41 protein-coding genes are annotated in these 40,922 nt (G+C 60.5%); 26 read left to right on the forward strand and 15 right to left on the reverse strand.

Annotated features, from left to right (window positions below):
- Window positions 1–751 (reverse strand): hydroxyacylglutathione hydrolase (gloB, locus tag EKA13_RS13470; RefSeq protein ID WP_065759896.1); only part of this gene is annotated, 751 nt, incomplete at its 3' end.
- Between the two features lie 82 nt (window positions 752–833).
- Here gloB and EKA13_RS13475 point away from each other — a divergent pair.
- From EKA13_RS13475 to EKA13_RS13490, 4 genes are all read left to right on the forward strand, one after another.
- Window positions 834–1,592 (forward strand): methyltransferase domain-containing protein, encoded by a 759-nt coding sequence (locus EKA13_RS13475; RefSeq protein WP_065759897.1) that lies wholly within the window; start codon window positions 834–836, stop codon window positions 1,590–1,592.
- A gap of 42 nt (window positions 1,593–1,634) precedes the next feature.
- Window positions 1,635–2,081: a ribonuclease HI gene (rnhA, locus tag EKA13_RS13480; RefSeq protein ID WP_065759898.1), complete on the forward strand. Its 447-nt coding sequence runs from the start codon at window positions 1,635–1,637 to the stop codon at window positions 2,079–2,081.
- A 145-nt stretch (window positions 2,082–2,226) separates the two neighbouring features.
- Window positions 2,227–2,970 carry a DNA polymerase III subunit epsilon gene (gene dnaQ, locus EKA13_RS13485; protein ID WP_065759934.1) on the forward strand — a complete coding sequence of 248 codons (744 nt, stop codon included), beginning with the start codon at window positions 2,227–2,229 and terminating at the stop codon, window positions 2,968–2,970.
- A gap of 85 nt (window positions 2,971–3,055) precedes the next feature.
- On the forward strand, window positions 3,056–5,311 hold the full coding sequence (locus EKA13_RS13490; protein WP_065759899.1) for an Orn/Lys/Arg family decarboxylase: 2,256 nt from the start codon (window positions 3,056–3,058) through the stop codon (window positions 5,309–5,311).
- A gap of 6 nt (window positions 5,312–5,317) precedes the next feature.
- On the opposite strand, the gene EKA13_RS13495 is transcribed toward EKA13_RS13490, so the two are convergent.
- Window positions 5,318–5,536, reverse strand: coding sequence for a hypothetical protein (locus tag EKA13_RS13495; protein WP_065759900.1), 219 nt, complete (start codon window positions 5,534–5,536; stop codon window positions 5,318–5,320).
- 147 nt (window positions 5,537–5,683) lie between these two features.
- On the opposite strand from EKA13_RS13495, the gene EKA13_RS13500 reads away from it, so the two are divergent.
- Window positions 5,684–6,238, forward strand: a complete 555-nt coding sequence (locus EKA13_RS13500) for an NADPH-dependent FMN reductase (RefSeq protein WP_065759901.1) — start codon at window positions 5,684–5,686, stop codon at window positions 6,236–6,238.
- Window positions 6,239–6,276: 38 nt separating this feature from the next.
- Here EKA13_RS13500 and phnX read toward each other — a convergent pair whose 3' ends face one another.
- Together phnX and EKA13_RS13510 are read right to left on the reverse strand one after the other, a co-directional pair.
- Window positions 6,277–7,104: a phosphonoacetaldehyde hydrolase gene (phnX, locus tag EKA13_RS13505; RefSeq protein ID WP_065759902.1), complete on the reverse strand. Its 828-nt coding sequence runs from the start codon at window positions 7,102–7,104 to the stop codon at window positions 6,277–6,279.
- Window positions 7,105–7,152: 48 nt separating this feature from the next.
- A complete protein-coding gene (locus EKA13_RS13510) occupies window positions 7,153–8,262 on the reverse strand; it encodes a 2-aminoethylphosphonate--pyruvate transaminase (RefSeq protein ID WP_065759903.1) in 1,110 nt (369 codons plus the stop codon).
- 112 nt (window positions 8,263–8,374) lie between these two features.
- Here EKA13_RS13510 and EKA13_RS13515 point away from each other — a divergent pair, with 112 nt between their 5' ends.
- From EKA13_RS13515 to EKA13_RS13580, 14 genes are all read left to right on the forward strand, one after another.
- Entirely contained in the window at window positions 8,375–9,238 is an 864-nt protein-coding gene (locus EKA13_RS13515; protein WP_065759904.1) for a LysR substrate-binding domain-containing protein, read from the forward strand.
- 70 nt (window positions 9,239–9,308) lie between these two features.
- A complete protein-coding gene (locus tag EKA13_RS13520; protein ID WP_065759905.1) occupies window positions 9,309–10,325 on the forward strand; it encodes an AraC family transcriptional regulator in 1,017 nt (338 codons plus the stop codon).
- 115 nt (window positions 10,326–10,440) lie between these two features.
- The gene (locus tag EKA13_RS13525) at window positions 10,441–12,093 is read left to right on the forward strand and encodes an acyl-CoA synthetase (RefSeq protein ID WP_065759906.1); all 1,653 of its coding nucleotides are present in this window, start codon (window positions 10,441–10,443) and stop codon (window positions 12,091–12,093) included.
- 11 nt (window positions 12,094–12,104) lie between these two features.
- Window positions 12,105–12,872, forward strand: coding sequence for an SDR family NAD(P)-dependent oxidoreductase (locus EKA13_RS13530; RefSeq protein WP_065759907.1), 768 nt, complete (start codon window positions 12,105–12,107; stop codon window positions 12,870–12,872).
- A gap of 16 nt (window positions 12,873–12,888) precedes the next feature.
- Window positions 12,889–14,082 (forward strand): acetyl-CoA C-acyltransferase, encoded by a 1,194-nt coding sequence (locus EKA13_RS13535; RefSeq protein ID WP_065759908.1) that lies wholly within the window; start codon window positions 12,889–12,891, stop codon window positions 14,080–14,082.
- A gap of 8 nt (window positions 14,083–14,090) precedes the next feature.
- On the forward strand, window positions 14,091–15,218 hold the full coding sequence (locus EKA13_RS13540) for an acyl-CoA dehydrogenase (protein WP_065759909.1): 1,128 nt from the start codon (window positions 14,091–14,093) through the stop codon (window positions 15,216–15,218).
- Window positions 15,219–15,232: 14 nt separating this feature from the next.
- Window positions 15,233–16,006, forward strand: a complete 774-nt coding sequence (locus EKA13_RS13545; protein WP_065759910.1) for an enoyl-CoA hydratase — start codon at window positions 15,233–15,235, stop codon at window positions 16,004–16,006.
- A gap of 204 nt (window positions 16,007–16,210) precedes the next feature.
- The gene (exaC, locus tag EKA13_RS13550; RefSeq protein ID WP_065759935.1) at window positions 16,211–17,731 is read left to right on the forward strand and encodes an acetaldehyde dehydrogenase ExaC; all 1,521 of its coding nucleotides are present in this window, start codon (window positions 16,211–16,213) and stop codon (window positions 17,729–17,731) included.
- A gap of 259 nt (window positions 17,732–17,990) precedes the next feature.
- Window positions 17,991–18,062, forward strand: coding sequence for a pyrroloquinoline quinone precursor peptide PqqA (pqqA, locus tag EKA13_RS13555; RefSeq protein ID WP_009394664.1), 72 nt, complete (start codon window positions 17,991–17,993; stop codon window positions 18,060–18,062).
- A 129-nt stretch (window positions 18,063–18,191) separates the two neighbouring features.
- Window positions 18,192–19,355 carry an alcohol dehydrogenase-like regulatory protein ErcA gene (gene ercA, locus EKA13_RS13560; RefSeq protein ID WP_065759911.1) on the forward strand — a complete coding sequence of 388 codons (1,164 nt, stop codon included), beginning with the start codon at window positions 18,192–18,194 and terminating at the stop codon, window positions 19,353–19,355.
- Window positions 19,339–21,006 (forward strand): PAS domain-containing hybrid sensor histidine kinase/response regulator, encoded by a 1,668-nt coding sequence (locus tag EKA13_RS13565; RefSeq protein WP_065759912.1) that lies wholly within the window; start codon window positions 19,339–19,341, stop codon window positions 21,004–21,006. Before ercA ends, EKA13_RS13565 begins: the two co-directional genes overlap by 17 nt.
- Before the next feature lie 335 nt (window positions 21,007–21,341).
- Complete coding sequence (locus EKA13_RS13570; RefSeq protein WP_065759913.1) at window positions 21,342–21,746, forward strand: TraR/DksA family transcriptional regulator; 405 nt, start codon at window positions 21,342–21,344, stop codon at window positions 21,744–21,746.
- A 548-nt stretch (window positions 21,747–22,294) separates the two neighbouring features.
- Window positions 22,295–23,524, forward strand: coding sequence for a methyl-accepting chemotaxis protein (locus EKA13_RS13575; protein ID WP_425415174.1), 1,230 nt, complete (start codon window positions 22,295–22,297; stop codon window positions 23,522–23,524).
- 114 nt (window positions 23,525–23,638) lie between these two features.
- Window positions 23,639–23,854, forward strand: a complete 216-nt coding sequence (locus tag EKA13_RS13580; protein WP_065759915.1) for a hypothetical protein — start codon at window positions 23,639–23,641, stop codon at window positions 23,852–23,854.
- A 10-nt stretch (window positions 23,855–23,864) separates the two neighbouring features.
- Here EKA13_RS13580 and EKA13_RS13585 read toward each other — a convergent pair whose 3' ends face one another.
- Window positions 23,865–24,068 (reverse strand): hypothetical protein, encoded by a 204-nt coding sequence (locus EKA13_RS13585; protein WP_099775316.1) that lies wholly within the window; start codon window positions 24,066–24,068, stop codon window positions 23,865–23,867.
- A gap of 318 nt (window positions 24,069–24,386) precedes the next feature.
- Here EKA13_RS13585 and EKA13_RS13590 point away from each other — a divergent pair, with 318 nt between their 5' ends.
- Together EKA13_RS13590 and EKA13_RS13595 are read left to right on the forward strand one after the other, a co-directional pair.
- Window positions 24,387–24,854, forward strand: coding sequence for a hypothetical protein (locus EKA13_RS13590; protein ID WP_065759917.1), 468 nt, complete (start codon window positions 24,387–24,389; stop codon window positions 24,852–24,854).
- Window positions 24,851–25,060, forward strand: a complete 210-nt coding sequence (locus EKA13_RS13595; RefSeq protein ID WP_065759918.1) for a hypothetical protein — start codon at window positions 24,851–24,853, stop codon at window positions 25,058–25,060. Before EKA13_RS13590 ends, EKA13_RS13595 begins: the two co-directional genes overlap by 4 nt.
- A 4-nt stretch (window positions 25,061–25,064) precedes the next feature.
- Here the strand turns inward: EKA13_RS13595 and EKA13_RS13600 are convergent, their stop codons facing one another.
- From EKA13_RS13600 to EKA13_RS13630, 7 genes are all read right to left on the reverse strand, one after another.
- Complete coding sequence (locus EKA13_RS13600) at window positions 25,065–25,430, reverse strand: Na+/H+ antiporter subunit G (RefSeq protein WP_065759919.1); 366 nt, start codon at window positions 25,428–25,430, stop codon at window positions 25,065–25,067.
- Entirely contained in the window at window positions 25,427–25,705 is a 279-nt protein-coding gene (locus tag EKA13_RS13605) for a K+/H+ antiporter subunit F (RefSeq protein ID WP_065759920.1), read from the reverse strand. Before EKA13_RS13605 ends, EKA13_RS13600 begins: the two co-directional genes overlap by 4 nt.
- Window positions 25,702–26,190 carry a Na+/H+ antiporter subunit E gene (locus tag EKA13_RS13610; RefSeq protein WP_065759921.1) on the reverse strand — a complete coding sequence of 163 codons (489 nt, stop codon included), beginning with the start codon at window positions 26,188–26,190 and terminating at the stop codon, window positions 25,702–25,704. Before EKA13_RS13610 ends, EKA13_RS13605 begins: the two co-directional genes overlap by 4 nt.
- Complete coding sequence (locus tag EKA13_RS13615; RefSeq protein ID WP_065759922.1) at window positions 26,187–27,866, reverse strand: monovalent cation/H+ antiporter subunit D; 1,680 nt, start codon at window positions 27,864–27,866, stop codon at window positions 26,187–26,189. The genes EKA13_RS13610 and EKA13_RS13615 overlap by 4 nt, the downstream gene beginning before the upstream one ends.
- Entirely contained in the window at window positions 27,863–28,207 is a 345-nt protein-coding gene (locus EKA13_RS13620) for a Na+/H+ antiporter subunit C (protein ID WP_065759923.1), read from the reverse strand. Before EKA13_RS13620 ends, EKA13_RS13615 begins: the two co-directional genes overlap by 4 nt.
- Window positions 28,207–31,119 carry a monovalent cation/H+ antiporter subunit A gene (locus EKA13_RS13625; protein WP_065759924.1) on the reverse strand — a complete coding sequence of 971 codons (2,913 nt, stop codon included), beginning with the start codon at window positions 31,117–31,119 and terminating at the stop codon, window positions 28,207–28,209. The genes EKA13_RS13620 and EKA13_RS13625 overlap by 1 nt, the downstream gene beginning before the upstream one ends.
- 150 nt (window positions 31,120–31,269) lie before the next feature.
- The gene (locus EKA13_RS13630; RefSeq protein WP_065759925.1) at window positions 31,270–32,211 is read right to left on the reverse strand and encodes a DMT family transporter; all 942 of its coding nucleotides are present in this window, start codon (window positions 32,209–32,211) and stop codon (window positions 31,270–31,272) included.
- 82 nt (window positions 32,212–32,293) lie between these two features.
- Here EKA13_RS13630 and EKA13_RS13635 point away from each other — a divergent pair, with 82 nt between their 5' ends.
- Window positions 32,294–32,857: a helix-turn-helix domain-containing protein gene (locus EKA13_RS13635; RefSeq protein ID WP_065759926.1), complete on the forward strand. Its 564-nt coding sequence runs from the start codon at window positions 32,294–32,296 to the stop codon at window positions 32,855–32,857.
- A gap of 15 nt (window positions 32,858–32,872) precedes the next feature.
- Here EKA13_RS13635 and EKA13_RS13640 read toward each other — a convergent pair whose 3' ends face one another.
- Entirely contained in the window at window positions 32,873–33,430 is a 558-nt protein-coding gene (locus tag EKA13_RS13640; RefSeq protein WP_065759927.1) for a cysteine hydrolase family protein, read from the reverse strand.
- A 106-nt stretch (window positions 33,431–33,536) separates the two neighbouring features.
- Here EKA13_RS13640 and EKA13_RS13645 point away from each other — a divergent pair, with 106 nt between their 5' ends.
- The 4 genes from EKA13_RS13645 (at window position 33,537) to EKA13_RS13660 (ending at window position 39,217) form a co-directional block, all read left to right on the forward strand.
- Window positions 33,537–34,517, forward strand: a complete 981-nt coding sequence (locus EKA13_RS13645) for a GlxA family transcriptional regulator (protein ID WP_065759928.1) — start codon at window positions 33,537–33,539, stop codon at window positions 34,515–34,517.
- Between the two features lie 78 nt (window positions 34,518–34,595).
- A complete protein-coding gene (locus EKA13_RS13650; RefSeq protein ID WP_065759929.1) occupies window positions 34,596–36,017 on the forward strand; it encodes an FAD/NAD(P)-binding protein in 1,422 nt (473 codons plus the stop codon).
- 173 nt (window positions 36,018–36,190) lie between these two features.
- Window positions 36,191–37,351: an aminotransferase class V-fold PLP-dependent enzyme gene (locus tag EKA13_RS13655; protein WP_065759930.1), complete on the forward strand. Its 1,161-nt coding sequence runs from the start codon at window positions 36,191–36,193 to the stop codon at window positions 37,349–37,351.
- 57 nt (window positions 37,352–37,408) lie between these two features.
- On the forward strand, window positions 37,409–39,217 hold the full coding sequence (locus EKA13_RS13660; RefSeq protein ID WP_065759931.1) for an aminopeptidase P family protein: 1,809 nt from the start codon (window positions 37,409–37,411) through the stop codon (window positions 39,215–39,217).
- 61 nt (window positions 39,218–39,278) lie between these two features.
- Here the strand turns inward: EKA13_RS13660 and EKA13_RS13665 are convergent, their stop codons facing one another.
- On the reverse strand, window positions 39,279–39,560 hold the full coding sequence (locus EKA13_RS13665; protein WP_065759932.1) for a hypothetical protein: 282 nt from the start codon (window positions 39,558–39,560) through the stop codon (window positions 39,279–39,281).
- 183 nt (window positions 39,561–39,743) lie between these two features.
- Window positions 39,744–40,631, reverse strand: coding sequence for a threonine/homoserine exporter RhtA (rhtA, locus tag EKA13_RS13670; RefSeq protein WP_065759933.1), 888 nt, complete (start codon window positions 40,629–40,631; stop codon window positions 39,744–39,746).
- Between the last annotated feature and the right edge of the window lie 291 nt (window positions 40,632–40,922).

Here is a 40,922-nt window from a genome sequence, read left to right on the forward strand (position 1 = left end):
CAGCAAAAACAGTACTTGGAGAGGCGCTTGGGGTGCCATTCCGTTCGTCCACTTTTTCTTTAACGGATGTTTCACCGGTGCGCAAAAAGGGGTTCGTCAGCTTCTCCAGTGCCAGCGTGGAGGGTAATGTGATGCGATCGTGTGCTCGAAACTGGGTAACGTCGGCGAAGCGTTGGGCAATATGCGGGTTTTGTGGTTCCACCGCACAGGCAAAGCGCAGGTTGCTCAGGGTGTATTCATGTGTGCAATAGACCAGCGTCTCGGCTGGCAGGGCTGCCAGGCGTTGCAGTGACTGGTGCATTTGCTCGGCAGTGCCTTCGAACAGGCGACCGCAGCCAGCGGCGAATAGCGTGTCGCCGCTGAACAGTAGCGGTGTTGGTGTCTGGCTACTGTAATAAGCAATATGCCCCAGTGTATGACCGGGCACTGCCAACACCTGGAACGTCAGGCCCAGCACGTGCAGGCGGTCGTTGTCGTTCAGGGCCAGGTCGCGGGCCGGGATTGGCTCTGTAGCCGGGCCGCACACCCGGGCGCCGGTGGTCGCCTTGAGCGTTTCGATGCCGCCGACATGATCGTGGTGGTGGTGGGTGATCAGAATGTCGCTCAACTGCCAGCCAGGGTTATGGTCGAGCCAGGTGAGCACGGGGCCGGCGTCCCCCGGATCGACGACCGCACAACGGCGGCTGGCAGGGTCCTGCAACAGCCAGATGTAATTATCGGAGAAAGCGGGCAGGGCATCGATCTGTATCATGGTGCGATTCGCCAAGCGTGGGACATTGGTGCATCTTAGAGGCTATGGGGTTCCACGAGAACCCGGCAAGCGGGAGAGGGCTATGACCGACAAAGCGTTCGCTCAGGCTGATCCGGACTGGCTTGAGCTGATCAGTCTGGCGAGAGACTGGTTCGGCGGGCCATTGGGGCAGTTGTTGCTCAAAGAAGAGCAGCGGCTGCTGGAGGAGGAACTGGGGCGTTACTTCGGTGGCTACCTGGTGCATTACGGCCCTTGTGCCGAGGCTCCGCCCAATGCGCCGCAAGTGCAGCGCAATGTGCGCCTGGGCGCGCCGTTGCCAGGGGTGGAGATTGTCTGTGAAGAGCAGGCCTGGCCGTTGAGTGAGCACGCCGCTGATGTGGTCGTGCTGCAGCATGGGCTGGACTTCAGCCTTTCGCCGCACGGCCTGCTGCGCGAGGCCGCCAGCAGCGTGCGCCCTGGTGGGCATTTATTGATCGTCGGTATCAACCCCTGGAGTACCTGGGGAGTGCGTCATTTCTTTGCCCATGATGCCTTGCGCAAGGCGCGCTGCATCTCGCCCTCTCGCGTCGGCGACTGGTTGAACCTGCTGGGCTTCGCGCTGGAGAAACGCCGCTTCGGGTGCTATCGTCCGCCGCTCGCTTCCGCCGCCTGGCAACAGCGCCTGGAAGGCTGGGAGCGCTTGGCCGGCCGATGGCAGGGTGTCGGCGGTGGTGTCTACCTGTTGGTAGCGCGCAAAATGGTGGTTGGCCTGCGGCCGCTGCGCCAGGAGCGTCGCGAACCCATGGGCAAGTTGCTGCCCCTTCCGATGGCCAAGGTCAACCGACGCAATTCCGAACCCTGAGCGTGCAGGCTCGGGGGCAATTACTGATGAAAAAGGCTGTACATGAGCGAAAGCGTCGAGATCTACACCGATGGTGCCTGCAAGGGTAACCCTGGCCCCGGTGGCTGGGGCGCCCTGCTGATTTGCAAGGGTGTGGAAAAGGAGTTGTGGGGGGGCGAGCGCGAGACGACCAACAACCGTATGGAGTTGATGGCCGCCATCCGTGCGCTGGAAGCCCTCAAGCGCAGTTGCGAAGTGTTGTTGGTCACCGACTCGGAATATGTCATGAAGGGCATTAACGAGTGGATGGTCAATTGGAAGAAACGCGGGTGGAAAACCGCTGCCAAGCAACCGGTGAAGAATGCCGACCTGTGGCAGCAGCTTGACGAACAGGTCGGTCGGCACCAGGTGACCTGGAAGTGGGTGCGCGGCCACACTGGCCATGACGGCAACGAGCGGGCCGACCAGTTGGCCAACCGCGGTGTCGACGAAGTGCGCGGTCTGCGCTGAGCGTAAATCGGTCCGGCAAATGCCTGGGAGCTGAGGTAGAATTCCCGGCTTTCCCAATTGAGCACCCTGTCACTGTCGGCTTGGCCGGATCAGCGACGGGGTGCGGTTTTCTAGATGTGCGCGGCAGGAGATCACCGGCGTGGAGATGCATAACAACAGGTCGGTAGTGCTGGATACCGAAACCACCGGTATGCCGGTTACCGACGGTCACCGGATCATCGAGATCGGTTGTGTCGAGGTGATTGGTCGGCGTCTGACGGGCCGCAACTTCCACGTTTACCTGCAACCGGATCGGGAGAGTGACGAGGGCGCTATCGGCGTTCACGGCATCACCGATGCGTTCCTGATTGGCAAACCGCGCTTTGCCGAAGTCGCCGATGAATTCTATGAATACATCAAGGGTGCGCGGCTGATCATCCATAACGCGGCGTTCGACGTTGGTTTCATCAACAACGAATTCGCCTTGGCCGGTTACGCCGACCGCACTGACATCACCCAATACTGCGACGTGCTCGACACCCTGATGATGGCGCGGGAACGTCATCCGGGGCAACGCAACAGCCTTGATGCCTTGTGCAAACGCTACGGTATCGACAACTCCGGCCGCGACTTGCACGGCGCGTTGCTTGACTCCGAGTTGCTGGCAGACGTCTACCTGGCCATGACCGGCGGGCAGACCAGCCTTTCGTTGGCTGCCGACGGTGCTGAAGACAGTAACGGCAACAGCATTCAGGGCAGCGAAATTCGTCGGTTGCCGGCTGATCGTCAGCCTGGACGAATCATTCGGGCTAACGCCAGCGAGCTTGAAGCCCATCTTGCCCGCCTGGAAGCGATCGCCAAGTCCGCGGGTGGTCCGTCGTTGTGGCAACAGATGAACGAGGCGAACTGAAGTCGTTCCTGCACACTGGCGGCAACCTTCTAACCTGTGAAGTGAAAGGCTCTTCGGGCCTGTCGTTTCCGGGGTGGGGTGGCGCATGTACAAGGATCTTAAGTTTCCCGTTCTGATCGTTCACCGCGATATCAAGGCTGATACGGTTGCTGGCGAGCGCGTACGCGCCATTGCCCAGGAGCTGACGCAAGACGGCTTTGCGATTCTTTCGGCGGTGGATTACGCCGAAGGACGTTTGGTGGCGTCCACTCACCATGGCCTGGCGTGCATGCTGATCGCTGCCGAGGGTGCCGGGGAGAATACTCACCTGCTGCAGAACATGGTCGAGCTCATTCGCCTGGCGCGGCTGCGTGCGCCACACCTGCCGATCTTTGCCTTGGGCGAGCAAGTGACGCTGGAGAATGCGCCGGCAGAAGCCATGAGCGAGCTGAACCAGCTGCGCGGTATCCTCTACCTTTTTGAAGACACGGTACCGTTTTTGGCGCGGCAGGTGGCACGGGCTGCGCACAATTACCTGGACGGGCTGTTGCCGCCGTTCTTCAAGGCATTGGTGCAACACACTGCGCAGTCCAACTACTCCTGGCATACGCCGGGTCACGGCGGCGGCGTGGCGTATCGCAAAAGCCCGGTGGGCCAGGCGTTCCACCAGTTTTTCGGTGAAAACACCTTGCGCTCGGATCTCTCGGTGTCGGTGCCGGAGCTTGGCTCGCTGCTCGATCACACCGGGCCACTGGCTGACGCTGAAGCGCGGGCTGCGCGCAACTTTGGTGCGGACCACACCTTCTTTGTGATCAACGGCACCTCTACGGCCAACAAGATTGTCTGGCATGCGATGGTCGCTCGCGATGATCTGGTGCTGGTTGACCGCAACTGTCACAAGTCAGTGTTGCACGCCATTATCATGACCGGTGCAATCCCTTTGTACCTGTGCCCTGAACGCAACGAACTGGGCATCATCGGGCCGATCCCGCTGAGTGAATTCAGCCGCGAGTCGATTCAGGCCAAGATCGACGCCAACCCGCTGGCGCAGGGCCGCGCGCCGAAGGTGAGAATGGCCGTGGTGACCAACTCGACCTATGACGGCCTGTGCTACAACGCCGAGCTGATCAAGCAGATGCTCGGCAACAGTGTCGAGGTGCTGCACTTCGACGAAGCCTGGTATGCCTATGCGGCGTTTCATGAGTTTTTCGCCGGGCGTTTCGCCATGGGAACGTCACGCAGTGCGGACAGCCCGCTGGTGTTCAGCACCCATTCGACCCACAAATTGCTGGCAGCCTTCAGCCAGGCTTCGATGATCCATGTGCAGGATGGCGGGGCTCGGCAGTTGGACCGAGACCGTTTCAACGAAGCGTTCATGATGCATATTTCCACGTCGCCGCAATACAGCATCCTGGCGTCGCTCGACGTGGCGTCGGCGATGATGGAAGGCCCGGCCGGGCGTTCTTTGCTACAGGAAATGTTCGATGAAGCGTTGAGCTTCAGGCGGGCCCTGGCCAACCTGCGCACGCATATCGCCGCCGATGACTGGTGGTTCAGTGTCTGGCAACCACCACGGGTCGAAGGTGCGCGGGCGGTGGCTACTGCTGACTGGCTGCTGCAGCCGCAGGCCGCATGGCACGGGTTTGGCGAGGTGGCCGATGACTATGTGCTGCTCGATCCGATCAAGGTCACGCTGGTCATGCCGGGCCTGACTGCGGACGGTGCGCTGGGCGAGCACGGGATTCCGGCGGCCGTGGTCAGCAAGTTTCTCTGGGAGCGAGGGCTGGTGGTGGAAAAGACCGGGCTCTATTCCTTCCTGGTGCTGTTTTCCATGGGTATTACCAAGGGCAAGTGGAGCACCTTGCTGACCGAGCTGCTGGAGTTCAAGCGCAACTACGACGCCAATACCGACTTGCTCGAAAGCCTGCCGTGCGTGGCAAACCTGGACCCGTCGCGTTACCAGCGGTTGGGCCTGCGTGACCTGTGTGACCAGTTGCACGACTGTTACCGCAGCAATGCCACGGCCAAGCAACTCAAGCGTTTGTACACCCGTTTGCCAGAGGTGGTCATGAAACCGGCCGACGCCTACGACAAACTGATCAGGGGGGAGGTGGAGGCGGTGCCCATCGACCAATTGATCGGGCGTATTGCCGCCGTCATGTTGGTGCCGTACCCGCCGGGCATACCCTTGATCATGCCGGGTGAGCGCTTCACCGAGGCGACACGCTCAATCATCGACTACCTGGCCTTCGCGCGGGCTTTCGACACCGGTTTTCCCGGCTTTGTCGCGGACGTGCATGGGCTCCAGCATGAAGACACCGCCCAGGGGCGGGTCTATACCGTCGATTGCATTACGCCCTGAATGGGCTCAGGGGATGCGGATGATCTCCACACCGCTTTGCACCAGTTCAAAGCGGTCCTCACCCAGGTGGTTGACCCGGTCACCGATCGCCAGGCGGTAGGTGGTAACGGGGAGCGAGGCGGCAGTTCCATCGGCCTGCAGGGTAGATTCCTGGAACTCATGTACAGGGTAGATACGTCCTTCAGCATCCCGTGCATGAAATTGTCCGACCAGTACTGCTGTCATTTAACGTGCAACCTCTGAAATAAAAATGCGCTGTCAGCCATAGACCGCTGTAACTGCGGGGAGTTTTGCCAGTGTAGAAAAAAACTGAGGAGCTGCACTGATCGTCTATACCTAAAATTCCCTATGTTTTTCAGGTTGGAGAGCGCTATGAGTCCGGTCTATTCAGTTGCGGTGCTGGTGGGCAGCCTGCGTAAGGAGTCCTTGAATCGCAAGGTCGCTCGCGCGCTTGCCGAGTTGGCGCCCCCCAGTCTCAAATTGAGTATTGTCGAAATTGGCGGGCTGGCGCTGTACAACGAAGACATTGATGGCACGCCACCCGCTGCCTATACGGCTTTTCGTGAGCAGATTCGCAATAGCGATGCACTGTTGTTTGTGACACCTGAGTACAACCGTTCGGTCCCAGGTGTGCTGAAAAACGCCATTGATGTGGGTTCACGGCCCTACGGGCAGAGTGCCTGGAGCGGCAAGCCGGGCGCGGTAATCAGTGTGTCGCCGGGTGCGGTGGGGGGCTTTGGTGCCAACCATCATTTGCGCCAGTCGCTGGTGTTCCTCGACGTACCTTGCATGCAGCAGCCCGAGGCATATGTAGGCGGGGCGGGGAGCCTGTTCGATGAACATGGCAAGCTTTCGGAGAAAACCCGGCCGTTTCTGCAGGGGTTCATTGACAGCTATGCGCGCTGGGTCGCGCTGCATCAGCGTTGAGGTGAGGCCGGCTCCTTTCAGGAGCCGGCACTGCGCAGTCAAACCGCTTGCGGCATCTCACCTCGGGCCAGACGCTGGTTGATGTCAGCGATCACGCCGGGTAACTCATTGATAGTGTCGATCAGGTAGTGCGGGCGCGAACCTTCGAACATCGCATGAATGCGTTTGCGCTCGGCTTCCAGCGTGTTCGGGTCGAGGGCGCGATAGCCTTCGTAGGTCAGGCCCAGGGCGTTGCCGGAACAGACCAGGGCGACGGTCCACATGCCGGCGCGGCGGCCTTCGAGGATGCCTGGCACGGTGTCATCGACCTTGACGCATGCAGCGACGTCGTCGATGCCCAAGGCAATCACGTTGGCCAGCGCTTGCGCCGGCCAAGGGCGTCCATTAGGGGTTTCGTCAGTGGCCACTACGTGGTCGGCAACATAGCCGTTCTTTGCCGCCAGTTCGACCACCTTGTCCATCACCACTTTCGGATAGCCCGAGCACGAGCCGATCTTCAGGCCGTTCTGACGCAGGCCGGTGAGGGTGTCCAGCGCGCCGGGGATCAGTGCCGAATGCACGGCGATCTTCTCGATCTGCAGCGGCATGAAACGCTGGTAAATGGCGGTCACGTCATCATCGGTCGGGGTGCGTCCGAACACCTTGCGGTAGCGCTCGGCAATCTGCGGTTGGTCGCAGAGGGTGCGGATATGGTCCCATTTGCCCATGCCCATCGGGCCGCGGGCTTCCTCGATAGAAACCTCGACGTCGAACTCGGCAAAGGCTTCGACGAAGATCTGCGTAGGTGCAAAGGAGCCAAAGTCGACCACGGTGCCGGCCCAGTCGAGGATCGCGGCTTGCAGGTGTGTTGGGTTTTTGTAGTTCATCGGTGAATTCCTTGATCGGTCATGCCATCGGGCGGATTGAAAACGGCTTCAGATATCCAGCACTTCCATTTCGCGCAGCACTTCGGCAATGGCGTTGACGGCGGCGCTCATGCCGTCCGGGCCAACACAGCCGATGCAACCGACGCGGAAGGTTTCCACTTGGGTGAGCTTGCCAGGGTAGAGGATGAACCCCTTGGCCTTGACCCGCTCGTAGAAGTCTTTGAAGGCGTAGCGTGCATCACGAGGGGCGTGAAAGGTGACGATGATCGGTGCCTGGATGTCTGCCGGCAGGAAGCTGCGCAGGCCAATGGCGGCCATGCCATCGAGCAGGGTTTTGCAGTTGCTGGCGTAGCGCTGATAACGAGCGGGCAGGCCACCTTCCTCGTTGTACTGCAGCAGGGCTTCATGCAGGGCCGCGACCACATGGGTGGGCGGGGTGAAGCGCCATTGGCCGGTCTTGGCCATGTAGCTGTGTTGATCGTGCAGGTCCATTGCCAGGGAATGCGAGTTGCCTTCGGCAGCGGCCAGCGATGCCTGGTTGGCGAATACGAAGCCCATGCCCGGCACACCTTCCAGGCACTTGCCGGAAGCGGCGATCAGGGCATCGAAGGGCACTTCGCTGGCGTCGATCGGCAAGGCTCCAAACGAACTCATGGCATCGATGATCAGGCGCTTGCCGTGGTTGGCGACGACCCGGGCGATGTCGGGCAGCGGGTTGAGAATGCCGGTACTGGTTTCACAATGAATCAGCGCCACGTGGGTGATGCTGGCGTCGGCTTGCAGCAGGCGGTCGACATCGGCAGCCGTGGTCGGCTCGTCTTCTGCGGTTTCGAACGTGCTGTAGGCGCGCCCTAGTACTTTGCAGATTTTTGCCAGGCGCTGGCCGTAGGCGCCGTTGATCAGTACCAGCACTTTACCGTCGCGCGGTACCAAGGTACCGATGGCTGCTTCCACGGCGAAGGTGCCGCTGCCTTGCAGGGGAACGCAATGGTGTGTCCCGGCGCCGTTGATGATGGCCAGCAGTTGTTGGCACAGGCTGGCGGTCAGTTGGTTGAAGTCACGGTCCCACGAGCCCCAGTCCACCAGCATTGCTTGCCGTGTACGGGCCGAAGTGGTCAGGGGGCCAGGGGTCAGCAGGATCGGAGCGGCAGTACTCATGGTGGTGGTCCTCACAAACTGTGGGCTGAAGGTACGGGGCTTAAGTTGCAATTCCGCGCGCCATCAATCAAATTGTTTGTTGTTATGCCAACTATAAGTGGGGCCGATACTGATGAACCTGTTCCAGCTCCGCGCCTTTGATGCCGTGGCCCGTGAAGGCAGTTTTACCCGGGCCGCCAATCGCTTGTTCATCAGCCAGCCAGCGGTCACCGGGCATATCAAGGCACTTGAAGAGCATTACCAGATCACCTTGTTGCGCCGTACGGCGCGCCGGGTGGAACTGACCGAGGAGGGCACCCGCCTGGCGGCGATCACCCGTGCCATGTTCAGCCTGGCTGAAGAGGCCCAGGCGATGCTTGAAGCCAACCGGCAGTTGCTGACCGGGCGCCTGGAAGTGGCCGCAGACGGCCCGCACCGGGTCATGCCGATGCTCGCGCAATTGCGCGCCCGCTACCCGGGCATTACGGTCAACCTGCGCCTGGGCAATGCTCAGGAAACCCTTGCGGCGTTGTTGTCCGAACATGCCGATGTGGCGGTACTGACCGAGGTGGAACCGCGCAAGGGGCTGTATTTGCAGAGCCTTGGGCCGTCGCATATCTGTGCACTGATTCCGGCCGGGCATGAATGGGCTGCCAGTACTGCGCAGTTGCCCATTGACCAGTTGGATAAACAGATCATGGTGCTGCGCGAGCCCAGTTCGATTACCCGGCGCACCTTCGATCAGGCGTGCAGCGAAGCGCAGGTGCAGCCCAGGGTCCTGCTGGAACTGGATAGCCGCGAAGCAGTGACCGAAGCCGTGGCGGCAGAGCTGGGTATCGGCATTGTCGCCTCGGTCGAAGTCAGCCACGACCCGCGTGTTGTGGCCCGGCCGATTGCCGGCCCGGGGCTGATCAACCAGCATATGCTGGGTTGTCTGGAACGGCGCCGTGAGCTTCGGCTGATACGGGCATTTCTGGACCTGGCACAGCAGGGCTGAAACGAGCGTTTTCGCTGGCGGAGCTCTAAGATGTCGACCGGCAACCTCAAGGGAAGGTGAAGTACAAGCGATGACGGAGAAAGACACGATCTCCATGCAACTGGTGCGTGAGGCCCTGTTGCAGAGTTGTGCAGCAGGCAGCGCCACGAGCGAGGTACTCAAACGGGTCGGCATCGACCCGCAGCAGTTGGGCCAGCTCGATGCCCGTGTGCCGGCCAGTGCCTATGCGCAGCTATGGCGGCTGTTGGCGCGACGTTGTCACGATGAGTTTTTCTGCATGGACCCGCGCGGCTTGCGCAGCGGCAGCCTGGCATTTTTGTGCCGTTCTTCCATGGCGCAGCCCACGCTGGGCGCCGCGCTGGAGTCGGCGCTGAGCTTCCTGTCATTGATGCTGGAGCACCTGCAACCGGTGTTGGTGCGCCAGCAGAGCCTGGCCGAAATCGTGGTCGGCGAACCTGAAGATGCACCTCGTCGGGCGTTTACCTACTTCACCTTCTGGATGATCGTTCATGGTGTCGCCTGCTGGCTGGCAGGGCGGCGTATTCCGATCCTGGCTATCGAACTGCGCTGTACCGAGCCGGACTTCTGCGACGACTACCGGGTGATGTTTTCCGAGAACCTGCAGTTCGGTCGCCCGCGCACGCGGATGATCTTTGCGGCCGAGTGCCTTGATCTTCCCGTCAGGCGCAGCGTCGATGAGTTGCAGCGCTTTCTGGCCGAAGCGCCCGCCAACATCCTGGTCAAGTACCGCGACCCGGCCAGCCTGGCGCGGCGTATTCGCCACGACCTGCGCGCGCTGCCCGCTGCTGCCTGGCCCGAGACCGAAGCCTTGGCCCAGCGCCTGTGCATTTCCGCCTCGACGTTACGGCGGCGCTTGGCCGATGAAGGGCAGACCTATCAGGGCTTGAAAGACAGTGTGCGCCGGGAACTGGCGATCACCTGGTTGGCCGAAGCCGACGTCAGTTTTGCTGACATTGCCGCGCGCCTGGGGTTTGCCGATACCAGCTCGTTCTACAAGGCATTCCGCAAATGGACCGGCAGTAACCCGGGGCACTACCGCAGCCTGATTCTTCTGCCGACCGACTGAGTGGCCAAACCAGTCATCCAGATTGCGCGCTTTGACCATTGCCGCAGGCAGTGACCAGCGCGACTATCAACAGATCATTCGTTTATTCCAAAAATAAGAAACGAGGAGTCTGGTGATGCGTGAATACAGCGTGGCTGCGGGCAGCTTCAACTATCAGCAGGCCGCCGACGAGGCCCTTGCAGGTAACCTTGAGGCGCTCAACGCCTGTGTTGAGTGCTGTGACCGACATGCCCAGGACGGGCGTATTGCGTTGAACTGCGAAGACCGTGACGGTAACAGCACGCACTACAGTTTTGCCGATCTGCAGGCCCGCGCCGCGCGGTTTGCCAACGTGCTCAAGGCTCAGGGTGTAGGCCCCGGCGACCGTGTGGCGGGTTTGTTGCCACGTACCGCAGAACTGCTGGTGACGATACTCGGTACCTGGCGCCTGGGTGCGGTGTACCAGCCGCTGTTCACCGCATTTGGCCCCAAGGCGATCGAGCACCGACTGGAAAGCTCCGGTGCCAAGGTGGTGATCACCGACCGCAACAACCGCAGCAAGCTCGATGACGTCGAGGGTTGCCCGCGGATTATCTCGGTGCTCGCTCAGGCTGACTCCGGCGACCTCGACTTCCATACCGAACTCAATGCTGCGGCGAGTGAATGCGAGCCTGTGCTGCTGAGCGCCGACGCACCGTTTCTGCTGATGTTCACCTCCGGCACCACCGGCCCGGCCAAGCCGCTGGAAGTGCCGCTGCGCGCGATCGTCGCGTTCCAGGGGTACATGCGCGACGCCATCGACCTGCGCCCGGAAGACGCTTTCTGGAACCTGGCCGACCCGGGTTGGGCTTACGGGCTCTACTATGCGGTTACCGGCCCGCTGTCGCTGGGCCACGCGACGACCTTCTTCGATGGCCCGTTCAGCGTTGAAAGCACCTGCAAGGTGATCAAGAAATACGGCATTACCAACCTCGCCGGTTCGCCAACCGCCTACCGTATGTTGATTGCTGCCGGTGAGGACTTTTCGGCGCCGATCAAGGGCTGCCTGCGGGTGGTCAGTAGCGCTGGGGAGCCGCTCAACCCAGAAGTGATCCGCTGGTTCGCCGAGCAGTTGAATGTGCCTATCCATGACCACTATGGCCAGACCGAGCTGGGCATGGTCCTGTGCAATCACCATGGTCTTGCGCACAAGGTGCATATGGGCGCCGCAGGTTTTGCCGTTCCAGGGCATCGCATTGTCGTGCTGGATGAGCAGCAGCGTGAACTGCCTGCCGGGCAGCCAGGCATTCTCGCCGTGGACCGTGAGCAGTCACCACTGTGCTGGTTCGCGGGTTATCACGGCCTGCCAACCAAGGCCTTTGTCGGCAAGTACTACCTGAGTGGCGACACCGTCGAGTTGAACGACGACGGCAGCATCAGCTTCGTCGGCCGCAGTGACGACGTGATCACCACCTCCGGCTACCGGGTTGGACCGTTCGACGTCGAGAGCGCCTTGATCGAACACCCTTCGGTGGTCGAGGCCGCGGTGATCGGCAAACCCGACCCGGAGCGCACTGAGCTGGTCAAGGCGTTCGTGGTGCTGGGGAATGGCCACAGCGCCAGCCCCGAACTGGCCGAAACCCTGCGCCAGCACGTGCGCCAACGCCTGTATGCCCATGCCTACCCACGTGAAATCGAATTTGTCAGCGAGCTGCCGAAAACCCCGAGCGGCAAGCTGCAGCGCTTCATCCTGCGCAATCAGGAAATCGCCAAACAACAAGCCGCGCTGGGTCAGACTGCCAGCGCCTGAGGAACCCGAACATGCACATTGCCAATAAAAACTTCATCGTCAGCGGCGCGGCCTCCGGGCTGGGCGCGGCCACCGCCGAAATGCTCATCGAGGCCGGTGCCCAGGTCATGCTGGTCGACCTCAATGCCGAGGCTGTAGCGGCCAAGGCGCAGGCCCTTGGCCCCAAGGCACGTTACGCGGTTGCCGATATCAGCCAGGAAGCCGCCGCCAAGGCTGCAGTGGATGCCGCAGTTGAAGCCTTTGGTAGCCTTCACGGGCTGGTCAACTGTGCCGGCGTGGTCGGTGCCGAGAAGATCCTCGGTAAACAGGGCCCGCACGGCCTGGACAGCTTCAGTCGGGTGATCAACATTAACCTGGTCGGTAGCTTCAATTTGCTGCGTTTGGTTGCGGCGGCCATGGCTGAAACTGAGGCCGGTGCCGAGGGTGAGCGCGGAGTGATCATCAACACCGCATCCATCGCTGCCTATGATGGCCAGATCGGCCAGGCAGCCTATGCTGCCTCCAAGGGCGCCATCGCCAGCCTGACGTTGCCGGCGGCCCGTGAACTGGCGCGGTTTGGTATCCGCGTGATGACCATCGCCCCAGGCATCTTCGAGACCCCAATGATGGCGGGCATGCCTCAGGAAGTGCGTGATTCGCTGGCTGCAGGTGTGCCGTATCCGCCACGCCTGGGGCGTCCGCAGGAATACGCGGCGCTCGCCCGTCACATTATCGAGAACAGCATGCTCAACGGCGAAGTGATCCGTCTCGACGGTGCGCTGCGCATGGCTGCCAAGTAATCAGAGAGTAACCATCATGACCCTCGCCAACGATCCAATTGTCATTGTCAGCGCCGTGCGTACCCCGATGGGTGGGCTGCAGGGTGACCTGAAAAGCCTGACGGCCCCGCAACTCGGTGCTGCAGCCATTCGTGCGGCCGTAGAGCGCGCCGGTATTGCCAGCGATAGCGTCGAGCAGGTGTTGTTCGGCTGTGTACTGCCTGCCGGTCTTGGTCAGGCGCCGGCCCGTCAGGCAGCCCTCGGTGCTGGCCTGGACAAGGGCACTACCTGTACAACCCTGAACAAAATGTGTGGTTCGGGCATGCAGGCCGCGATCATGGCCCATGACCTGCTGCTGGCCGGCAGCGCCGATGTGGTGGTGGCCGGCGGCATGGAAAGCATGTCCAACGCGCCGTACCTGCTGGACAAGGCCCGCAGCGGTTATCGCATGGGGCACGGCAAGATCATCGATCACATGTTCTTCGATGGCCTGGAAGATGCCTACGACAAGGGCCGCTTGATGGGCACCTTCGCTGAGGATTGCGCCGAGAAGAATGGCTTCAGTCGCAAAGCCCAGGACGATTTTGCCATTGCCTCGCTGACCCGCGCCCAGCAGGCGATCAAGGACGGCAGCTTCGCCGCCGAGATCGTTCCGGTCGAAGTCACCGTGGGCAAGGAACAGCGTCTGATCAGTGATGACGAACAGCCGCCCAAGGCGCGCCCGGACAAGATCCCGCAACTCAAACCGGCCTTTCGTGACGGTGGTACCGTAACGGCGGCCAACTCCAGTTCGATCTCCGACGGCGCAGCCGCGCTGGTGCTGATGCGCCGTTCCCAGGCTGAGCAACGTGGCCTCAAGCCGCTGGCAGTGATCCATGGTCACGCAGCGTTCGCTGACACGCCATCGCTGTTCCCGGTTGCACCGATTGGCGCCATCGAAAAGCTGATGAAGCGCACCGGCTGGAACCTCGGTGAAGTCGATCTGTTTGAAATCAACGAAGCCTTTGCCGTGGTTACCCTGGCTGCCATGCAAGCGCTCGAATTGCCCCATGACAAGGTCAATGTCCACGGTGGCGCTTGCGCCCTTGGCCATCCGATCGGTGCGTCGGGTGCGCGGATTCTCGTCACGCTGCTCTCGGCCCTGCGCCAGAAAGGCCTGCGCCGAGGTGTGGCGGCGATCTGCATCGGCGGCGGTGAAGCCACGGCCATGGCCGTTGAATGCCTGTATTGAGGTCCACCATGTTAGTGAATGACGAACAACAGCAGATCAGCGACGCCGCCCGGCAGTTTGCCCAAGAGCGTCTGCGGCCCTTTGCTGAACAGTGGGACCGTGAGCACCGCTTCCCGAAAGAAGCCATGGTCGAAATGGCTGAACTGGGCTTCTTCGGCATGCTGGTGCCGGAGCAGTGGGGCGGTTGTGACACCGGTTACCTGGCTTACGCCATGGCCCTTGAGGAAATCGCTGCCGGTGATGGCGCCTGCTCGACCATCATGAGCGTGCACAACTCGGTGGGCTGTGTGCCGATCCTCAAGTTTGGCAATGACCAGCAGAAAGCCCAGTTCCTTACCCCGCTGGCCAGTGGCGCCATGCTCGGTGCGTTCGCCCTGACCGAGCCGCAGGCCGGTTCCGATGCCAGCAGCCTGAAAACCCGCGCCCGCCGTGATGGCGATCATTACGTACTGAATGGCTGCAAGCAGTTCATCACCTCCGGGCAAAATGCCGGTGTGGTGATCGTGTTTGCCGTGACGGATCCGGCAGCCGGCAAGCGCGGCATCAGCGCTTTCATCGTGCCGACGGATTCACCGGGCTACCAAGTCGCCAGGGTCGAAGACAAGCTGGGCCAGCATGCCTCCGACACCTGCCAGATCGTTTTCGATGACGTCCGCGTGCCGGTGGCCAACCGCCTCGGCGAGGAGGGCGAAGGCTACAAGATTGCGCTGGCGAACCTGGAGGGCGGGCGCATCGGCATTGCCGCGCAATCGGTGGGTATGGCCCGCGCAGCGTTTGAAGTGGCACGCGATTATGCCCGCGAGCGGCAAAGCTTCGGCAAACCGTTGATCGAGCATCAGGCTGTCGCATTCCGTCTGGCCGATATGGCAACGCGCATCGCCGTGGCGCGGCAGATGGTGCATCATGCCGCAGCCTTGCGTGATGCAGGGCGTCCGGCGCTGGTGGAAGCCTCGATGGCCAAACTGTTTGCTTCGGAAATGGCCGAGAAGGTCTGCTCCGATGCCTTGCAGACCCTGGGCGGTTATGGCTATCTGAGCGACTTCCCGCTGGAGCGGATCTACCGCGATGTGCGGGTTTGCCAGATCTACGAAGGCACCAGCGACATTCAGCGCATGGTCATTGCGCGTAATCTTTGAAGGGAGCCGTTTGCATGACGTACGAAACCATCCTGTTGGACATCCGTGACAAGGTCGGTCTGATCACCCTCAATCGGCCGCAGGCGCTCAATGCCCTGAACGCGCAGATCGTGAGTGAGATCAACCAGGCGCTGGACCAGCTCGAACGCGACCCGAACATCGGCTGCGTGGTGCTTACCGGCTCCCAGAAGGCCTTTGCTGCCGGTGCCGATATCAAGGAAATGGCCGACCTGCGTTACCCGCAGATCTACGTCGATGACCTGTTCAGCGACGCTGACCGTATCGCCAATCGCCGCAAGCCGATCATTGCTGCCGTCTCCGGTTTCGCCTTGGGTGGCGGTTGTGAATTGGCGATGATGTGCGACTTCATCCTTGCCGCTGACAACGCCAAGTTCGGCCAGCCGGAAATCAACCTGGGTGTGCTGCCGGGCATGGGCGGTACGCAGCGCCTGACGCGCGCCGTAGGCAAGGCCAAGGCTATGGAACTGTGCCTGACCGGTCGCCTGATGGGCGCTGAAGAGGCCGAGCGTGCGGGGCTGGTTGCCCGTGTCGTACCTCAGGCGGAGTTGCTCGACGAAGCGCTGAAGGTCGCTGCCGTTATCGCCAGCAAATCGATCCCGATGACCATGATGGTCAAGGAAAGCGTCAACCGCGCCTTTGAAGTCAACCTCACCGAAGGTGTGCGCTTCGAGCGTCGCGTGTTCCATGCTGCCTTCGCCACTGAAGACCAGAAAGAAGGCATGGCGGCTTTCATCGCCAAGCGCGAAGCACAGTTCAAGGACCGTTAAGGCGCCAACTCGCCGGCAAGGCCTGCTCCCGCACACATTGGGCGGTGGGAGCCAGGCCTTGCCAAGGTGCTACGACGCCTCCCAGACCTACTACCAAATAATGAGCCGCCCGCTGCCAACGGCTCATTCGCGGCTATCGACCTGCTGGCTAAGATCGAACCACTGCCTGCCCTTCGGCAGGCCTCGATCAGCAGAGGTTTGCGCATGATTTACGCAGCACCCGGCACCCCAGATGCCCTTGTCAGTTTCAAGCCCCGTTATGGCAACTACATCGGCGGTGAGTTCGTTGCGCCGTTGAGCGGCCAGTACTTCAGCAACAGCTCGCCGGTCAATGGCCAACTGATTGCGGAGTTTCCGCGCTCCAATGCGGCCGACATCGACCGTGCCCTGGACGCGGCCCATGCCGCTGCCGATGCCTGGGGGCGAACCTCGGTGCAGGACCGCTCGCGGATTCTGCTGCAGATTGCCGACCGTATCGAGCAGCACCTGGAAGTGCTTGCCATCAGCGAAACCTGGGACAATGGCAAGGCCATCCGTGAAACCCTGAATGCCGACGTACCCTTGGCCGCTGACCATTTCCGTTACTTTGCCGGCTGCATCCGTGCTCAGGAGGGTGGCGCCGCCGAGATCAATGACACTACGACGGCTTACCATTTCCACGAGCCGCTGGGTGTGGTCGGGCAGATCATCCCGTGGAACTTTCCGCTGCTGATGGCGGCCTGGAAGCTCGCGCCAGCGCTGGCCGCCGGTAACTGCATCGTGCTCAAGCCTGCTGAGCAGACGCCGCTGTCGATTACAGTGCTGGCCGAGCTGGTTGGCGACCTGTTGCCACCGGGCGTGTTGAATATCGTTCAGGGGTTTGGCCGTGAAGCGGGTGAGGCCCTGGCCACCAGCAAGCGCATCGCCAAGATCGCCTTCACCGGCTCCACCCCTGTGGGCTCGCACATTCTCAAATGTGCTGCCGAAAACATCATTCCGTCTACAGTGGAACTGGGCGGGAAATCGCCGAACATTTTCTTCGAGGACATCATGCAGGCCGAACCTGCATTCATCGAAAAGGCTGCCGAAGGCCTGGTGCTGGCGTTCTTCAACCAGGGTGAAGTCTGCACCTGCCCATCACGGGCGTTGGTTCAGGAGTCGATCTACGAGCCCTTCATGGCCGCGGTGATGAAGAAGATCGGCCAGATCAAACGCGGCAATCCGCTGGACACCGAAACCATGGTCGGCGCCCAGGCTTCAGAACAGCAGTACGAAAAGATCCTCTCCTACATGCAGGTCGCCCGCGAAGAAGGCGCCGAGGTGCTCACCGGTGGTGATCGCGAGCGTCTGGCCGGTGATTTGTCCCAGGGCTATTACATCCAGCCGACCCTGCTCAAGGGGCACAATGGCATGCGGGTGTTCCAGGAAGAAATCTTCGGCCCTGTCGTTGGTGTGACCACCTTCAAGGACGAGGCCGAAGCCCTGGCGATTGCCAACGACACCGAGTTTGGCCTCGGTGCTGGCGTCTGGACCCGTGACATCAACCGTGCCTACCGCATGGGCCGCGCGATCAAGGCCGGTCGCGTGTGGACCAACTGCTACCACCTGTACCCGGCCCATGCCGCATTTGGTGGTTACAAGAAGTCTGGCGTTGGCCGTGAAACCCACAAAATGATGCTCGACCATTACCAGCAGACCAAGAACCTGCTGGTGAGCTACGACATCAATCCGCTGGGCTTCTTCTAATTCACGTCCCTTTCAGCCGCTGGATACCTGGCATTTCTGTCAGTGTTCAGCGGCTGCTTTTTTGTGCTCCACTCAGTGCTCGCTTGACGAGATCTGCCCTTGGCAGGGCGCTCGCGTGTGCGCGGCGTATCTGAAGGGCTTGTTGAGGGTATGGCACCAAAGCGCTGCGCCGTTTGCTCCCAAAGTAGGAGGCGTGGTTTGCAGGGCAAGTGTTTAATGAAATCACCGCAATCCTGTGGTGCTAGAAGAGGATCGAGCTATGTGGAAAAAGCCTGCGTTCACTGATCTGCGTATTGGTTTTGAAGTGACGATGTACTTCGCCAACCGTTGATCCTTCTCCCGCCGGTCACTGGTTGCAGTGACCGGCGCGGCTTATCTTCGACGACCTTGACGGTCTGATTGCAATCCCGGTCCGATGCTTTAGGCTGGCGCTATCTTAAAAAAAACAAGAAGGCGTTGCATGAGCCCGAACCTGAGCCAGTTGCGTAAATTCGTCTCCCCGGAAATCATCTTCGGCGCCGGCTGTCGGCACCATGTGGCCAACTACGCCAAGACCTTTGGCGCACGCAAGGTGTTGCTGGTCAGCGACCCAGGTGTGATCGTGGCGGGGTGGGTGGCTGATATCGAAGCCAGCCTGCGTGAGCAAGGCATCGAGTACTGCCTGTACAGTGACGTGTCGCCCAATCCTCGGGTCGAGGAGGTCATGGCCGGCGCTGAGCGTTACCGCAGTGAGCAGTGCGATGTGATTGTCGCCGTCGGTGGCGGTAGCCCGATGGATTGCGCCAAGGGCATTGGCATCGTGGTCGCGCATGGGCGGCATATTCTGGAGTTTGAAGGGGTCGATACCATTCGCGTGCCGAGCCCGCCGCTGATCCTGATCCCGACCACGGCCGGCACCTCGGCGGATGTCTCGCAGTTCGTGATCATTTCCAACCAGCAAGAACGGATGAAATTCTCCATCGTCAGCAAGGCAGTGGTGCCGGATGTGTCGTTGATCGACCCGGAAACCACCCTGAGCATGGACCCGTTCCTTTCCGCCTGCACCGGTATCGATGCGTTGGTGCATGCCATCGAGGCTTTTGTCTCTACCGGCCACGGGCCGCTGACCGATCCCCATGCCCTGGAAGCGATGCGCCTGATCAACGGCCACCTGGTGCAGATGATTGCCAACCCCGGCGATATCGCTCTGCGCGAGAAGATCATGTTGGGCAGCATGCAGGCCGGGTTGGCATTTTCCAACGCCATTCTGGGGGCGGTGCATGCCATGTCCCATAGCCTGGGCGGTTTTCTCGACCTGCCGCATGGCTTGTGCAATGCGGTGTTGGTTGAGCACGTCGTGGCCTTCAACTACAGCGCCGCCCCCGAGCGTTTCAAAGTGATCGCCGAGACCCTCGGTATTGATTGCCGCGGTTTGAACCACAACCAGATTCGCCAGCGGCTGGTTGAGCACCTGATTGCCCTCAAGCATGCGGTGGGCTTCCATGAAACCCTTGGCCTGCACGGTGTTGGCCTGTCGGATATCCCGTTCCTGTCGCAGCATGCCATGGATGATCCATGCATTCTGACCAACCCGCGTGCCTCGAGCTTGCGTGATGTCGAGGTGGTGTATGGCGAGGCCCTCTGAACCTCGGGCCGATGCCCTTGCCGGGCTCCTAGGGCTGAGCAACCACACCGTTCGCAAGAGCCACTACCCGGAGTTGGCCGTGCGGCTGGAGGAGCTGGAGGCCGAGCGCAATCGTTACAAGTGGCTGTTCGAGCACGCGGTACACGGGATTTTTCAGGCCAGCCTGGACGATGGCCTGCGTGCCGCGAACCCGGCATTGGCACGTATGCTGGGTTACTCGGACCCTCAGGCTGTGTTGTTTGCTCGCAGAGACCTGGGAGGGCATTTGTTTGTCGGTGGGCCGACGGAGCTGTTGCAAATTACCCAGGTGTTGCAGCGCGACGGCGCCTTGCTGGGCTATGAGACACAGTTGCGTCGCCGTGATGGCAGCAGTATCGACGTGCTGATGAACCTGCTGCGTCGACCGGATGAAGAGGGCCTGGTGGAGGGCTTTGTTGCCGATATTACCGAGCGCAAGCAGGCTCAAGAGCGCATGCAACAGCTCAACGATGAACTGGAGCAGCGCGTCACCGAGCGTACCAATGAATTGATTGAGGCTCGCGATGCGGCCCAGGCCGCCAACCGTAGCAAGGACAAGTATCTGGCTGCGGCCAGCCATGACCTGTTGCAACCGTTGAATGCGGCGCGGCTGCTGATCTCTACCTTGCGTGAGCGACCGCTACCGGCCACCGAGCAGGTGTTGGTCGAACGCGCTCATCAGGCGCTGGAAGGCGCCGAAGACCTGCTTACCGATTTGCTCGATATCTCCCGGCTGGACCAGGCCGCGATCAAGCCGGACCTTGACCTGTATAGCCTCGATGAGGTGTTGGCCCCATTGGCGTCGGAGTTCCAGCCGGTAGCGGAGGCGGCAGGGCTGAGCTTGCGGGTGCGTAGCGGTCAGCGGGTGATTCATACCGATTTGCGCTTGTTGACGCGGATCCTGCGCAACTTCCTCAGCAATGCCTGCCGATACACCGAGCACGGACGTGTGTTGTTGGGGGCCAGGCGATGTGGTCATTACCTGCGACTTGAGGTGTGGGATAGCGGTAGGGGGATTGCAGCCGATCGCCTGGAGTCGATTTTTCTGGAGTTCAATCAGCTCGACGTTGGTCGTGCGGCTGATCGCAAGGGGGTTGGCCTGGGGTTGGCGATTGTCGAGCGTATTGCCCGCATACTCGACTGCCAGGTGCGTGTGCGTTCCTGGCCGGGGCGCGGCTCGGTATTCAGCATTGATGTACCGCTGACCCACGATTTGCCACGCCCACCGGCGGCAGCCGTGTTGCCGCAACCCAGTATCGGCAATCCATTGCCGGGGCGTCGTTTGCTGGTCCTGGACAACGAGCTGAGCATTCTCCAGAGCATGGCCTCGTTGCTTGGCCAGTGGGGGTGTGAGGTGCTGACTGCTACAGACCGTGAGAGCGCGCTGGAGGTGCTTCAGGGGCGTGAGCCGGAGCTGATCCTGGCGGACTACCATCTCGACCACGGAATAACAGGCTGTGATGTGGTCATGGACCTGCGGGCGCACTTTGGGCGGCCGATTGCCGCGGTGATGATCACTGCTGATCGTAGCGATCAGAGCCGTCTGGCGATGCAGCGCCTTGGGGCTCCGTTGTTGAGCAAACCGGTGAAACCGGGCAAGTTGCGTGCGGTGTTGAGTCAGTTGTTGGGGTAGTGTGCATTCACGTGAATGCACAAGAAATTGTTACAGTATCTGAACGGTTGGTTCCCGGGAGCCGGGGGCGGGTGCTGCCGTTTGTCTCTTGCAGTACGCCGGCTAGCCCTTTTATTTGCTATAAAGCCTGCGCTCTCGGGCCATCAGGTGACTATGACCCTTGGTTTTTTCGGGTGCATCCACTGTCTTTTATGTTGCTGAGTACGAATCTCGGCCTTAGACTGCCGCCCCCTGTAAATTGAGTGCCGGATGGTGCTTGAAGAATTCCGCTGAGCGCGCTCGTCGCGAGCAGCACCCGATTCGCCTTAATGCACGTATTTTTTATAGAGAAATCAATGACAAAGGAAAAGTTGCTGGCCATGCCGGCCGATGACTACATGAATGCCGAGCAACTGGCCTTCTTCACCGACTTGTTGCAGTCGATGAAGATCGAAACCCAGGAGCGTATCGAACAGAGCCGTGTAGCCATTGAAAGCCTGGACTCGCCTGCCGATCCTGCCGACGCTGCCTCGGTCGAAGAAGAGCGCCATTGGCTGGTCAACGCCATCGAACGTGATCAGCGCCTGCTGCCACAGCTGGAGATGGCACTGGGCCGAATTGCCGACGAAAGCTTCGGCTGGTGCGATGACAGTGGTGAGCCAATCGGCCTGAAGCGTCTGCTTATCAGCCCGACCACCAAGTACTGCATCGAAGCGCAAGAACGCCACGAGCAGATCGACAAGCACCAGCGTCAGATCTGACGTCAGTACGGGTGTAGCTCAAGGCCCCAGGGATCAAACCCCGGGGCCTTTGCGTTTCTTGTCCTGTATCAAGCACAGTCGTATTAGGTCCAAGGAAGCATAGATAATGGCTTTATAGTGGCGTTTAATGGCGTCACAAAAACGACAGTGTCTATGGAGCTTGAACCATGATGCGAGAAGGATCTCTGCCAGAGGCCATGCTAACACCGCGCCATTCACCCATTGCCAGGCAGGGGTGGGCGGGGGTCGCGCTGCAAAGTCTGGTACTGCTGGTGCTGTTGGCCGCGATGGCATTTGCCGGGCTGTCGTTCTATGTCTGCGCGCCACTGGCCTTGTTGACCCTGGTGCTGCCGCGTTTTCGCCGGCGCGAACCGGATGAAGTGCATCGTGCAGTCGATCCGCTCACTGAGCTGACCCGTGATCTTTCGCGCACTACCAGTCATAACGCCTTGTCGGCAGCGGGTGTGGCATTTTCTGTGAAGCAACTGGCCGGCAAGCTGCAATCGCAACTTGCTTCAGCCGCTCAGATTGTCAGTAGCGCACACGTCATGATCGATACTGAGCAAGCGACCTCGCACCTCAGCCAGCAGGCCTTGGCTGCCGCCCGTGAAGCACACCAGAGCAGTGCTGCCGGGCGTTCGGTGCTTGCGGAGTCGATCCAGCGGATGCATCAGTTGAGTGCCCGTGCCAGCGAGAGTCGCGAGTTGATCGAGGCCTTGCATCAGCGCAGTGAAGACATTGCGCGGGTCACCCTGGTGATTCACACCATTGCCAGTCAGACCAACTTGCTGGCCCTGAATGCGGCTATCGAGGCTGCCCGCGCCGGTGAGCATGGGCGCGGGTTTGCGGTCGTTGCCGATGAGGTGCGCGGCTTGGCCGGGCGAACGGCAACGGCAACTGAAGAGGTCGGGCTGATGGTTGCTGATATCCAGCAACGCACGGCCCAGGTCGTGGAGCAGATTCGTGAGTTGTCCGATGACCTGCACACGGGGGTCGATCAGGTGGAGCACACCGGTGAGCAACTCGACAGCATTGCCGGGCTGGCCGCGGGCGTAGAGCAGCAGATCAGCGAGATTGCCCAAGGTACAGAAACCAACCTGGGCCAACTCGACAGCCTGTTCCGCGCTGTCGAGCAAATGCGCAGCGACCTGCAGGTCAGCGACCAACAGACCCGGCAACTGGCCAAGGCTGCGGTGCAAATGGAAGGGCAGGCCGAGAGCATCAGTGAGCGCTTGGCTGAGGTCGGCCTGGACGAGTATCACCAGCGCATCTACGACCTGGCGCGCGAGGGGGCGCAGAAAATGGCCAGGCAGTTTGAGGCCGATGTCGCACAAGGCCGTATCAGTCTGGATGATCTGTTTGATCGGCACTATCAGGCGATCCCCGGTACTCGGCCCGTGCGTTATCGCACGCGCTTTGACCAGTACACTGACCAGGTTCTGCCGGCCATCCAGGAGCCTTTGCTGAAAGAGCACGAAGGCTTGGTGTTTGCCATTGCCTGCACGCAACAGGGTTATGTGCCAACGCACAACGCAGCGTTCAATCAGCCATTGACCGGCGATGAAGCGCTTGATACTGCGCATAATCGCAGCAAGCGCAAGTTCGATGACCCGACAGGCATTCGATGTGGCAGCCACCAACAGGCTGTTTTGTTGCAGACCTACACCCGCGATACCGGTGAGCTGATGCATGATCTGTCTGTGCCCATTGAGGTTCATGGGCGTCATTGGGGTGGCTTTCGCCTGGGTTACAAGCCGCAGGTGGCGGCTGTGGGCTGAGTGTTTTGTTGCGGCTGATGTAAAACTGCTATGCAGGCGATAGCTTTTTCCCGAGAGGAACGGGTTTTATCATGGCCCTATCGTTAGTTTGCTAATGACGTTCCGGAGGGAATCATGCATAGCAAGGTCGATGTAGCCGTGATGATCGGTTCTGGTGTGCCTGCATCGATGCAGGCACTTGGCAAGCGAGTATGTTGGGTGGTGCTGGTCAATGGCGAGCGTCGAGGCACCGCTTTTGCCAGCCGCAGCGAGGCTCAGGAATGCCGCGCCGCGTGGCTGGATCAGTTGAACAAGGCTGCCAGGGTGGGTGCGGCTCGCCACGCCTGCTGAGTGCACGCCTTCAGCGCTCAAGGTCACGCGCCAGTGCGCAGGCTTCCGTGTGCTGACGGCGAAAGCCTTTGACCCGCCCGGTGGTGTACTCGGTTATGTGAAAGAATCCGATACCTGCAGGTACCACGACGAAGCGGGGAGGCTTGGCAGGGTTTCGACTTTCTACACCACAATACGCGTTGGCCTCTCGACGGAATTCAGTGTTTTCGTGCATATTCAGCTTCCTGTAGTGCATGAGTGATTGTCAGGACACCCCCGCTGATGGGGCTGTTCTTTCAGCTATCGCATGTCTGATGCAATATTGCTGTCAGAAAAAGCTTCCTTGATTGAGGAAATCTGCTGAGAATTCGCCAAAAGGCTTATGCCGGCAGGAAATAGTTAACTTTCCTTCAGGCTTGGGTGTTTATCTGCACGGGATAATCATTCGCTAAACCACTACTATCTTAGCCATTCAAAACAACGTGCCTTGGCCATTGCGCGGCATTGCTGCCAGCGTTGGCAGGGGCGTGATCAGTCGTTGAGGAATTTTTCATTGGCAGTCAGCAATCTGGATATGCAGGCCCTGTTTGTGCTGGGCGATCTTCGGGCCAAGCTGGTCAAACAGTTTCAATCGCGTTTTGTCTATGTCACTGAACAAAGTGCCGAAGGCCTTTACATGGCCGAAATCGACACTGAAGAGGCGTTGGTCGTTGATGACAAGCAGCGTCTGGAGTTAAAGGTCGGCGACCACTTTCGCGCGGCGGTACTGCCCAGTCGTGAGGGCGGTAAGTTGGAAGTTCGATTCCGTGACATCAAACATACGGTTTATGGTCTGGGCGACTATGCCTTCGTATCGACCCCGGACGGCAACGGAATCGTGTTACGTGAAGGGCAGAGTGTGGTGCTGATATTTGCGGCCCATGCACAACTGCAGGAAGGCTTGAGCAAGATTCTCAAGGCGGCCACCGCCAAAGCGGCCAAGTGGCGCAAGGGCGAGATGACCTTCAAGGCCAGCGAATGACGGATGTCGGCACTGAACGGCGTGGTCGGGCCGAGTTTCATGCGCAGCACCAGGCGCAGGCGCGCGAATTGGCTGAACAATGGCTTGCGCAGCGTGCACAACTTAAGGCCGCCTGGCTTGATTGGGTTGCCGCGCAACTCTACCAACTAAGCCCGCCGGAGTTTGCTTCGATGGTTCGACGTGAGCTGCAACGCCTTAGCACGTGATCTATCAGTTACCCCTGTCGCGCCCGCTACTGATCTCTTCCGGCACAGGCTCATTCGCCATGCGTTTGCGGAAAAGTGCCGCTCGCGCCAGCAGCAGTGTGGTGACCGGTACGGTAATCGAAAGCAGGATCGGGATCAGCCAGGCATGTAGAATCGGCATGTGCTTGAGGCCGGAAAAGTACAGGATCGAGGCCAGGGCGACACACCAGGTCCCCAGCGTCGAGGCAAGGGCTGGTGGGTGCATGCGCTGAAAGAACGTCTTCATGCGCAGGAGGCCGAATGCGCCTATCAATGCAAACACACTGCCGGTTAGCAGCAGTGCCGCGGTAGCCAGTTCAAGCCAGAATGGCAATGCATTGAACTCGCTCATTCGATCACCTCACCGCGCAGCAGGAATTTGGCCAGGGCGAACGAGCCGACAAAGCCGAACAGCGCGATCAGTAGCGCGCCTTCAAAGTAGGTATCACTGGCGTAGCGAATGCCCAGCACCAGCATCATCAGCATGGCCAGGATGTACAGGTAGTCCAGCGCCAGTACCCGGTCTTGCGCCGATGGGCCTCGGAACAGCCTGACCAAGGTCAAGGCCATGGCCATGGCGAAAATGAACAGGCTGGCGAGAATGGCGTTGGCGAGCAGGCCTGTCATTCGAAGATCTCCATCAGCGGGCGTTCGTAGGTGTGCTTGAAGTGCTCGATGAATTGCGTTTCGTCGTCCAGATCAAAGACATGCAGTAACAAGACACTGCGGTCCAGCGCCAGCTCCGACCAGATGGTGCCAGGGACCACCGTTGTGATCATCGACAAGGCTGCTAGCCCGTGAGCATCGCGCAAGTCCAGTGGAATGCGCACGAAGGCCGACCGTGGTGGGCGCTGGCCGGCAGTCAGGACACTGCGAGCCACTTGCAGGTTGGAGCTCAGCACATCCAGACCAACCCGCAGGATCAGGCGTACGATGGTCGCAGGTTTGCGAATGCTCACTGACTGTGGTCGCAGGGGGGCCATCAGTAGCGGTGCGAGCACGCCAAGCAGCGCGCCCAGCAACAGGTTGCCGGGGCTTATCGAAAGGTTCAATACCAGCCACAGCAACCACAGCGCCAGCGATATCAGAGGGGCAGGGAGCAGGCGCTTCATGGCTGCACCCCCTCAGGTACAGCCAGCGGGCCTGCCACTGGCCGTGTAGCGAACACCGCAGAAATGTACTGCTGCGGGTTCTGCAGGCCGTTCGCAGTGTCCTGCGTGTAGCGTAACAGTGGCTCGGCCTGGATGCTGAGGAGTACGCACAAGCCGAGCAGGGCAACAATCGGCAGGCATTCCAGGCGCCTTAGTACTGGCGAAGGGCGTTCCTGTGGTGTCCAGAAGCGCTTGATGCCGACGCGCGCCAGGGCAATCAGTGATGCCAGGCCCGAGAGCACCAGCAGTGCCAGCAGTGTCCAGCCGGTCATCGGCAACGGCTGTTCGGTCGTGATGCCGAGGCCTTGCGGGTTGAGCAGGGCGCTGATCAGGTTCAGCTTGCCGATGAAACCCGATAGCGGTGGCATGCCGATCACCAGCAGGGCGCAGGCGATGAAGCTCAGGCCGAGAAACGCCATGGCCCAGGGGATGACCTGGCCGACAACGGCCTTCTGATCATCGTCCAGGTTGATGCCTTTGGGCAGTTGGGGTGGCTCGGGTGGCGCCGGCAGGGTGTCGCCGTCGTCGTCCAGCGGAATCTCGTTGACCGAACGAGAGCGTTCGATCAGTTCCGCAAGCAGGAACAGTGCGCACAGCGCCAGCGTCGAGCTGACCAGATAGAACAGCGCCGCTGCGGTCAGGGCGGGTTGCCCGAAGCCTATCGCGGCCAGCAGCGTACCTGCCGAGACCAGGATGCTCAGGCTGGCCATACGTTCAAGACGCTGGGCGGCGAGTATCAACAGTGCGGCACAACCCAGGGTTGCGAGGCCGCCGTACACCAGCCATTCACCACCGAAGAATGAAGAGTCGCCGGCTTGCCCGGAAAACAGCAAGGTCCAGAGACGCAACACGGTGTAGATGCCGACCTTGGTCATGATTGCGAAAAGTGCGGCCACGGGGGCGCTTGCTGCCGAGTACGCCGGTACCAGCCAGAAATTCAACGGCCAGATGCCGGCCTTTGCCAGAAAGGCGATGGCCAGAATCGCGGCGCCAGCGTGCAGCAAGCCTCGGTCGGCCTCAGGCACCAGTGGGATCTTGACCGCCAGGTCGGCCATGTTCAGGGTGCCGGTAACGCCATAGAGCATCGCTGCGCCAATCAGGAACAGCGATGACGCGACGAGGTTGATGGCAATGTAATGCAGGCCGGCCTTGACCCGTGCCCGTCCCGAGCCGTGCAGGATCAAGCCATAGGATGCCGCCAGTAGCACCTCGAAAAAGACGAACAGGTTGAACAGGTCTGCCGTCAGGAAGGCCCCGTACAGCCCCATCAGCTGGATCTGGAAGAGGGCATGGAAACTGGCTCCGGCGCTGTCCCAGCGGGCCATGGCGTAGAGCAGCGCGCTAAGCCCGACAATGCCGGTCAACACCAGCATCATTGCCGCGAGGCGGTCGACTACCAGCACGATGCCGAACGGTGCGGGCCAGTTCCCGGGCAGGTAAACACCCATCGAACTGGCATGCCCCTGTGTGTGTACCCACACCAGTAGCATCACGGAAATGCCCAGGCCAAGCAGGGTTGAAACCAGGTTGATACGGGCCTTGAGTGGCCGTCGCTTTTCGCCGAGCAGCAGCATCAGCGCTGCGGTCATCAGAGGCAGCAGGATGGGGGCGACGATCAGTTGGTTCATCGCATTCATTCACTCGGCTCCCGGCCATCGACGTGGTCAGTGCCGGTCAAGCCACGTGACGCCAGCAGTACGACCAGAAACAAGGCGGTCATGGCGAAGCTGATGACGATTGCCGTCAGTACCAGGGCTTGGGGCAGCGGGTCGGTGTAGTTGAACAGGTCCTGCGGTACGCCGTCCTTGATGATCGGCTCCTTGCCAATGAACAGGCTGCCCATACTGAAGATGAACAGGTTGACGCCATAGGACAACAGGCACAGGCCCATCACTACCTGGAAGGTCCGTGGCCGCAGTATCAGCCATACACCTGAGGCGGCGAGTACACCGATGGCAATTGCAATGACTTCTTCCATCAGGCGGCTCCTGGTTGAGGGTTTTTCACGTGGCCACCGGGGCGATGGCTACGTACCGACTGGTGCGCCAGCGCGGTAAGGATCAGCAGGGTTGAACCGACTACGACCGTGAACACGCCGATATCGAAAAACAGTGCGCTGGCCACATGCAAGTCACCGATCACCGGCAGGTGAAGGTGGGCGGTGTGGGTGGTCAGGAAGGGGTAGCCCAGTAGCATTGCACCCACCCCGGTGAGGGTGGCGCAGAGCAGGCCGGTGCCCATCCAGCGCAGCGGGCGCAGGCTCATTTGTGCTTCAACCCACTGGGTGCCGGCGACCATGTACTGGAGGATGAAGGCTACCGACATCACCAGACCGGCAACGAAGCCGCCGCCCGGCTGGTTGTGCCCGCGCATGAACAGGTACATCGACACCACCAGGGCAATCGGCAGCAGCAGGCGAACCAGGGCGGCGGGCACCATCATGAAGCCCAGTGCCGTATCGGCGGCGTGCCGTGGGTTGACCAGGTCGGTGACCACGTCCGGCGCCAGCAGACGCTGTTGTGCGGGTAACTCGATACTTTCGCGTGGCGGTCGGAAACGTCGCAGCAGGGCAAACACCGCGAGTGCCACGGCAACCAGCACGGTGATTTCGCCCAAGGTATCGAAGCCGCGGAAATCCACCAGCATCACGTTGACGACGTTGCTGCCACCGCCCTCGGGCAGTGCCCGGCTCAGGTAGAACGAGGAGATGTCGTTGGGGGTAGGCCGGGTCAGCATGGCGTAGGACAGCAGGGCCATGCCGGTACCGACCAGCACTGCCAGCACCAGGTCGCGCAGGCGTCGCAGGCGGGCACGCTCCTGGCTGCCCAGGGGCGAGACGCCCTCGATCCGGCGTGGCAGCCAGCGCAGGCCCAGCAGGATCAGGATCGTGGTGACCACTTCCACGACCAGTTGGGTCAGCGCCAGGTCGGGTGCCGAGAACCAGACGAAGGTGATACAGGTCATCAGGCCACATACGCTGACCATGGTCAGGGCGGCCAGTCGGTGATACTTGGCTTGCCAGGCCGCACCAAGGGCGCAGGTAATTGCGATCAGCCAGAGGGCCACGAATACACCTGAGCCCGGGATCTTCGGCCGATCACCCCAACTCAGGCCACTGTGCAGCATGGGCAGCAGGCCTGCGAGGAACGCGGCCAGTACCAGCATGAACAGTTGCTTTTGCAAGCGTCGGGTCGTGAGCAAGCGCTCGGCGCGGCGGGCCATGCGCATCAGCAGTACCTGGCAGCGTTCAAATAGTCGCTTGCCGTTGAAACGCTCGATGAAGGGTGGATGGGCAATGCGGCCGAGCTTGAACTGGTTGCGCAGCAACAGGTACAGCACGATGCCGCCCGCCATGGCAATCAGGCTCATGATCAGTGGTGCATTCCAGCCGTGCCAGATTGCCAGGCTGTATTCAGGCAGGGTGCCGCCGACTACAGGCAAGGCGGCCGCAGCAAGCAGGGGGCCTACGGACTGGGCTGGAAAAATACCCACCACCAGGCAGGTCAGTACCAGGAGCTCGACCGGTGCACGCATCCAGCGCGGTGGCTCATGCGGCGTGTGGGGCAGGTCGGTGGCCTGCGGCCCGAAAAATACATCCACCGTGAAGCGCAGGGCGTAGGCCACGCTGAAGGTACCGGCCAGTGTCGCGATAACCGGCAGGGTCGTTTCGACCCAGGCAGTGGAGGAAATGAACACGGTTTCGGCGAAGAACATTTCCTTGGACAGAAAGCCGTTGAGCAATGGCACGCCAGCCATCGAAGCACTGGCAACCATGGCCAGCGTCGCGGTAAAGGGGATCAGGCGAAACAGCCCGCTGAGTTTGCGAATGTCACGGGTGCCGCTCTCGTGATCGATGATCCCGGCCGCCATGAACAATGAGGCCTTGAAAGTTGCATGATTGAGAATGTGGAACACTGCCGCGACGGCCGCCAATGGGCTGTTAAGCCCGAGCAGCAGGGTGATCAAGCCCAGGTGGCTGATGGTCGAATAGGCCAGCAGGCCCTTGAGGTCATTCTGGAACATCGCCGTGTAAGCGCCCAGCAGCAAGGTGCAGGCGCCCGCGCCGCTGACGATCCAGAACCATTGTTCGCTGCCGGCCAGCGCCGGCCAAAGCCTTGCGAGCAGGAACACCCCGGCTTTGACCATGGTAGCGGAGTGCAGGTAGGCCGATACGGGCGTCGGCGCTGCCATGGCATGGGGAAGCCAGAAGTGGAAGGGGAATTGTGCGCTTTTGCTCAGGGCGCCCAGCAGGATGAGGGGCAGCAGTACCGGGTAGAGGGCATGGCTACGTATCTGATCACCGGCAGCCAGCACCGTGTCCAGGTCGTAGCTGCCGACCACATGGCCGAGCAGCAGCACCCCTGCCAGCAGGCACAGGCCGCCAGCTCCGGTAACCATCAAGGCCATATAGGCCCCGCGTCGTGCATCGCTGCGATGATGCCAGTAACCGATCAGCAGGAAGGAGAACAGGCTGGTCAGTTCCCAGAAGAATACGATCTGGATCAGGTTGCCGGAAATCACCAGGCCGAGCATGGCCCCCATGAACGCCAGGAAAAAGGCGAAAAAGCGCGGTACCGGGTCCTGAGGGGACATGTAGTAACGGGCATAGAGCGAGACCAGCGTGCCGATGCCAAGCACCAGCAGGGAGAACAGCCAGGCGAAGCCATCCAGGCGCAAGACCAGGTTCAGCCCAAGGCTGGGCAGCCAGCGCACTTCTTCGCGAATGATGCCGCCATCGGCAATCTGAGGGTACAGCAGCGCCACCTGTACGCTGCCGACAAGTGCAACAAGACCTGCCAGTAGTGACTCACTGTTACGCGCGTTATGCGGCAGGACAGCCGCCAGACAGCTGCCGATGAATGGCAGAAGCAGCAGAACTATCAAGGACATGGGTTTCTAATCTGCAGGAGTTTGTAAGGGATCATACGTGCCGGACCGTCGATCACCAACCTGCAAGCTGTCGCAGAATCCTACAAGAACGGTGCATTAAACTATTTTTTTATAACAGTTTTTTTCAGGGATGGCGTGAAGCCTGCTGCCTCAACCCGGTTCGCGCTCTTGTTCGCGTACCTCTTCCTCGACGGACTTCTCCTCTCGACGTTTGACCTTCAATTCGCTGACCACTACCGCAATGACGATGAGCAATGCACCGACCAGCGCGGCGCCCGGCAGGCGCTCTCCCGCCAGCCGTCCGAAGACGCCGCCCCACACGGGTTCGCCCGCGTAGATGAGGGTGGCGCGGGTAGGCGAAACCGATTTCTGTGCCCAGTTCATTGCCACCTGGATGGCTGCGCTCATCGCGCCCAGGCCGACAGCGCTGAGCACCAGTAGCCAGGAAAAGTCTGGCAATGCTTCCTGGGTCGGAACAATCATCAGGAATGACAGGGCCGAGGCCGTTGCCAGTTGTACGACAGTGACGCGGCGCACATCGACCTTGCCAGCAAAGCGGCTGATCAGAATGATCTCGGCTGCAATGGCGACCGCGCTGACCACCGTGGCGATCTCGCCGGGACTGAACTGCAACGAACGGCCGTTCGGGCCTGCCAGCAGCATGAGCCCGATGAATGCCAGGCTGATGCCGATGCTTGGCATGAGCCCGGGGCGACGGCCCAGAATCACCCATTGAAGCAAGGGCACGAATGGCACATACAAGGCTGTGATAAACGCCGATTGGCTGCTGCTGATGGTTTGCAGGCCAACTGTCTGCAGGCCATAGCCAAGCATGATGGAGACGCCAATCAAGAAACCGGCCTTGAGTTCGGTGGTGGTCAGGCCGGACAGCGAGCGGGCCGATACCATGGCAACGAACAGTGCGGCAGCCGCAAAACGCAGGCCCACGAAGAACATCGGGCCACTCACGGTCATCACCTTGTGCACGAGCAGAAAAGTGCCGCCCCAGAGGACAGTGATGAAGATCAGTACCCACTCGGCTTTGCTTGGCCGGAAGGACACGGTCGCGTGTTGCGGGGCGCTTGAGGTCATGGTCTTGCACACGAATGATGGGCGACGCACAATGCGCCAAAGTGGGCAGTATACTGCGCACACTCTACCAGCGAGCAATATAGTGCACAAAGATTCGAATCACAGGGCGTCTGTGTTGCAGCACGTCAGTCAGAACATCCGTCGCCTGCGTCATGCTGCCGGCCTCAGCCAGACTGCACTGGCGGAAAAATCGGGTGTGAGTCGTCGCATGCTGGTTGCCATCGAGGCTGGCGAAAAGAACGTCAGCCTGACGACACTGGATCGAATAGCCGAAGCACTTGATGTCGCATTCAGCGATTTGATCCAGGCACCGGACAATCGCGATCCCAGTCGAATCAACGAACTGGCCTGGACGGGCGTTCATCCGGGCAGCAAGGCGATTCTGTTGGCCAGCTCCGCGGCCAGCCGCGAGGTCGAGTTGTGGGAGTGGCGCCTGGAGCCCGGCGAAGTGTACCCCTCCGAGGCCGATGCTGACGGGTGGAGCGAGCAACTCTACGTATTTGAAGGTTGCCTGACCTTGTTGATCGAGGATCAGGTACACAGCCTGGCCGCTGGCGAATTTTTTACCTTCGCCAGCAACCGGATGCACGTCTATCGCAACGATGGTGAGGTGGCGGTACGCTTCGTACGCAATGTCGTGATCTGAGCGCTGCCCGGTAGGTCAGTCGCGTTGGGCGTCGAGGTATTCGGCTGTCGACACGACCTGCGCATAACCGAATGCCAGCGACGCCATATAGGCGGCATGCACCTGCTCAGCGGGTACTGTCATATCGTTGAACACCAGTGCGCGGGTAGCGCAGGCATCGTGAATGACTGTGGTCGCGTAGCCAAAGTCGGCCGCCGCGCGTGCTGCCGCGTCGATGCACATATGACTCATGCTGCCGACCAGGGTAATGGCGCTGACGTGGTGATCATCCAGCAGTGCCTTGAGCTCGGTATCCAGGAAGGCATTTACCTTATGCTTGAGAACCACCGGTTCATTTGCCTGGTTTTCTGCCTTGGGATGTATCTGAGCACCCTCTGAGCCGGGCGTGAAGAACGGTGCGTCCGCGGACTCGAACTCATGGCGCACGTGAACCACCAGGTCGTTCCGGGCCCGCGCTGCTGCCAATACCTGTGCTGCGTTATCGGCAGCAGACTCGACACCGTCGAGGGGCCATTTGCCGCCGGGAAAATAGTCGTTCTGAATATCAATGACGATCAGCGCGTGTCGGGTCATGTCGCTTTCCTTGTACTGGGAGTGGTTGTGACGTGGCGATAGTTATAGGCTTGATCGACAGGCTTGCAGATTGGCGCAACCGACAAATTGGCTGGAAAAACTGACAATGACTACCGTACGCGACACGCTGGAGATCGGCATTCTGGTGTACCCGGGCGCGCAGATGGCGGCCGTGCAGGGTGTTACCGACTTGCTGGCGGTCGCGAATCGCATGTCCGTCGAGCTCGGCGCGCTGGAGCGGCCGTTGTTGCGTGTCACTCACTGGTGTGAGGTCGATGGCGGAGGGCTGGCGGTCAGCTTTGATACGCATCCGCAGCGCGCTCACCAGCCGCGCGCCATTATCATTCCGCCAAGCCTCACCCAGGCGCCGGATCCTGAGTTGCTTGAGCGGTTCTGTGGCGACCTCAGGCAGTGGCACCGTGAGGGCGCCGTGCTGGTGTCGGTATGCGTCGGGGTGTTCTTTATTGCGGCAAGCGGCTTGCTCGACGGCCGCCCGGCAACCACGCATTGGAACTTTGCGCCATCCCTGGCTCAGCGCTTTCCACAGGTGAAGGTCGAGACCCATTTGCCGTTGCTGGATGACGGCGACATTATTACTTCCGCAGGGTTGATGGCCTGGACCGAGCTGGGTTTGAACCTGGTCGATCGCTTTCTGGGGGCTACCTTGGCGACGGAAACCGCCCGGTTCCTGGCCGTGGAACGGGTGGTGACCGGGCAGCGTCCAGGCAGTGTCTTCAGCCCCTGCCTGGACCATGGAGACGAAGCGATTCTCAAGGTTCAGCACTGGTTGCAAGGCACCGGCGCCAAGGATGTCAGCCTCGAAGGGATGGCCGGTTATGCCGGCCTTGAGGAGCGTACCTTTCTGCGCCGTTTTCGTCGTGCTACCGGACTGAAACCGACCGAGTACTGCCAGCAGGTTCGCGTCGGGCGCGCGTGTCGCATGCTGGAGTTCACCAATCGCAATGTCGAGCAGATTGCCTGGGGTGTCGGGTATCAAGACCCTGGGGCTTTCCGCAAAGTGTTCCACAAGGTCATGGGGTTGGCGCCGAGTGACTATCGCAAGCGCTTTGGCGCGCCGTCGGCATGAACCTACTTTAGTACCGGTGTGGCTGCGTTTGCCGCCGTTTGCCGCTTATCATCCAGATAATTGCGCAAGGAGACGCGAATGCACGCACCATACGCTGCGACGTACCCGGATACAGTCATTGATGTACTCATTGTTGGGGGTGGCCTCAGTGGCGCGATGCTTGCTGCGCAACTGCTACGCCAGCCTGGTCAACGACGTATCGTCGTCGTTGAACCTCGGCCCGAGCTTGCTCGTGGCGAGGCCTACAGTGCGACTGAACCAGGGCATACCCTCAATGGCAATGCCGCGCGGATGAGTGTCGACCCAGATAACCCCGATGACCTGACCCAGTGGCTTACGCAGTGTATTCGGGAGGGCGGTTGGCCTGAGTCTGCCGAGCAACAGGTACCGATTGCCGAGTTGTTTCCGCCCCGTGGCCTGTTCGGCTGTTATGCGCGCCAACGTCTGGCTGACGCTGAGGTCATAGGTGCGCGTTCAGGCTCCAGAGTCGAGCACTTGCGTAGCGAGGTAGACGACCTGCACGTCGACAACGAGGGCGTGCTTATACAGTGTGCCGACGGGCGCCGGCTGCGGGCTGAGCGCGCTGTGCTGGCTACGGGCATGTTTACTGCCGCACGTACCCCGCGCCTTGGTGCAGAGGCGTTGGAGCAGACCACCCTTGACCCTTGGGATGTCTCGGCCATGCGTGGGCTTGATCCTCAAGGGCGAGTGTTGATCATCGGCTCCGGCCTGACCATGATCGATGCGTTGGTGTCGTTGCAGCAGGCTGGGCATCGGGGACCTATCGAGGTGTTTTCCCGCCATGGCCTGCTACCCCATGTCCGTCGGCAGCCCCCGACCTGGGTCGACTTCCTGGCAACTGACCCTGGCTTGCGCAGCCCCCGCCAACTGCTTCGAGCTGTACGTGAACAATGCCGCTTGGCGATTGCTCAGGGTGTCGACTGGCAGGCGCCGCTGGATACCGTCCGACAACATATCGCCAGGCTCTGGAGCCAGGCCAGCGATCGTGAGCGGCGCCAGTTTGTGCGTCATGTACGGCCCTGGTGGGAGAGTCATCACCACCGTTCAGCGCCGCCTGGCGCGGCATTGCTCCAACGTCTGCGTGACGAGGGGCGCTTGCGCATTCATGCTGCCTCTTGGCAAGGCGTCGACGCTGTTGAGGGCGAGGCGGTGGGTATTCGTTTGCGTTTCCGCGGTCAGCAGGCGACGACGCGTGTGACGGGGGCGGCACTGATCAATTCAATGGGTATCGAATACGATTGGCGCCGTGTTGATCGGCCCCTGCCGCAAAACCTGCTGGCGCGTGGCCTTGTTCAGCCGGGGCCACTGGCGCTGGGCATTGCTGCCAACCCGGACGGCGCTGTGCTGGATGCTCAAGGGCATGCCAGTGAGCGCTTGTTCGCCATTGGGCCGCCGTTGCGCGGTATGTGGTGGGAAAGTACTGCTGTCACTGATGTGGCGCTGCAGGCGAAAGCCTTGGCGCAGCGCTTGGCGATGTGACCTCACTGAGGTTTGCTGTCAGGTGTCAGTGATGCCAATATTGGAATATAAATATAATAATTAATAATTTATTGTTCTAATAGGTCTCGAGGCACTATCCAGGTGAACTTACCAGGAAGGATTGGCGTAGTGCTCGCTCTGCAGCGGCGCGGCGCCAAGCAAGGGCTTGACCTATGAGCAATCTACCGTTGTATTTCGACTACGCCGCCACGACACCTGTCGACGAGCGGGTCATTCAGGTGATGGTCGAGTATCTGGGCGTATCTGGAAATTTTGGCAACCCCGCGTCCAGTTCTCATTGTTATGGGCAGCAGGCCCGTCAGGCGGTGGAGCGAGCGCGTGCTCAGGTTGCCAGTCTGGTGCGCGCTAAACCCGAGCAGATCGTCTGGACGTCCGGTGCTACCGAGTCGAACAACCTGGCACTCAAGGGCCTGGCTCAGGGGCGCAGTGGCGGGCATATCATCACCAGCCTGATCGAACACAAAGCTGTGCTTGATAGTGTCAGGCAACTTGAACTGGCCGGGTTCGAGGTCACCTGGCTGGCGCCGGATGCTCAAGGGCTCATTACGCCGCAGGCCGTTGCGGGTGCGCTGCGAGACGATACCTTTCTGGTTTCGCTGATGCTGGTCAATAACGAACTGGGAACGCTCAACGATGTGCAGGCCATTGGCGAACACGTGCGTGGTCATGGTGCATTCCTGCATGTCGATGCGGCCCAGGCGGCCGGCAAGGTCGAGATCGATCTGGCGCGTTGGCCGGTGGACCTGGTGTCCTTCTCTGCGCATAAGGTCTACGGTCCGAAAGGTATCGGGGCATTGTATGTCGGTGAGCGTGCTCGCCCCGCGCTTCAGGCTCAAGTGCATGGCGGCGGGCATGAGGGTGGGTTGCGCTCAGGAACGTTGGCGACCCATCAAATCGTGGCGATGGGCGCGGCCTTCGCGTTGGCCGGCGAACTGTTTGACGACGAGCTTGCACGCATCAGGCGCTTGCGTACTCGCTTGCTGGAGCAGTTGGCTGGCGTGCCGGGGCTAGGCTTGAACGGAAGCCCCCAGCAGCGCATTGCTCATACGTTGAGCCTGACCTTTGCCGACAATAGCGTCGACCTGCACGCTCTGGCCACGCGATTGGCATTCTCCTCCACGTCGGCATGCAATTCAGCCAGCAGTGCAGCGTCGCATGTGCTGCTCGCCCTTGGGCATGACGAGCAAGCCGCGCGCCGAACCCTTCGCCTGAGCCTGGGGCGCTACACCAGTGAGGCCGACATCGACCAGGCTGCAGCGGCCATCAAGGCGTCATCGCAGGCAGCACCCTTCTGGGCAGTTGCCCAGGGCTGAGGGCTGTTCCATTATCTGCGACCAAGACCAATGGATGTCGTGGTAGCAGGAGTCAGCATGAACAGTCAGTCTTCAACGCAGGTGGCAGTAACGACGCGTTTGGCGCGTATGCGCGACGTGATGAGCCGGGAAGGTGTCGATGCGCTGTTGGTGCCGTCGGCCGACCCGCATCTTTCCGAGTACCTGCCAGGGTATTGGCAGGGACGGCAGTGGCTCTCCGGTTTTCATGGCTCGGTGGGGACGCTGATCATCACAGCGGATTTCGCTGGTCTTTGGGTGGATAGCCGCTACTGGGAGCAGGCCGAAAAAGCGTTGAGTGGCAGTGGTATCGTGCTGATGAAGTTGCTGCCCGGCCAGCCCGGCCCGCTGGACTGGCTCGCTGAGCAGGCGCCTGAGGGCGGTGCAGTTGCTGTCGATGGTACCGTCATGGCATTGGCATCAGCCCGGCAACTGGAGGCGCGACTCAAACTGCGCAATGTGCGGTTGTTGGCAGATAAAGACTTGTTGCTTGACGTGTGGGATGAGCGCCCGCCATTGCCAGCCAACCCGGTTTACCCACATCTGCCACCGTATGCGACGGTCAGTCGGGTGCAAAAGTTGGAAAACCTGCGTCAGACGCTTCAGGCGCGTGGCGCCGACTGGCATTTCCTCGCCACGCTGGATGACATTGCCTGGCTGTTCAACCTGCGCGGCAGTGATGTCTCTTACAACCCGGTGTTTGTGTCGTTTGCCTTGGTCAGCCAGGAGAAGGCAATCCTGTTCGTGGCCCTGAACAAGGTCGACGAAAACCTGCGTCAGGTGCTCGAAGCCGATGGTGTTCATTTGCGGGACTACACCACAGCAGGTGCGGCTTTGGCCGAAATTGCCCCAGGCTGCTCGTTGTTGATTGATCCAGCCAAGGTCACTCTCGGTCTTGTGGCGAACCTGAACAACGATGTGCGGCTTGTGGAGGAGATCAATCCGACGACCCTGGCCAAATCGCGCAAAAGTGAAGCTGATCTGGCTCACGTCCGCCAGGCCATGGAGCAGGATGGTGCGGCGTTGTGCGAGTTTTTTGCCTGGTTCGAGTCGGCGTTGGGGCGTGAGCGCATCACGGAAGTGACCGTTGACGAAAAGCTGGGCGCGGCTCGAGCCCGTCGCCCCGGTTTCGTCTCGCCCAGCTTTGCGACGATTGCCGCCTTCAACAGTAATGGTGCCATGCCGCATTACCGGGCAACCGAGGAATCCCATGCAACAATCGAGGGGGATGGGCTGCTGTTGATCGACTCAGGTGGACAGTACCTGGGCGGTACCACCGACATTACGCGGATGGTGCCCATCGGTTCGCCAAGCGTCGAACAGAAGCAGGACTGCACGCGCGTACTCAAGGGTATGATCGCGCTTTCACGTGCGCGGTTTCCGCGTGGGGTGCTTTCACCCCTGCTCGACGCCATTGCACGGGCGCCACTTTGGGCTGAGCATGTCGACTATGGGCATGGCACCGGGCATGGCGTTGGCTACTTCATGAATGTGCACGAGGGCCCACAGGTCATTGCCTATCAGGCTGCGCCTGCACCGCAGACGGCAATGCAAGCGGGCATGATTACCTCGATTGAACCGGGAACCTACAGGCCAGGGCAGTGGGGCGTCCGTATCGAGAACCTGGTGTTCAACCGGGAGTCGGGGAAGAGCACGTTTGGTGACTTCCTCGAATTTGAAACCCTGACGTTGTGCCCGATTGATACGCGTTGCTTGCTGCCTGAGTTGCTGAGCGCCGAGGAGCGGCAGTGGCTCAACGCGTATCACGACGAGGTGTGTCAGCGATTGTCGCCTTTGCTCGGAGGCGATGCGCTGCAATGGTTGCAGGTGCGCACGGCGGCAATCTGATTGATTGACCGTGCAGCAACGGTAGAAGGTCGCCTGAGGGTAGCCTTCTACCGTGTCCGGGTCAGCGGCAGATCACGATCATGCTGCGGCTGGTGTATCCCGCCGGGTTTATTCCAAAGACAAAATCCCCAGGCTCTCCTTCATCATCGCCAGATTTTGCGAGGACTTTATAGCCTTTGCTGCCGCATGAGCTTTCGGCTTTGCTGTAGCACTTGCTCCACGATGACGACAGGCCGGAACAATTGATGTGCAGCCCTTTTTTCCCGCGCTTGACCTCTGTCTTGGCGGTCGCGGCACAGCCTGCGATGGCCAAAATGGCTAGGATGAGCAAAATTCGTTTCATTCCTGTCCTTACTGCGTGCCCGAGCCTTCGAGCCGTCTACATAGCCGATGCATCCTTCCTGGCGCCTACAGCATCCTTGTCTGATAAATGAAAAACTTCAAGCTTGGCGTCAGGTTACAGCTTAAAGATGGCAGGTATTCGACACAATGACCTGCATCGATTTAGATGAAAGTATTTCTCATGTCAGTCGGCTGCAACCAAGGGTTGCGGCTCTCTACGCAAGGACAGTGTGGCGCCAGCAGACGCGGTGATGATCGCCGCGATGGCCAGCCACTGGGTCAGGCTGAGCACCTCATTGAGGAACAGCAGGCCGGAAAGCGCGCCAAAGGCTGGCTCGATGCTCATTAGTGTGCCAAAGGTCTTGGCAGGCATTCTGGTCAGTGCCACCATCTCCAGGCTGTAGGGCAGGGCGGTGGAGAGGATCGCGACGCCAATTGCTACGGGGATGAGTGCAGGGGATAGCAAGTCGGTGCCTGCATGCGCAATGCCGAAGGGCGCTACGACGAAAGCGGCGATCACCACCCCCAGCGCGGCAGTCTGAATGCCATTATCGGCGCCGGCTTTCTGGCCATACAGAATATAGAGTGCCCAGCAGACGCCCGCCCCCAATGCATAGCAGGCGCCGACCAGATCGATGCCCGTACCTGTCTGGCCCACCGGGATAAGCAGCGCCAAACCCAGCACGGCAAGAGCAATCCAGAGGAAGTCTACCGCGCGCCGTGATGCGTAGAGCGCTACCGCCAGAGGGCCGGTGAACTCCAGGGCTACGGCGATGCCAAGCGGCACGGTGCGTAACGACATATAGAAGAGGAGGTTCATCCCACCCAGTGCCGCGCCATAGATCAACACTGTCTTGAGTGTGCTGGCGTTTAGCTTGGCGCGCCAGGGGCGCAGCAACAGCAGCATGATCACGCTGGCGAATATCAGGCGCAGTGTGGTCGTGCCTTGTGCCCCGATAAGGGGGAACAGGCTCTTGGCCAGCGAAGCGCCAGACTGGATCGAGGCCATGGCAATCATTAGCAGTGCAATGGGGAATAGGGTTGTCGCCAGGCTGCGGGGTTGGGCATTCATGCTGCGGACGATGTCCTTTCTATATATAGGCTGAGGGGGTCGTCGTATGATGCGCGAACCCTTTACCAATGAGCAATATAGTGCGCATCTTTCTTTTATCGGTTGTTTTCAATAATACGGCTTGACGCCTCGTTTCATCTCTCTATAATGCGCACCTCTACCGGCGCAGTCGAAACGGAAAACTCCTTGGTAATCAATGAGTTATATGTTTAAGGATGGTGCTGGAAGTGCTTCGGTCGAATAGGTCGGCAGCGGTGAAAAAGGTGGTTGACAGCGAGTTGAAACGCTGTA

This window comes from Pseudomonas defluvii, assembly GCF_001695625.1.
GTDB classification, from domain to species: domain Bacteria; phylum Pseudomonadota; class Gammaproteobacteria; order Pseudomonadales; family Pseudomonadaceae; genus Aquipseudomonas; species Aquipseudomonas defluvii.

Excerpts from the sequence above, each read along its gene's own strand:
- dnaQ (WP_065759934.1), top strand. The coding sequence starts at position 2,227 with ATGCATAACAACAGGTCGGTAGTGCTGGATACCGAAACCACCGGTATG.
- EKA13_RS13660 (WP_065759931.1), top strand. The coding sequence starts at position 37,409 with ATGAACAGTCAGTCTTCAACGCAGGTGGCAGTAACGACGCGTTTGGCG.
- EKA13_RS13610 (WP_065759921.1), bottom strand. The coding sequence starts at position 26,190 with ATGAAGCGCCTGCTCCCTGCCCCTCTGATATCGCTGGCGCTGTGGTTG.
- EKA13_RS13500 (WP_065759901.1), top strand. The coding sequence starts at position 5,684 with ATGAGTCCGGTCTATTCAGTTGCGGTGCTGGTGGGCAGCCTGCGTAAG.
- exaC (WP_065759935.1), top strand. The coding sequence starts at position 16,211 with ATGATTTACGCAGCACCCGGCACCCCAGATGCCCTTGTCAGTTTCAAG.
- EKA13_RS13630 (WP_065759925.1), bottom strand. The coding sequence starts at position 32,211 with ATGACCTCAAGCGCCCCGCAACACGCGACCGTGTCCTTCCGGCCAAGC.
- rhtA (WP_065759933.1), bottom strand. The coding sequence starts at position 40,631 with ATGAATGCCCAACCCCGCAGCCTGGCGACAACCCTATTCCCCATTGCA.
- EKA13_RS13565 (WP_065759912.1), top strand. The coding sequence starts at position 19,339 with ATGGCGAGGCCCTCTGAACCTCGGGCCGATGCCCTTGCCGGGCTCCTA.
- EKA13_RS13600 (WP_065759919.1), bottom strand. The coding sequence starts at position 25,430 with ATGAGCGAGTTCAATGCATTGCCATTCTGGCTTGAACTGGCTACCGCG.
- EKA13_RS13665 (WP_065759932.1), bottom strand. The coding sequence starts at position 39,560 with ATGAAACGAATTTTGCTCATCCTAGCCATTTTGGCCATCGCAGGCTGT.
- EKA13_RS13650 (WP_065759929.1), top strand. The coding sequence starts at position 34,596 with ATGCACGCACCATACGCTGCGACGTACCCGGATACAGTCATTGATGTA.
- EKA13_RS13620 (WP_065759923.1), bottom strand. The coding sequence starts at position 28,207 with ATGGAAGAAGTCATTGCAATTGCCATCGGTGTACTCGCCGCCTCAGGT.
- EKA13_RS13520 (WP_065759905.1), top strand. The coding sequence starts at position 9,309 with ATGACGGAGAAAGACACGATCTCCATGCAACTGGTGCGTGAGGCCCTG.
- EKA13_RS13510 (WP_065759903.1), bottom strand. The coding sequence starts at position 8,262 with ATGAGTACTGCCGCTCCGATCCTGCTGACCCCTGGCCCCCTGACCACT.
- EKA13_RS13575 (WP_425415174.1), top strand. The coding sequence starts at position 22,295 with ATGATCGATACTGAGCAAGCGACCTCGCACCTCAGCCAGCAGGCCTTG.
- EKA13_RS13595 (WP_065759918.1), top strand. The coding sequence starts at position 24,851 with ATGACGGATGTCGGCACTGAACGGCGTGGTCGGGCCGAGTTTCATGCG.
- EKA13_RS13615 (WP_065759922.1), bottom strand. The coding sequence starts at position 27,866 with ATGAATGCGATGAACCAACTGATCGTCGCCCCCATCCTGCTGCCTCTG.
- EKA13_RS13645 (WP_065759928.1), top strand. The coding sequence starts at position 33,537 with ATGACTACCGTACGCGACACGCTGGAGATCGGCATTCTGGTGTACCCG.
- EKA13_RS13495 (WP_065759900.1), bottom strand. The coding sequence starts at position 5,536 with ATGACAGCAGTACTGGTCGGACAATTTCATGCACGGGATGCTGAAGGA.
- EKA13_RS13525 (WP_065759906.1), top strand. The coding sequence starts at position 10,441 with ATGCGTGAATACAGCGTGGCTGCGGGCAGCTTCAACTATCAGCAGGCC.
- EKA13_RS13540 (WP_065759909.1), top strand. The coding sequence starts at position 14,091 with ATGTTAGTGAATGACGAACAACAGCAGATCAGCGACGCCGCCCGGCAG.
- EKA13_RS13625 (WP_065759924.1), bottom strand. The coding sequence starts at position 31,119 with ATGTCCTTGATAGTTCTGCTGCTTCTGCCATTCATCGGCAGCTGTCTG.
- EKA13_RS13490 (WP_065759899.1), top strand. The coding sequence starts at position 3,056 with ATGTACAAGGATCTTAAGTTTCCCGTTCTGATCGTTCACCGCGATATC.
- EKA13_RS13535 (WP_065759908.1), top strand. The coding sequence starts at position 12,889 with ATGACCCTCGCCAACGATCCAATTGTCATTGTCAGCGCCGTGCGTACC.
- EKA13_RS13605 (WP_065759920.1), bottom strand. The coding sequence starts at position 25,705 with ATGACAGGCCTGCTCGCCAACGCCATTCTCGCCAGCCTGTTCATTTTC.
- rnhA (WP_065759898.1), top strand. The coding sequence starts at position 1,635 with ATGAGCGAAAGCGTCGAGATCTACACCGATGGTGCCTGCAAGGGTAAC.
- EKA13_RS13530 (WP_065759907.1), top strand. The coding sequence starts at position 12,105 with ATGCACATTGCCAATAAAAACTTCATCGTCAGCGGCGCGGCCTCCGGG.
- EKA13_RS13580 (WP_065759915.1), top strand. The coding sequence starts at position 23,639 with ATGCATAGCAAGGTCGATGTAGCCGTGATGATCGGTTCTGGTGTGCCT.
- EKA13_RS13655 (WP_065759930.1), top strand. The coding sequence starts at position 36,191 with ATGAGCAATCTACCGTTGTATTTCGACTACGCCGCCACGACACCTGTC.
- EKA13_RS13640 (WP_065759927.1), bottom strand. The coding sequence starts at position 33,430 with ATGACCCGACACGCGCTGATCGTCATTGATATTCAGAACGACTATTTT.
- EKA13_RS13585 (WP_099775316.1), bottom strand. The coding sequence starts at position 24,068 with ATGCACGAAAACACTGAATTCCGTCGAGAGGCCAACGCGTATTGTGGT.
- ercA (WP_065759911.1), top strand. The coding sequence starts at position 18,192 with ATGAGCCCGAACCTGAGCCAGTTGCGTAAATTCGTCTCCCCGGAAATC.
- EKA13_RS13545 (WP_065759910.1), top strand. The coding sequence starts at position 15,233 with ATGACGTACGAAACCATCCTGTTGGACATCCGTGACAAGGTCGGTCTG.
- EKA13_RS13515 (WP_065759904.1), top strand. The coding sequence starts at position 8,375 with ATGAACCTGTTCCAGCTCCGCGCCTTTGATGCCGTGGCCCGTGAAGGC.
- EKA13_RS13475 (WP_065759897.1), top strand. The coding sequence starts at position 834 with ATGACCGACAAAGCGTTCGCTCAGGCTGATCCGGACTGGCTTGAGCTG.
- EKA13_RS13570 (WP_065759913.1), top strand. The coding sequence starts at position 21,342 with ATGACAAAGGAAAAGTTGCTGGCCATGCCGGCCGATGACTACATGAAT.
- phnX (WP_065759902.1), bottom strand. The coding sequence starts at position 7,104 with ATGAACTACAAAAACCCAACACACCTGCAAGCCGCGATCCTCGACTGG.